The 57,671-nt window shown below is 65.7% G+C and carries 48 protein-coding genes (1 of these 48 running past the window's edge); 17 read left to right on the top strand and 31 right to left on the bottom strand.

Features of this window, described 5'->3' with window-relative positions; genetic code table 11:
- Positions 1 to 220: 220 nt before the first annotated feature.
- Positions 221 to 1,909, bottom strand: a complete 1,689-nt coding sequence (locus tag H6A16_RS02435; protein WP_204615825.1) for a PH domain-containing protein — start codon at positions 1,907 to 1,909, stop codon at positions 221 to 223.
- On the bottom strand, positions 1,906 to 2,385 hold the full coding sequence (locus H6A16_RS02440) for a PH domain-containing protein (protein ID WP_204562304.1): 480 nt from the start codon (positions 2,383 to 2,385) through the stop codon (positions 1,906 to 1,908). The genes H6A16_RS02435 and H6A16_RS02440 overlap by 4 nt, the downstream gene beginning before the upstream one ends.
- 224 nt (positions 2,386 to 2,609) lie before the next feature.
- Here H6A16_RS02440 and H6A16_RS02445 point away from each other — a divergent pair, with 224 nt between their 5' ends.
- Both H6A16_RS02445 and H6A16_RS02450 read left to right on the top strand, forming a co-directional pair.
- On the top strand, positions 2,610 to 3,137 hold the full coding sequence (locus tag H6A16_RS02445; protein WP_204615826.1) for an RNA polymerase sigma factor: 528 nt from the start codon (positions 2,610 to 2,612) through the stop codon (positions 3,135 to 3,137).
- Positions 3,121 to 4,242 carry a DUF4179 domain-containing protein gene (locus H6A16_RS02450; protein ID WP_204615827.1) on the top strand — a complete coding sequence of 374 codons (1,122 nt, stop codon included), beginning with the start codon at positions 3,121 to 3,123 and terminating at the stop codon, positions 4,240 to 4,242. Before H6A16_RS02445 ends, H6A16_RS02450 begins: the two co-directional genes overlap by 17 nt.
- A 104-nt stretch (positions 4,243 to 4,346) precedes the next feature.
- Here the strand turns inward: H6A16_RS02450 and H6A16_RS02455 are convergent, their stop codons facing one another.
- The 4 genes from H6A16_RS02455 to H6A16_RS02470 form a co-directional block, all read right to left on the bottom strand.
- Positions 4,347 to 5,462 carry a GNAT family N-acetyltransferase gene (locus H6A16_RS02455; protein ID WP_204615828.1) on the bottom strand — a complete coding sequence of 372 codons (1,116 nt, stop codon included), beginning with the start codon at positions 5,460 to 5,462 and terminating at the stop codon, positions 4,347 to 4,349.
- A gap of 293 nt (positions 5,463 to 5,755) precedes the next feature.
- Positions 5,756 to 6,130 (bottom strand): HepT-like ribonuclease domain-containing protein, encoded by a 375-nt coding sequence (locus H6A16_RS02460; protein ID WP_204615829.1) that lies wholly within the window; start codon positions 6,128 to 6,130, stop codon positions 5,756 to 5,758.
- Entirely contained in the window at positions 6,117 to 6,416 is a 300-nt protein-coding gene (locus H6A16_RS02465) for a nucleotidyltransferase family protein (RefSeq protein ID WP_204615830.1), read from the bottom strand. Before H6A16_RS02465 ends, H6A16_RS02460 begins: the two co-directional genes overlap by 14 nt.
- A gap of 132 nt (positions 6,417 to 6,548) precedes the next feature.
- Complete coding sequence (locus tag H6A16_RS02470; protein ID WP_204615832.1) at positions 6,549 to 7,391, bottom strand: helix-turn-helix transcriptional regulator; 843 nt, start codon at positions 7,389 to 7,391, stop codon at positions 6,549 to 6,551.
- 257 nt (positions 7,392 to 7,648) lie between these two features.
- Between H6A16_RS02470 and H6A16_RS02475 the strand changes: the two genes are divergently transcribed.
- A complete protein-coding gene (locus H6A16_RS02475) occupies positions 7,649 to 7,960 on the top strand; it encodes a PadR family transcriptional regulator (protein ID WP_204615833.1) in 312 nt (103 codons plus the stop codon).
- Positions 7,957 to 8,106, top strand: coding sequence for a hypothetical protein (locus H6A16_RS02480; RefSeq protein WP_204616208.1), 150 nt, complete (start codon positions 7,957 to 7,959; stop codon positions 8,104 to 8,106). Before H6A16_RS02475 ends, H6A16_RS02480 begins: the two co-directional genes overlap by 4 nt.
- An 88-nt stretch (positions 8,107 to 8,194) precedes the next feature.
- Here the strand turns inward: H6A16_RS02480 and H6A16_RS02485 are convergent, their stop codons facing one another.
- From H6A16_RS02485 to H6A16_RS02500, 4 genes are all read right to left on the bottom strand, one after another.
- Positions 8,195 to 8,941, bottom strand: a complete 747-nt coding sequence (locus H6A16_RS02485; RefSeq protein WP_204615835.1) for a GyrI-like domain-containing protein — start codon at positions 8,939 to 8,941, stop codon at positions 8,195 to 8,197.
- 117 nt (positions 8,942 to 9,058) lie between these two features.
- Positions 9,059 to 10,717: a hypothetical protein gene (locus H6A16_RS02490; protein ID WP_204615837.1), complete on the bottom strand. Its 1,659-nt coding sequence runs from the start codon at positions 10,715 to 10,717 to the stop codon at positions 9,059 to 9,061.
- A gap of 5 nt (positions 10,718 to 10,722) precedes the next feature.
- Complete coding sequence (locus H6A16_RS02495) at positions 10,723 to 11,031, bottom strand: DUF1648 domain-containing protein (RefSeq protein ID WP_204615839.1); 309 nt, start codon at positions 11,029 to 11,031, stop codon at positions 10,723 to 10,725.
- 31 nt (positions 11,032 to 11,062) lie between these two features.
- Positions 11,063 to 11,812, bottom strand: a complete 750-nt coding sequence (locus H6A16_RS02500; RefSeq protein ID WP_204615841.1) for an ABC transporter ATP-binding protein — start codon at positions 11,810 to 11,812, stop codon at positions 11,063 to 11,065.
- A 127-nt stretch (positions 11,813 to 11,939) separates the two neighbouring features.
- On the opposite strand from H6A16_RS02500, the gene H6A16_RS02505 reads away from it, so the two are divergent.
- The 4 genes from H6A16_RS02505 (at position 11,940) to H6A16_RS02520 (ending at position 14,834) form a co-directional block, all read left to right on the top strand.
- Complete coding sequence (locus tag H6A16_RS02505) at positions 11,940 to 12,317, top strand: GntR family transcriptional regulator (RefSeq protein ID WP_204615843.1); 378 nt, start codon at positions 11,940 to 11,942, stop codon at positions 12,315 to 12,317.
- Positions 12,318 to 12,325: 8 nt separating this feature from the next.
- Positions 12,326 to 13,438, top strand: a complete 1,113-nt coding sequence (locus tag H6A16_RS02510; RefSeq protein WP_204615845.1) for a DUF1648 domain-containing protein — start codon at positions 12,326 to 12,328, stop codon at positions 13,436 to 13,438.
- A gap of 144 nt (positions 13,439 to 13,582) precedes the next feature.
- Entirely contained in the window at positions 13,583 to 14,005 is a 423-nt protein-coding gene (locus tag H6A16_RS02515; RefSeq protein WP_204615847.1) for a helix-turn-helix domain-containing protein, read from the top strand.
- A gap of 94 nt (positions 14,006 to 14,099) precedes the next feature.
- Positions 14,100 to 14,834: a TVP38/TMEM64 family protein gene (locus H6A16_RS02520; RefSeq protein WP_204615849.1), complete on the top strand. Its 735-nt coding sequence runs from the start codon at positions 14,100 to 14,102 to the stop codon at positions 14,832 to 14,834.
- Positions 14,835 to 14,876: 42 nt separating this feature from the next.
- On the opposite strand, the gene H6A16_RS02525 is transcribed toward H6A16_RS02520, so the two are convergent.
- Positions 14,877 to 15,512 (bottom strand): helix-turn-helix domain-containing protein, encoded by a 636-nt coding sequence (locus H6A16_RS02525; protein ID WP_204615850.1) that lies wholly within the window; start codon positions 15,510 to 15,512, stop codon positions 14,877 to 14,879.
- 256 nt (positions 15,513 to 15,768) lie between these two features.
- Between H6A16_RS02525 and H6A16_RS02530 the strand changes: the two genes are divergently transcribed.
- A complete protein-coding gene (locus tag H6A16_RS02530; protein ID WP_204615851.1) occupies positions 15,769 to 16,284 on the top strand; it encodes a hypothetical protein in 516 nt (171 codons plus the stop codon).
- A gap of 19 nt (positions 16,285 to 16,303) precedes the next feature.
- The gene (locus tag H6A16_RS02535; protein WP_204615852.1) at positions 16,304 to 16,654 is read left to right on the top strand and encodes a DUF2200 domain-containing protein; all 351 of its coding nucleotides are present in this window, start codon (positions 16,304 to 16,306) and stop codon (positions 16,652 to 16,654) included.
- 3 nt (positions 16,655 to 16,657) lie between these two features.
- On the opposite strand, the gene H6A16_RS02540 is transcribed toward H6A16_RS02535, so the two are convergent.
- From H6A16_RS02540 to H6A16_RS02550, 3 genes are all read right to left on the bottom strand, one after another.
- Entirely contained in the window at positions 16,658 to 17,338 is a 681-nt protein-coding gene (locus H6A16_RS02540) for an alpha/beta hydrolase-fold protein (protein ID WP_204615853.1), read from the bottom strand.
- 781 nt (positions 17,339 to 18,119) lie between these two features.
- A complete protein-coding gene (locus H6A16_RS02545; protein ID WP_204615854.1) occupies positions 18,120 to 18,707 on the bottom strand; it encodes an epoxyqueuosine reductase QueH in 588 nt (195 codons plus the stop codon).
- The gene (locus H6A16_RS02550; RefSeq protein ID WP_204615855.1) at positions 18,704 to 19,363 is read right to left on the bottom strand and encodes a DUF3267 domain-containing protein; all 660 of its coding nucleotides are present in this window, start codon (positions 19,361 to 19,363) and stop codon (positions 18,704 to 18,706) included. Before H6A16_RS02550 ends, H6A16_RS02545 begins: the two co-directional genes overlap by 4 nt.
- Positions 19,364 to 19,521: 158 nt before the next feature.
- Here H6A16_RS02550 and H6A16_RS02555 point away from each other — a divergent pair, with 158 nt between their 5' ends.
- Entirely contained in the window at positions 19,522 to 21,585 is a 2,064-nt protein-coding gene (locus tag H6A16_RS02555) for a class I tRNA ligase family protein (RefSeq protein ID WP_204615856.1), read from the top strand.
- 294 nt (positions 21,586 to 21,879) lie between these two features.
- Positions 21,880 to 22,437, top strand: a complete 558-nt coding sequence (locus H6A16_RS02560; RefSeq protein ID WP_204615858.1) for a GNAT family N-acetyltransferase — start codon at positions 21,880 to 21,882, stop codon at positions 22,435 to 22,437.
- A gap of 260 nt (positions 22,438 to 22,697) precedes the next feature.
- On the opposite strand, the gene H6A16_RS02565 is transcribed toward H6A16_RS02560, so the two are convergent.
- The 12 genes from H6A16_RS02565 to ilvA all read right to left on the bottom strand — a co-directional run bounded on the left by H6A16_RS02565 (position 22,698) and on the right by ilvA (position 36,878).
- Complete coding sequence (locus H6A16_RS02565; protein ID WP_204615860.1) at positions 22,698 to 24,479, bottom strand: ABC1 kinase family protein; 1,782 nt, start codon at positions 24,477 to 24,479, stop codon at positions 22,698 to 22,700.
- Between the two features lie 7 nt (positions 24,480 to 24,486).
- Positions 24,487 to 24,930, bottom strand: coding sequence for a hypothetical protein (locus H6A16_RS02570; RefSeq protein ID WP_204615862.1), 444 nt, complete (start codon positions 24,928 to 24,930; stop codon positions 24,487 to 24,489).
- A gap of 181 nt (positions 24,931 to 25,111) precedes the next feature.
- A complete protein-coding gene (locus H6A16_RS02575; RefSeq protein WP_204615864.1) occupies positions 25,112 to 26,752 on the bottom strand; it encodes a C69 family dipeptidase in 1,641 nt (546 codons plus the stop codon).
- 274 nt (positions 26,753 to 27,026) lie between these two features.
- Positions 27,027 to 27,884 carry a bifunctional methylenetetrahydrofolate dehydrogenase/methenyltetrahydrofolate cyclohydrolase FolD gene (gene folD, locus H6A16_RS02580; protein ID WP_204615866.1) on the bottom strand — a complete coding sequence of 286 codons (858 nt, stop codon included), beginning with the start codon at positions 27,882 to 27,884 and terminating at the stop codon, positions 27,027 to 27,029.
- 369 nt (positions 27,885 to 28,253) lie between these two features.
- On the bottom strand, positions 28,254 to 29,921 hold the full coding sequence (locus H6A16_RS02585) for a formate--tetrahydrofolate ligase (RefSeq protein ID WP_204615868.1): 1,668 nt from the start codon (positions 29,919 to 29,921) through the stop codon (positions 28,254 to 28,256).
- A gap of 133 nt (positions 29,922 to 30,054) precedes the next feature.
- Entirely contained in the window at positions 30,055 to 31,134 is a 1,080-nt protein-coding gene (gene ruvB, locus H6A16_RS02590; RefSeq protein ID WP_204616187.1) for a Holliday junction branch migration DNA helicase RuvB, read from the bottom strand.
- Positions 31,134 to 31,751, bottom strand: coding sequence for a Holliday junction branch migration protein RuvA (ruvA, locus tag H6A16_RS02595; RefSeq protein ID WP_204615869.1), 618 nt, complete (start codon positions 31,749 to 31,751; stop codon positions 31,134 to 31,136). The genes ruvB and ruvA overlap by 1 nt, the downstream gene beginning before the upstream one ends.
- Entirely contained in the window at positions 31,748 to 32,272 is a 525-nt protein-coding gene (gene ruvC / locus H6A16_RS02600) for a crossover junction endodeoxyribonuclease RuvC (protein ID WP_204615870.1), read from the bottom strand. Before ruvC ends, ruvA begins: the two co-directional genes overlap by 4 nt.
- A gap of 90 nt (positions 32,273 to 32,362) precedes the next feature.
- Complete coding sequence (locus H6A16_RS02605) at positions 32,363 to 34,357, bottom strand: nitrilase-related carbon-nitrogen hydrolase (protein WP_204615871.1); 1,995 nt, start codon at positions 34,355 to 34,357, stop codon at positions 32,363 to 32,365.
- A gap of 159 nt (positions 34,358 to 34,516) precedes the next feature.
- Positions 34,517 to 34,876: a desulfoferrodoxin family protein gene (locus tag H6A16_RS02610; RefSeq protein WP_204615872.1), complete on the bottom strand. Its 360-nt coding sequence runs from the start codon at positions 34,874 to 34,876 to the stop codon at positions 34,517 to 34,519.
- Between the two features lie 160 nt (positions 34,877 to 35,036).
- Complete coding sequence (locus H6A16_RS02615; RefSeq protein WP_204615873.1) at positions 35,037 to 35,510, bottom strand: universal stress protein; 474 nt, start codon at positions 35,508 to 35,510, stop codon at positions 35,037 to 35,039.
- A 147-nt stretch (positions 35,511 to 35,657) separates the two neighbouring features.
- Positions 35,658 to 36,878 (bottom strand): threonine ammonia-lyase, encoded by a 1,221-nt coding sequence (gene ilvA, locus H6A16_RS02620; RefSeq protein WP_204615874.1) that lies wholly within the window; start codon positions 36,876 to 36,878, stop codon positions 35,658 to 35,660.
- A gap of 515 nt (positions 36,879 to 37,393) precedes the next feature.
- Here ilvA and H6A16_RS02625 point away from each other — a divergent pair.
- The 5 genes from H6A16_RS02625 (at position 37,394) to ilvC (ending at position 44,146) form a co-directional block, all read left to right on the top strand.
- Positions 37,394 to 38,203 carry an ABC transporter ATP-binding protein gene (locus H6A16_RS02625; protein WP_204615876.1) on the top strand — a complete coding sequence of 270 codons (810 nt, stop codon included), beginning with the start codon at positions 37,394 to 37,396 and terminating at the stop codon, positions 38,201 to 38,203.
- A 362-nt stretch (positions 38,204 to 38,565) separates the two neighbouring features.
- Positions 38,566 to 40,230 carry a dihydroxy-acid dehydratase gene (ilvD, locus tag H6A16_RS02630; protein ID WP_204615878.1) on the top strand — a complete coding sequence of 555 codons (1,665 nt, stop codon included), beginning with the start codon at positions 38,566 to 38,568 and terminating at the stop codon, positions 40,228 to 40,230.
- Positions 40,227 to 42,305, top strand: coding sequence for a biosynthetic-type acetolactate synthase large subunit (ilvB, locus tag H6A16_RS02635; RefSeq protein WP_342589704.1), 2,079 nt, complete (start codon positions 40,227 to 40,229; stop codon positions 42,303 to 42,305). Before ilvD ends, ilvB begins: the two co-directional genes overlap by 4 nt.
- A gap of 2 nt (positions 42,306 to 42,307) precedes the next feature.
- Complete coding sequence (gene ilvN, locus H6A16_RS02640; protein WP_204615880.1) at positions 42,308 to 42,793, top strand: acetolactate synthase small subunit; 486 nt, start codon at positions 42,308 to 42,310, stop codon at positions 42,791 to 42,793.
- A gap of 357 nt (positions 42,794 to 43,150) precedes the next feature.
- The gene (gene ilvC, locus H6A16_RS02645) at positions 43,151 to 44,146 is read left to right on the top strand and encodes a ketol-acid reductoisomerase (RefSeq protein ID WP_239458148.1); all 996 of its coding nucleotides are present in this window, start codon (positions 43,151 to 43,153) and stop codon (positions 44,144 to 44,146) included.
- Between the two features lie 104 nt (positions 44,147 to 44,250).
- On the opposite strand, the gene H6A16_RS02650 is transcribed toward ilvC, so the two are convergent.
- The 5 genes from H6A16_RS02650 to H6A16_RS02670 form a co-directional block, all read right to left on the bottom strand.
- Complete coding sequence (locus H6A16_RS02650) at positions 44,251 to 45,690, bottom strand: hypothetical protein (protein WP_204615882.1); 1,440 nt, start codon at positions 45,688 to 45,690, stop codon at positions 44,251 to 44,253.
- A gap of 24 nt (positions 45,691 to 45,714) precedes the next feature.
- Positions 45,715 to 47,844 carry a YecA family protein gene (locus H6A16_RS10715; protein ID WP_239458149.1) on the bottom strand — a complete coding sequence of 710 codons (2,130 nt, stop codon included), beginning with the start codon at positions 47,842 to 47,844 and terminating at the stop codon, positions 45,715 to 45,717.
- Between the two features lie 383 nt (positions 47,845 to 48,227).
- Entirely contained in the window at positions 48,228 to 52,034 is a 3,807-nt protein-coding gene (gene dnaE / locus H6A16_RS02660) for a DNA polymerase III subunit alpha (protein ID WP_204615884.1), read from the bottom strand.
- Between the two features lie 206 nt (positions 52,035 to 52,240).
- Positions 52,241 to 55,942 carry a UvrD-helicase domain-containing protein gene (locus tag H6A16_RS02665; protein ID WP_204615886.1) on the bottom strand — a complete coding sequence of 1,234 codons (3,702 nt, stop codon included), beginning with the start codon at positions 55,940 to 55,942 and terminating at the stop codon, positions 52,241 to 52,243.
- Positions 55,943 to 55,947: 5 nt separating this feature from the next.
- Positions 55,948 to 57,671: the 3' portion of a PD-(D/E)XK nuclease family protein gene (locus tag H6A16_RS02670; RefSeq protein ID WP_204615888.1), read on the bottom strand. It continues 1,270 nt past the right edge of the window; the window shows 1,724 of its 2,994 coding nt (coding positions 1,271-2,994); the start codon falls outside the window, past its right edge — the gene reads right to left on this strand; its stop codon occupies positions 55,948 to 55,950.

Genomic DNA, 57,671 nt, shown 5'->3' on the forward strand with positions numbered 1-57,671 from the left:
CCCTCAGGCGGCAGCCAGCCCGGGTGAAGATAGGTAGGCCCGACCGGTCGCGGTAGCTCCGCGGGCGGTCGGGCCGGTTTTGCCTCTTGACAATGTTCAGCTCATATTAAAAAAGGCGCTTGTCTGGACCCGGAGCTTAAAACCCATCCAATGTCCCCACTTTTTGCGACAGGATGGCGACAAGATTGGAGCTGGCACCGTCCTGCCGCCATCTTGTCGGCTACCTGCGCGGGCGGTACCAGGCCAGAAGCTCATCCGCCGCATCGGCCGGCAGGTCGCGAAGAGAGAGGCCGCCGGCATCGCTCGCCGCAGTACGGACGGAAAACGTAGCCACACCGGCACGGCGCTGGAAGGGGTTGGCGCGCACCTCCGCGCGCTGCAGGCGGGAGCGCACCGCGATCACGGTGAGCCGCGTAAGGCCACCGGTAACGAGCACCAGCTCGCGGACGGTATGCCCGTAACGCGCCGCGCCCCAGGCTCGAAGAGCATCCGCCACGAGCCCCACGAGCAGCACCGCGCTCAGCAACATCCCCGCCACAAGCATCGGCTCCAGCAACCAGCCGACATTCGCAAGCAGGTCGGAGAGACCGAACAGCCAATGCACGCCGAAAAAGATCGCCGTCGCGAACGGCCACCAGATCACCGCGCGTACCACGGCGCGTCTGCGCGCAACGCACCCCAGACGCCCCAGCTCGGCACTGGCAAGAACGCCCGCGTAATCCGGAAGCACCTGGGCAAGAAACGCATCGATCTCGCTCACGCGAATAAACGGATGCATAAGCACACTGCCCGAGGGCTCCCCGTCGGTCTCCCCCGGAGCGGAAACCACCTGCGCCGAAACCTCGGCATACCCGATGAGCTGGCGGATGATACCCTGGCGCACCACCACGTACTGCACGCGGCCCATCGCAAGCGCATGCGACGACCGAGAGAGCAAGCCATGTTCGACTACGACGCGGTCCGCATAGCGCTCGACGCGATACCCCGCGTAGCGCACGAGATTGGCTGCAAACGAAACGACCGCACCCAAGAGAAACGCGGTGGCAAGAAACGCCAGGACCACGGGCACGATCATCGGGGCGATGCCGGCCACGAGCTCCGAGCCCTTCCCAACGACATCGAGAAGTTCCCACTCGATCAGCTGATTGACCCCGTTGACGAGGAGGACCACGAGCGCGATTGCCTGGCCACCGGCGCTCATCTGCGACGCCGCGGCAAGCACGAGCTCGCGGCCTGCAAGCGAGAAGGTGGCAAGCGGTTGCTCTTCGAGCCGTCTGTCGGCCGCAGCCGAACCCTCTTCACCCACCATAGCCCGTCCGTCGGCAGCGCGCCTGCGGCGAAAGAGTTCCTCGCGAAGATCTCCAGCCTCTCCTGCACGAAGGCCGGAAATCTTGGATGTCTCTCCCTCCGAAGCAGCAGCGCCCGTGTCGAGGTCAAGGGATATGAGGCCGAAGACGCGGTCGAGCAGCGAGGAGCTCATCGTAACCGTGTGGATGTGCTCGTAGGGAATCGTGAGGCTGCGTCGGTTGAACAGACCCCGGCACAGGCGAACTCCCTCCGCCGTGAGCTCCCAAGTCCTGAAACGCCAGACGGCAAGGCTCAAAAGCAGGCAGACCGCGAAGATGGCCGCAGCAGCCAGGATCAGCTTGGGAAGCGTTCCCAGATCCCCGGCAAAGAAGTCAGGCGCCAGGAAAAACGCGGCAAACACCACCAAGCCGGACGACATCTTGAATGCCTCGACGACCACCGAGAGCGGGTTGGCGCGGTGCGCACCAAGAAGCGCCGCCGGGGTGGCATCCGCGTCCTCGAAAAGCGAGTGCTCCGGGACGGCCAGCCGCTCGAGATCTTTCTCCAGGCCATTGACGTCAACGCCCGGCGTGCCAAGCGCATCTTTCTCGCCCGCGCTCACACGTCCTCCTTAGCGAGGCGCGCGAGCTCGGCCACGCGGTCGCGCAGCTCGTTGGCATCGTCCTCGGCAAGGCCGGGAATCTCGAAGCTCTCGCCCGCCGTGGAGACGGTGACCGTCGCCAGGCCGTGCGCCCGAAGGATAGGCCCTTGCTTGGTCTGCACATGCTGGACGCGCACAAGGGGCACGAGCACGCGCTTCTTGGTGAAAACGCCGTGGTAGAGGTCGACGTCGGTGGGCGTGACATCGTAGCGCCATGTTGCGTACTCAACACGCGGGGAGATGAGAAGGTCGCCCACGCAGATGGCCTCGATCACACCGGCCACCAGGTAGACCCAGAAGACGTCACCGCCCAGATGGCGAACAACAAACCAAGCAACAACTGCCAACACGGCAACCACCGCTATGCCGATGACGTCCGAGATGCACCACACGCGCAGCATGCGCGGATCGAGACGGTGCGAGGGCAAATTACTCACGGGGCTCCTTCGGTCGCGAGAACAGAACCATTCTCGCATGCGCCGCCGCACACGGCAACGCCGACGAAACGCGGTAAAGCGAGTTGCCCGCTCGCCTCCATTGATGACAAGAACATTTCTCTCACAAGCCCCATCACATTCCCTCCTCTCCCGTGTGTAATAGGCGAAGGGGAAAGACAGCTGCGACCCCGAGACGCCTGACGAATCACGAGAGGAGGCTGCCGATGACGGGACCGAACCGCACGCCCGACCGCGACCCCGAGCGGCTCGTGCGCGATTACGCCGACCTCGTCCTGCGCGTGTGCTACACCTACCTGCGCTCGACGGCCGACGCCGAGGACGTCTGCCAGGACACGCTCGTGAAGCTCATCTGCCGCGACGAGCCGTTCCGCGACCCCGGCCACGAGCGCGCCTGGATCATACGCGTGGCGGCCAACGCCTGCAAGAACCTGCTGCGCGACCGCGGCGCTCACCCGGCGGTGGAACTCGACGCCGTGCCGGAACCGGCGGCGTCACAAGCGCCCGGCGAAGACGCGCTCCGGAGACGCGACGAGCGTGTGCTCGGCGCCGTCATGGCGCTCCCGCTGCCGCAGCGCGAGGCGGTCTACCTGCACTACTACGAGGGCTACCCCACGCGCGAGGTCGCGCGGATCGTCGGCGCCACCGACGACGCCGTGCGCCAGCGCCTGAGCCGCGCCCGGGCAAGGCTGAGAGACGACCTGGAGGGAGACTACGATGACTTCTCCGCTTGATTCCTACACCCGCTCTATGAACGACCTGCACTTCTCCGATGAGGCCAAGGCTCGCATGACCGCACGTCTGCGCGACGTCGCAGCAAAGAAGGACGCGCGGCCCGAGGCCGCGGCCGACATCCTGACCATGCCCGCACGGCGCCCCGCCCGTCGACCGCGCCGCTGGGCGCGCGTCGCCGCCGGGCTCGCGCTGGCACTCGCGCTGGGCGGGGGCGGCACCGTCGCCGTGGCGGCGGGCGTGCTGCCCAACCCGGCCGACGTGCTCTCCGACGTCTTCGGCGGCGCGCCGGCCCAGACCGAGCTCCTGAACGAGGTCGGCCGCCCGATCGGCGCGAGCGCGAGCTCGAACGGTGTCACCGTGACGGCCGAGGCCGTGGTGGGCGATCGGTCGAACTTCACCGTCGTGTACGACGTCGAGTTCGACGACCCCTCCGCGCTCGAGGGGGTCGAGCCCAACGAGAACGGCGTGCTGCCGCTCGTGGCCGACGCCGCCTGCCACGTCGACGGCACCGTGGCCGGGGGTGGCACGGCGTGGTTCTACGACGCCGACCCGAATGACAACACGATCCAGTACGCCGAGTCCATGGGCTTCACCACCTGGAACGACGCGGGCATCATCGGGCGCACCATGCGCTTCTCGATGGACGGCATCCGCACCTTGGAGGGAGAGGACTCGCGCGCCATAGCCATGGGCGACTGGGACCTCAAGTTCGAGATGAACTACGTGGACACGACCGTCGACCTTCCTGCCGGCCAGGAGACCACCTGGCAGGGCACGGGCGTCACGATTGACGCCGTGGCGGTGTCCTCCGTCGGCGTCACGGTCGACTACACGATCGACCGCCAGATCGGCGACCTCGGCCCCTCGGGCAGGCTGAGCGACGAGGCGCGGGCCAAGCAGGACGCGGTACTGGGCCTCCCCGTCACCGTGACCTTCGCGGACGGCACCACGTTCGACGCGACCAACGCCAACACCACCGCCGTGAAGCGGGACGACGGCACGAGCGCCGTCACCAAGACGGTGACCTACGACCGCATCGTGGCCGCGGGCGACATCGTCAGCGTGACCGTGGGCGACGTGGAGATCCCCGTGAGCGCCGCATAGAATCGAGACAGCCTACGAGAAGGGGCGAGCCGCTGCGGCTCGCCCCTCTCTTGCGGTCATTCTCATTCCGCTCTCCGCAGCCCCATCCGGGGCCGCTCCTATTCCTACTCCCCGTGCGCCACGCACTCGACGCGCATGGCCCCGTAGGCGGCGGCAACGCGGGCGTAGCGCGCGGGGTCGTAGCCGATGCGGTCGATCTCGGCGACGTCGTGCGCGTCCTTCTCGCGTCCGCTCGCGACCTTGGCGGCGCGGACGGACTCGAGCGTGGCGCAGCCGATGACGGCGCCGCCCGGCAGTGTGCGCCCCTCAAAGAGGTCGCGCTCCTCGACGCCAGGGACGACCGCCTCGAGCAGGGCGTCGAAGCCGTCGGTCGCCGCGAGCGCGGCGTTGCGCTGGCGGAGGTCATTTCCCTCGAAGCGGAACGGGCAGAAGCTCACGAGCACGCCGTCGACGAGCGCGTGGACCCCGAAGTCGTCGCGACCCCCGTTGCATCCCAGGTTGAGCGAGTCGAGCGCGGGGTCGTACAGGCCCTCGGCGGCGAGCCATGCGCGCACGGCCGGCATGTCGCCCAGGCGCACCGAGACGTCAACGTCGCCGTGGGGCCTCCCGGAGTCGCGCCCGGAGGCGACCCAGGGGACGAGGCCTCCCTGGAGCCAGGCCCTCACGGCGAGGCCGGGAGCGGTCAGCACCCGCAGGGCCACCGCACGCGCCTCCTCGAAGGGGGCACCCCCTCGGGTGCTCTCGTCACGCCTGCCGAGCGGGAGCGTCATCACGGCCTCCCTGTCGTCGCCGGAGACCTCCCGGAAGCCGAGCCGCTCGTAGAGGCACGCTGCGGGGTTGGAGCACTGCACCGAGAGCGACAGCGCGGGGTAGCCGAGCTCGGAGCACCGCTCGATGAGGGCGGAGAGCAAAGCAGTCCCCAACCCGCGGCCGCGATGGCCCGGCAGGACGGAGACGGCGAGCTCCGACGCGCCGTCCCCCGCGAAGCCGTAGCCGCGCATGAGGCGCGCCCAGGCGGCCCCCACGACCTCGCCGCCCTCCTCGGCGCAGACGGCGACGTCGCCGGCGCGGCCGAAGCCCTCGACGTAGGCGCGCAGCAACGGGTCCGTAAGCACGGCGCGTGGTGGGCGCGGCTCGCCCGGCTCGGTGTGGATTGCCTGGTATAGAAACTCGTCCAGCAGCCCGTACTCACCGGGCAGCATCTCCCTGATTTTCGACATAACTGTCCCTCCATCCGATAGCGAAAGCGTAAGGCGTCATCGGCTAGAGGTTTGTCGTCATGCGTGCCTCCTCGGGAGGGAACATCTGGGGTAATTCTACCCGCAGGGGGCATATGGATGCACGGAGACGCGGAGGCGCCGCGCGGAAGGCTCCCGCCATCTGAGGGCGCAACGACTCCATTACACCTTGAAATGGCTCCGACCGTCTTTTGCGCCGCTGCATGCAGCAGCGAAACGAATGCACATGAAACTACACCTGACGTTATTTCACGAAATGCGTCGCATCCGCTTCTCTACTGCTCCAGCCGTTCATCTCGATAACTCTTGAGCGCCTCCGCAAGAACGGGAATGTCGTCGCTGATGATCAGCCAAGCAGCATCACGGTCGATCTCCCAATAACCATGGGCCACGATGTTGCGAAATCCCCGTATGTTATGCCAAGGTATCTCCGGCATGCTTTCGGTGACTTCGTCTGAAAAATGACGGGCGTCTTCGACGATGCGATACAAAGGATTCATGGTAGCGTCGAACGCAATCTCCCCTTCAAACGACCGATCATCTGCGAACGACTGCGCCGTGAGGTTGAAATGGGCGACGCGCTCTTGCAGCGTTTCGATATCCTCAAGCATGCGTGTGATGATTCTCGAATCGCGCTCAACCTGCTTCATACAAGAGCACCTCCTCGTCCTTGATAGAGTCGTAGAAGCTCGACCGCATCTGATGCGGCTTTGCGCTCACGATGTCGACATCACATCCGAGCTGCCGCTGCAAGGCCAACTGGATATCGTACAGCGCCCCATAGGTCATCCCGCTCCCGCAGAGGAGGCGCACGTCGACATCGCTATCAGGAGTCTGATCCCCGCGCGCATAGGAACCGAAAACATACGCTTCTTTAACGTCATAGTCTTTCAGGATGTTCGAAAAAGCCGCCTGAATGGCATCGCGAGTCGTCATTAGCCTCCCCCTTCCTAGCAGCATTGTACCCGCGTACGCCCAACTCACTACCCAGTAAACGGCTATATAGAAACGTCGTCTAGACGGGCAGACAGCAGCGCGGTATCGACGCTCATGGGGACGCCCCCAACGTCATCCTTGTCGGAACTCCCGCCCGCGGCGGCTCCGCCCGATCGCCCAGAACGCGAGGAGCACGACCGCTCCGCCCGCAACGACGAACCAGTCGCGGGGAGCGTCGAGTCCGCCTGTCGCCGCGCCGAGGGCGACGGAGCCCGCGGCCCAGAGCGCCGGTAGGACGGCAGCCGTCCACGCCCGCCTCGCAAGCCGCCCCAGGGCGAACGACGCCGCAAGTGCCACAGTGACGGCGAGGATTACCGCCAGTCCGCGGAACAACGCGGGGTCGAGGAGGATATCGCCCACCACGAGCACGCCGACGCCGACCGCGAGGCCCGCGAAGACCTGCAGGACGAGCCGCATCCCCAGGGAGGCGCCGCTCGCGCGGGCGACCTCAGCGGGCTCGCCCGTCGCCGCGCCCAGGAGCTCGGCGGCACTTTTGACGTCCTCGGGGTCTCGTCGGTGGCGCGCCGCGGTCATGACGAGCGAGAACGCCACCGCGAGCACCGCGAGCAGCAGGCGCAGCACCGGCTCCAGGTACTCGCGCCCCGCGACCGCCGTCACGGCGAGCGCCGTCAGCACGACCACCTCTACCGTCGCAAGCACCACCGCGAACGTCCTCGTCCTCCGCTCGTTCTTCTCGATCATCTCGCGCATCTCGTCCACATCCCCTCTCACCATCTCGTCGATCGTGGTGCCGAAGAGGTTCGCGAGAAGCAGCATGCTCTGGACGTCGGGAAGGGTCTTGCCCGTCTCCCAGTGGCTGACCGTGACGCGGCTCACGTAGAGCTTTTGCGCGAGCTCCTCTTGGGAGATGCCGAGCCGCGTGCGACGCTCCCTGATCTGGTTGCCGACGTCCATACACCCATCCGATCCTTCGCAACCCATTCGACGCCTCAAACGTAGACGAGTGGCGCCCAAATTGCAGTATAAAGTGCTTTACAGGCACTCTGACCTGCTATTACTCAAATTGGCAAGAAGCCATTTCCGTCGTGGCCGGCGAGGCAGATTGCAGCTCCTACCCCCCTCTCCGAATTGCTCCACAAAACCTGTTGACGTCTTATACCTTGTGCCGTATAGTATGTGTCGTACAGTATAAGACGAAAGGAGGTGTGCGGATGGAAGCCCAGATGAAGCGCGGCTTTCTGGAGGCATGCGTGCTCGCTGCCGTCTCCGGTGAGGAGTCCTACGGCTACCAGATCGTGAAAGACGTGCCCGCATCCATGGGGCTCACGGAGTCGACGCTCTACCCGCTGCTGAAAAGGCTCGAGAAGGCCGGGTGCATCACGGCGCGAACCGCCGAGCACAACGGGCGGCTGCGCAAGTACTACCGCATCACCGATACCGGCCGAGCGCGCATCGGCGAGTTCCTCGCCGAATGGCCGTCCGTACAGGAGATCTACGCGTACGTGGAGGGAGCGCAATCATGACGAAAGATGAGTTCCTGAGCCGGCTCAGCGACCTGCTCGCCTGCCTGCCCACCGATCAGATTGAAGAGACCAAGCAGTTCTATGTTCATTTATATTTCTTATCAAAAATACCTATTTCTTTTAGTGATGATGACAAGACCGGGTGACTAAGGCACCCGCAGCATGCCGCGGCGTAACGGCTTCGTCCGGCAAAGCACGCATGCAGCTGCCCTGTGCCTGGATATCGTACAGAGCTCAACGCTTTCGAACGGGATGACGAATCACCGTGCGCAGCTTCTCAGGTTTGGTGCGACGCGGGTCTCCGAGGTAGATCTCGTGGTGCAGGCGCACGACCGGCACGGCACCATCCGCATCGAGCGCTGCAAGCAAGGCCCCGGCATCGAACGTCGCCGTCGCCCGATGCCCCTCGGGCGACTCCCCGCCCGCAACGATATCCGTCGCAAACCCCTGCTTCGCGATGAACGCGGTAAGTGCGGCGACGGTTGCCGGTTCGTCATCGTAGGGGCCCCGGTGCATCACCTGCGCACACGGTCCCTCGGCAAAACGGACGAGCCGGAGCTTCCCAGATGCAAGCTCGTCGGCAAGCGCGGGCTTCTTCGCGGCGACCATCTCGAGAAGTCTCGGGGACGACTCGGGCGTCACGAAATCCGGCTGACGGATAAGCGAGATCCATGAGAGCGCGCTCTTATCCGCAATCGACGCACCGTCGAAAGCGCCTGCACCGCCCCACCACAGACCCTCGAGCGGCGGCACGACGTAGTCGAAGTAGCCTTCTGGCTGCCAGTCGCCCATCTTGGACATCTTCACGGCGTAGGAGAACGCGTACAGCAGCTCCAGCGCACGGCTATAAGCGCCGCCTTCCTCGTTGGGATCGCCCGTTCCTGCCACGGCGGCGAAGGTCATCGCCGGCACATCGACGAACGACGGCTTGGCCTTGGGCTGATACAGGTCGCGAAACTCTTTCTTGAAGTCGTAAGCCATCTCGACCTCCCTGTTCGGGGCCTATTGTCTCCTCACGATAACAGAACATGTGTTCGTTTTCAAGAAGGGATGCCGTACCTTCAGTGCGACAAGTTTGAACCTGGCACCATCTTGTCGCTACCAGCCGAGACCCGGAAGGCCGCGGTGAGCAACCAAGCGAAGGGCAGTGAGGCCGACGAGCGCGCAGGCGGCAGGAGCGATGAGGTTGATTGCAGCCGACACCGCAGGCCCGAAGACGTCGGCGGCCGTCACCGAGAGGAATCCGAGACCGAACGACACAAGCACCCCGCCGAGCGACCCCGCCATCACCGGCAGGCCGCGCTTGATGATCTCGGAGGGAGACGTCCAGGCGAAATTGGGGCGCGCGGCATCGATGGAAAGCGCGACCGAGGCGAAACCGACGAGCATACCCATCGCGCAGACAGCGCTTTGCAGGACGATCAGGGGAGCGATTCCTCCGACGAGGAGCGCCACGGCCGAAGCCGCCACCGCGGCCCCACCGAGCACGATGTTGGCGAGCAGCTTCGATGCCAGCACGGTTCCGGCTCCCACCGGCGCCGTGAGCATAAGCCAGTTCGCGCGCGCCTCGAGCGAGACCGAGGGGCCCGCTGTGAGCGACATAGCGCCGCAGAACCCGAATACCCATGGCAGCGCCGCATCTATCTGAGCGCGCATTGCCTCTACCGCTTGGGCGTCGAGACGCACGCCGTCGACAACCCCGGAGGAAAGCAGGGCATCCACCCCGAACACGGATGCCGCGACCGACGCCATCACCATGAGGAGCAGACCCGCGCAGCCGTTCATAGCATAGAAGGGCATGGATCCGATACGGCGCAGCTCCTTACGCGTGAGGGCGAAAAGCGGGCTTGTCGCCGCCGAAACCTTTACTCTCTTACGACGGCTGCGGGGACCCGATGCGGCCAAGGCGTTCACCGCGGAATAACGGGCGGCAAGGCCCAGCGTCACCAAAGCCGGGCACGCGAGCGACAGCGCGCAGAAGGCGGCAAGGCCCGTCGCAGACCCGCCAACGACAGCGGCGCCCGCCCATGCCGCAGGCGGGTACACCGACGAGACCGCCGCGGAGAGCGCGCCCGCCATATCGCCCATCGCCGCGAGAACAGCGACGTCGTCGGCACCGGAAAACGATTCACTGAACGCAAACGATCCGGCAACCACGCCCACAACAAGCAACGTCGACAGGACAAGCTGGACCACGCCTGCATGACGGAACCTCACGGCGACCGATGTGAGCGCAAGCGAGACGATCGTGGCCACCGCCGCGGGCGCAAGCGGTGCCAGCACGGACACGACAACCGCCATCGCAACCGCTCCCGGAGCCGGAGATGCCACCAGAAAGTACGCCGTGTACAACGGAACCGACAGCAGCACGGAAAGCGCGATACCGAAGCCGTAGAGCGGAGCCGTCCGCACGAGCACCACCGTGCGCACAGGCACCGGCAGCGCCGTCACGAGATCGTAGTCGCGGCAACCGAAAACCGTACCCGGCGCCTTCACGAACACGAGCGCCACCGCGGCAAGCGAACCCGCGAGCGCGGCGAGTGCGGGAATTGCCTCCCCCGCTCGCGCGGCGACCATACCGGACCCGAGCGCCCACATATAGGCGGCCGCCATGGCAGCGAGAAGGACAGCGAGCACGCAGGCGCCGGCGACACGCAGGCGCCCGGACCCGCGCCGTACGCCGAGGCTGTAGAGAAACGCCCCCGCCTGAAGCCGCAGCAGCGTGAGGAGCCCCTGACCTCCGGAAACGGCAATCACCGCACTCACCTCGTCCCCAACAAGACGATGATGACAACCGCTATGAGCGCAATGGCAGGCGTGATGTAGTACATGGCGATGCGGCCCTCTCCCCTGCCCGCGAGCCTCGCCGACACGAGGAGGTTAATCGCCACGCAGGCGACGGGTACGCCGAACACCACGGCGTCGCGTGGCCAGTAGGAGCTCACCTCGCCCGTGAGGCTCCACTGCATGGGAACCTGGTCGGGCAGGAATCCGCGGGCTGCGAGGAGCACGGCGAGGGTGAGCGCACACAGGGCGGTACTCGCAACGATATGAGTTTTGGCCGACTTCATGATGACTTCTCCTTATCTTGATCGCAGGTAACTAAACGCGAGGTGCGTCCGCGACATCGGAGCCATTCTCGACAAGCTCCAAGAACACGTCCTCGAGTGACGCCGAGCCGCGTACCTCATCGGTGGGACCGAAGGCGACAAGCTCGCCGTGTCGAATCACGGCCACGGTGTCGCAGAGCTTCTCCACGACCTCGAGCACATGGGACGAGAAGAACACCGCGCCGCCGGCGTCTGCGCGCTCGCGCAGGATGACCTTGAGCTCGTGGGATGCCGCCGGATCGAGGCCGACGAACGGCTCGTCCAGCACGAGAAGCGTCGGGTCGTGCACCAACGCGCCCACAAGCACGAGTTTCTGACGCATACCGTGAGAGTAGGCGGACACCGGATCCCCAAGGACGCCGGCAAGCTCCAGGCGCGTCGCGAGTTCGCTTATGCGCTGGCGGCGCATGGCAACGCCCACACCGAAGATGTCCGCGATGAGGTCCAGGTACTGCATGCCGGTAAGGAAGTCGTAGACGTCAGGGTTATCCGGCACGTAGGCCATGAGGCGCTTGGCAGCGATCGCGTCGCGCCACACGTCGTGACCGCAAACCCGCACCGTACCCGATGTGGGAGGCTGCGCACCCACCACCGAACGGATGAGCGTGGTCTTGCCGGCACCGTTATGGCCGATAAAGCCGCAGATCTCGCCGGGCGCCACCGAAAGTGAAAGGTCGCGTACGGCGATATGACCACCGTACTCCTTCCGATAATGGCTCACTTCAAGGACAGATCGTTCCATGGATGCCTCCTGCCTGCCATTGTGTTATCTCTGCTATAGGTCAGATATAACAGTTGGCGGCATACTACCACTCCTCTGATCTGTTTGCTATAGTTCATATAGAACAATTTTACGAATCGAGAGCACCATGGTCATAACCGTCGACAAACTCTCGGAGACGCCGCTCTACCTGCAGCTGCGCAACTCCGTCATAGCCGGCATCGCCGCCGGCGAGCTGCACCCCGGCGACGCCCTGCCCTCCGTGCGCTCGCTCGCCGAGGACCTGGGTATCAACCTGCATACCGTCAATAAGGCATACGCAACGCTGCGCGACGAGGGCTACGTCATCATGCTCGGCCGACGCGGCGCCTATGTGGCAGACGTCCCCGCCGATCCGGCCGCTGGTATGGGTGAGGCGGACCTCACGGAAGCGCTCACTAAACTCGCTACCGAATTCAAGGCGAGTGGCGGCACGCAGGATGCGTTCATCGCCGCCGCAAAGCGTGCAGCAGCGAACCTGGACTAGGAGCATACATGTCACCCCACCTTATCGCGCTGATCACAAACGTGTCGATGGCGCTCATCACCTTCCTCTCCGGCCTGCTCATCGCCGCGACACCCTGGCTTACCCGCGGGCGCGAGGCCTTCGCGGTGAGCGTGCCCGAGGCCGCGCAGAAAGATCCCCGCATCCATCGGATGCGGCTGGTCTACCTCGCCTGCGTCCTCGTGGTCTCGGCCGCGTCCGCCGTCGCAACCCTCGTGCTCTCCTCCACATACCCGATTGCGATGGCGACGGTCGTGTGCGTACCGGTAGCCGTGGGCTTCGTGCTCATGCTCGTCTTTCGCACGCGCGTGCAGGCGATCAAGCGCGCGGAGGGCTGGCAAACGCGCACGGCACGGCTCGCCGCCGTCGCCGGCACGGCAGAGGCGAATGCGCCCCGACCGCTTCCGCTGTCCTGGAACCTCCTGTACCTGCCCGTGATTCTGGCGACGCTTGGCCTCACGCTCGCGCTCTACCCCGCAATGCCCGACCCCGTGCCTGTGCACTTCGACGCCGCGGGCGCGGTCGACGACTACATGGCGAAGGGGTGGCAGGTCGTCGCCATGCCAATCGCCGTCCAGGCGTTCATGGCGCTCTGTCTCACCGCGTCGCACTGGCAGATACTCAGGAGCCGCAGGCCGACTTCGCCCGAGCACCCCGTCGCCTCCGCCATCGCCTATGGCATGTTCGCCCGCGCGCAAAGCGCGGCGCTGCTCGTCACGGGCCTCGTGATAACCGCGTCGATCGCGCTTATGCCGCTCGCTTTCGCCGGCGTCGTCACCTCCGAGCAATCCATCGTCGCGCTCGTCGTCATCATCATCGGCGCCATCATCCCCAATCTCGCCGTCTCACTGTATTACGGACAGGCTGGATCGAGGCTCCTGCGCCGCATGACCGCCTCGAGTTCGCTCGACTTCGATGACGATGAGCGCTGGAAGCTCGGCGTCTTCTACGTCAACCGCAATGACCCCTCCGTCGTGGTGCCCCGGCGTTTCGGCATCGGCTGGGCCATGAACTGGGGCAACCCCAAGGCATGGGGGCTTGCCGCACTGCTCGTCGCGGTAATCGCGGCCTTCGTCGTGGTGATCGAGGTTCTACTCAAGTAGGCGACAAGTTTGTACCTGGCACCATCTTGTCGCTCAACCGGGACTCTACTGGCGGTCGAGTAAACTAAACCAGCCGTCGGTTGAGTGCGTGGCCCTCCCGTGAAACGATGGGTCCACCGCACACGTACCCGGAAAGGACCGATCATGACCGCACAGAGCTTCGGTGCCACCATCGCCGCGCTTCGCAAACAGAAGGGCTTGACGCAGCTCGAACTCGCCCGCCAGATGGGCGTGACCGACAAGGCTGTCTCCAAGTGGGAACGAGACCTCTCGTTTCCGGATGTCGCCTCGCTGCCCAAACTGGCGGAACTCCTTGATACCTCTGTCGACGAATTGCTCAAGGTGAAAGGCGCCGCGCAGGAGGAAGTCCAGGAGGCCCCGGGCACGAAGGTTCCCGTCCTTGTCGAGCTCGTGCTCAAGGCGGTCGCCCTCGCCATGGGCGTCGGCGTCACCGCCCTCACCATCATGGACGAGGTCGAGCCGCGCCACGCGCTCTGCCTGCTCGGCATCGGCCTCGCCTGCCTGGCTCTCGTCCAGCTATCCCACACCGACGAGGCACACGGGTGACAAGTTTGTACCTGGCACCATCTTGTCAAAACGTTGACGGATTGTAGATTTCCGCCCCCTAGTCTCTTGAAGTGAAGAGAAAGGGAGCGAATCCATGTTCAACCCGAGCGACTGCACTGCCCCTGCTGGCAACGCGATACCCGACAAGGCCGAACCCAGCGCTGCCACCGGCAAGATGCTTATGGTCGCTATCACGCTCGCGGTTATAGCCGCCATCGCAGCGACCATCGCGCTCGGGCCCGCCCTCTGGTCGTTTTTCTCCGACGGAGCATCGCTTCGCACTTGGGTCGACGCGCAGGGGCCCCTCGCCCCCGCCGCCATGGCAGCGCTCGTTGTAGCGCAGATCGTAATCGCCGTTCTGCCCGGAGAGCCGGTCGAGCTCGCTGCGGGCTACCTGTTCGGCTTCATCGAGGGCACAGCCATATGCCTTGTCGGAGGCCTCATCGGCACGCTTGCCGTGACCGCGCTCGTCAGAACCTTCGGTATGCGCGTCGTGCGGACATTCTTCTCGGAAGAAAAGCTCGCAAGCATCTCCTGGCTGCGCGACTCGAAGCGCTTCGAGCTCATCATGTTCATCGTGTTTTTGATTCCCGGCACGCCCAAAGACGTGCTTGCCTACGCCGCAGGCCTCAGCACCTGCCCATGGTGGCGTATCGCGGCCATCACCACCGTGGGCAGAATTCCCTCGATCGCGACCTCGACGCTTGCCGCCGGCTTCGCATCCGAAGGGTCATGGGTCGCCGCGGGCGTCACGCTGATCGTGACCGGCGTCATCGTCGCCGGCGGCGCGGTCGCGTACCGCGCCATCAGCCGGTGCGCATCCTGCTGACCTCAGGCGCTCCTCACACCCAAAGCGCCCGGCGCAAAGGCGCTACTGCGCGCGCTCCCCCGGGATGCTCCCGCGCACGGGTCGCTCGCGCTTCGGCGTGCGCACACGCATCAGACCGTGGCGGTTGCAGTAGGCGTAGATGATGCCGGATGCCCCCATGCGGAAGCGCGCGGCCGCCTCCTGCTCCGGGTAGAGCTTCTTGAGCATGACGCCATCCATCGTGACGTAGGCGATAAAGCTGATGTAGTGGTCCTTCTGCATGGGATGGTCGAGCGTGACGTACCACTCGTCCTCGATGCGCTCCACCGCGATGGCATGGTCGCCGTCCGCATCCTCCGCCTCGCAGGGAACAAGCTGCACGCCGCAGCACGAAAACGATCCCTCGCCCAGCGCGTGGACCACGTTGCCGCAGATCGGGCACACGTAGAACTTGCAGCGCATGAGGTTTCCCGCCCGGTTGGCGTTCTGGCGCACATCGCCGGTAAGCAGCTCTGCCACCGAGACACCCAGCGCCGCGGACAGCGGCTCCACGAGCGAGATATCGGGAAGGCCGCGCCCCGACTCCCATTTCGATACCGCCTTGTCGGTCACGCCGACGGCCTCGGCAAGCGCGCGCTGCGTAAGGCCGCGCTGCTCGCGCAGGCCCTTGATGGTATCGGCAGTCAGATAGGTTGCCATACAGGTGCCCCTCCTTCGGTTGGCGCCTTGCGCGCCGCATTTCGTTCGTGCCCCAGTATGCCGCCCGCGCAGGCCACGCGCCACCTACGGACCGTAGAGTCCGATCGCGCCCCTCGCCCGCCTCCGCACGGCGTCCGCCCGCCGAACATCCATGGCAGATTCCGGGCGCCGCCGCTGCCCTCCGCCGCGTCGGGTACACTGAGCCTCGAAACCAGCCAAGACCCCCTTCCATCCGCGCACTTCGAAAGGCACCCCTATGAGAATCCGCACCACCCTTGCAATCGGCATGCTCGCCACGGCGCTCGCCCTCCCCCTGTCGGGATGCTTCGGCCTCGGCAGCGACGAGGCGGACGACCTTGCCAACGCGATCACCAACGTCGTCGAGAACGCGACGCAAGCTGCGGAGCAGCTGCAGGATGTCGAATGGGATAAGCTCAGCCGCGCCGTGGTACGCGACGCCGCCACGGGCGATGTGATCGCCGAGGTCACGGACCAACCGACGGTCGAGGCTGCGTTTGCGCCGTTCAGCTCGGAAAACGGGCTGACCCGCAAGCCGAAGGAGCCCGAGGAGTACCTGATCGAGGTCTGGCAGCCGACGACCGTGAAGCTGGGCCAAGATGCCTCCGACACCGAGGAGATCCAGGTCCTCGAAGTCATCACCTATGAGAATTCAGACGTGGTGACCCTCACGGTGACGCCCATCGAGCTCACGCTGCACCTCGATACCGCCGCAGGCTCGGCGGACGCGCTGCGAGCGCTCGCCCAGCAGTAAAGCCACGACAGGAGGCCCCATGCCCCGTAAACCCATCTCCCAGCTTTCGTTTACCCAGATCTACCCCCTGCTCGTGCAGAAAGCCGAGCGCAAGGGCCGCACGCGCGAGGAGGTCGACACCGTCACCTGCTGGCTTACCGGGTACGACCGAGAGGGCCTCGAGCGCCAGCTTGCGCGAAACGTGACCTACGAGACCTTCTTCACCGAGGCGCCCAGCTTGAACCCAAACCGCTCGCTCATCACCGGCAAGATCTGCGGCATCGACGTCGCCGCCATCGAGGACCCTATCGAGCAGAACGCCCGCTACCTCGACAAGCTTGTGGATGAGCTCGCCCGAGGCAAGGCACTCGAGAAGGTTCTGCGCTCGTAGGCGTTATCGCACGCCGGCCAGATGCGCCTCGAGCGCGTTGAGGCCTTCGTCGAAGCGCTCGCGATGATGCTGCATGTGGTTTCCCGGACCGAGCGAGCAATCGACTTCGCAGCCGCGCTCGCGCAGGATGCGTGCGCAGGCGTCCATATCGTCCTGAACGCTCCGCATAATGGGCGCCCCCGCCTTGGGCTCCTTCTTGCCCAGCGAGAAGAAGGCGTAGCGCCCCGCCCCGTCGAACGGCGCCTCGCCAAGATAGTCGACCCAGCCCTGGTACCACAGCGATCCGGAAAGACATGCGCAGGCGGAGAAGATCCGATCGCCCGTGAAGGCGAACAGTGAGAACAGGCCGCCGAGCGAATAGCCGCAGATCGCGCGATGCGCCGGGCGGCGTGCGCCTGTCTGCGCCTCGACAAGGGGGACGACCGTCTCGCGCAGCTCAGCGAGCGTCGACACCGCATCGCCGCCAAAGCGCGGCGCACCGCGGCGCAAGCCCGGGGCCTTCCACGGCGTCAGGCTGTCGTTCCAGTCGCGAACCGGCACGCTCACCACCGTGGAGGCGCGCCCCTCGGCGACCGCGCACACGCCGACCGGATGGTCCGGAGAGTCGATCACGTAGATCACCGGCGACGAATCGCCGCCCGTACCTCGGAATACCTCCACCTTGCCGATATCGACATATCCCATGAGGTCATCACCTCGCTGTTATCGTCGCAGCGCACCTCCGTGCTTGGCGCGTCCGCGAAAACGAGCGGGAGCATCGGCGCGCATGCGCCCATCCGGCCCGCTCGATGGGACACATTGAATCACTTCTTCATGCGATTTCGTACAGCTTTGGCACCTTTTACCGTAAACGTAGCCGCCGCCTTGGTGACCGTAACGATACCGCGCCCCGTCGCCGAGCACGCCTTGCGCGCAATGGCCGGAGCTTCGCGCGCAGCGGCACGGGCGGCACGGGCCGCCTGTTCCTTCGCGACAGCGCCCGCCTTCTCCGCTGCGGCATCCAAGCGCTCTTCGATGCGCGAGGGCTCGCGCCCCGAGAAATTGCGCTGCCCACGGCTTGCCAAAGCGGCTCCACCGACGATAGCGGCAACCCCCCGGACCAGGCAGGATGCACATGGGCACGCCTGCGGCTGCAAGCGCTGTGCCCACCGCCATCTGCGCGGCTCCCTTGGCCTTTTGGGTTGCCGGAACGGAGCCGTCCTTACGCGGCGCGTCCGGGCCGTTGCGGTGCTTCTTGCGGCCTGCCATGGCGAAATCCTCTCGTCCTGCGTGGCAATGCGTTTGAAACCCGTATACCCAGCCTGCCCACTCGTGCGGACCGGCCGCCCCACGTTCCGAGAATATATATATTCTCGGTAAGCTCATCGGCATTTGCCCAGGATTCGGCAGGTCGCCCTTCCGAGAATATATTAATTCTCGGAAGGGCGACTGCGATTTCGAAATCAGAAACTCGCGTGCGGGGTGCCTACCGCCCAGCCTGCTTGGCCGCGCGGCGCTCGTCGCGCAGGCGGATGCGGTCGAGGGCCGCCTCGGCGGCAGAAAAGCGACAGCCGCAATAGTTCTGCCGGTACATCCCCAGCTCGCGCGAGCGGCGCGTGGCCTCGGGGTACCAAGGGCGAAAATCGCGGATAACCGGCGTGAGCCCATGCGCCGCGGCAAGGCGCTCCAGCACGTCGTTGCAGGTCTCGAACAGCTGATAGGGCGAGACGGCAAGCGTCGTGGCGATGTGGTCGAACCCCTCGGCCTTAGCCACGCGCACCGCCTCGGCAAGCCGCAGCCCGTAGCAGGCGCGGCAGCGGCGCTCACGCTCGTGCGCGCCGATGGGCGCCACGCCGCGCTCCCAGGCGGCATAGTCCTCATGGGCCTCGATGAGAGGGATGTCCATCGCCGCGGTCCAACGGCGCAGCTCCTCCAGACGCCGGTCGTGCTCGTCGATCGGCTGGATATTGGGGTTCGTCCAGCAGATGGTGGGCTCGAACCCCTCTTCGACCAGCAGGCGCACGGGCTCCAGCGAGCACGGTGCGCAGCAGGCGTGCAACAGCAATCTGATCATCGACGTCCATCCCCCTCAGCGGTGGAATCCGGAATCGGGCCCTCTTCGCCCTCACCGTAGAACTGAACTCCCCAGGTGCAATCCTCGCAGTGCGTGATGCGCGCGTCGCCGACGATGGCCGCCGCGTAGCACCAGTCGCCCGTGCATCCGGACAGGTGCACCACGGCCACGACATATCCCAGAAGCGGCCACCCGCTGGCAAGGCCCACCGCAAGCGCCAGGGCCGTCACGGCGACCGTCGGCGCGAGCGCGACCACCAGGTACTGCCGGCGCGTGTACACGATGCCCTCGGCGCAGGCGTAGAGCATGCCCACCTTCCAGTTGGCGCCAAAGGTCACGCGCGCCCCCGCAGGCGCGAACAGCTTGAAGAACAGGCCGTGTACGAGCTCGTGCACGCCGAGCGACACGAACATGGCCACAGCCCCCAGCGCGAACCACAGGGTGCTGGGTCCAAGAAATCCTAGGTGAGGGCCCTTGCCCTCGAGCAACACGGCAGCGAGCTCGGATCCGGGCAGACCAAGCCGCTCGGGCACGCCCAGGGCGAACCACAGCACGCCCAGCACGGCGCCGACCGCGATCGCCACGACCGACAGCCGCACCATGCGATGCAGAAACGCCTCGTCCTCAAACGTATGGATGTCAGATATCTTTCTCATGGCACCCATCATACTCGATGCCCTCGGATGCATGGCGAACCCTGTCCGAATTGTCGTGAATCCACTGCTCAGCAGCAATGCGGCCGTCATGTGCGATAATGGATGGCTGCCGCGCACACCGCGGCGATACGACCGATCAAGACCACAGGAGGAGCGCCATGGCCGCTCATCTCAGCAAAGATTCCCGCCCCGCATGGCCGCGCCGCGCCGTCGTCACCGCCGGCATGCCGTACGGCAACAAGAACCTGCACTTCGGGCACGTGGGCGGCGTGTTCGTCCCCGCGGACTTCTTCGCGCGCTTTCTGCGCGACCGCCTGGGCAAGCAGAACGTGATCTTCGTCTCGGGCACCGACTGCTACGGCTCCCCCATCATGGAGGGCCACCGCAAGCTCGTCGAGTCGTGCGGCTCGGACTGCACCCTGACCGACTACGTGCAGGCCAACCACGACCTCCAGCAGGCCACCATCGACGGCTTCGAGATGCAGCTCGACCTGTTCGGCGGCTCGGCGCTGCCGCCCGCGGCGCCCATCCACAACCAGATGACTGCCGAGGTCATCGAGCGCCTGAACGAGCAGGGCGTGCTCCACAAGCGCGCGACCAAGCAGTTCTTCGACGTCAAGGCCGGCCAGTTCCTGAACGGCCGCCAGGTCATCGGCCGCTGCCCCATCCAGGGCTGCAAGTCCGAGAAGGCCTATGCCGACGAGTGCAACCTCGGCCACCAGTACGAGCCCGAGGAGCTCATCGCGCCCAAGTCCGCCCTCACTGGCGAGACGCCCGAGCTGCGCCCCGTGGACAACATCTACTTCGACCTGCCGGCCTACCTCGACTTCTTGAAGGACTACACCGCCAAGCTTATGGCCGACGAAACCGTGCGCCCCGTGGTCTCCAAGACCATGGAGGAGTGGCTGCTGCCCGCGCAGATCTACATCCAGAACAAGTTCCGCGAGGCCTTCGACGCCATCGAGGATAAGCTTCCCGCCCACACCGTCACCGAGGCCGAGGGCAACAAGAGCTCCTTTACCGTGACCTTCCCCAGCTGGGAGGAGCGCGACGCGGCTCACGAGGTGCTGGCGGCAGGCGGCGTGCGCTTCCGTTCCGGCAAGGCGCTCGTGCCCTTCCGCATCACCGGCAACATCGAGTGGGGTGTTCCCGTGCCCGACGAGTGCGGCTGCCATGGCCTCACCTGCTGGGTGTGGCCCGAGAGCCTGTGGGCGCCCATTAGCTTCACGCGCACGGTGCTCGCCGAGGCCGAGGCCGCGGGCACGCCCGATCGCTACGCCAGCGCCGACTGGCACGACTGGTGGTGCAGCCCCGATGCGCACGCATACCAGTTCATCGGCCAAGACAACATCTACTTCTACGGCATCGCGCAGACGGCGCTGTGGGAGGCCCTCGGCTGCCATATGGAGCAGTCGACACTCGTGGCCAACTACCACGTGCTCTATATGGGCAAGAAGGCGAGCTCCAGCTCGCAGACCCCGCCGCCACCCGCCTCGGAGCTCCTCGAGCACTACACCGCCGAGCAGCTGCGCGCGCACTTCCTGTCGCTCGGCCTGGGCGAAAAGCCGGTGAGCTTCTCGCCGAAGGCCTACGACACGCGCGAGACCGGCAAGAACCCGGACGGCACACCGCTGCTCGCCCGCGACGACAAGCGCGTGATCGACCCGGTGCTGAAGGAGGGCGCGCTGCTCACCGGCGTGTTCAACCGCCTGGCGCGCTCCTGCTTCTACGGCGTGGCGCCCAAGGAGGGCGACGAGGCCGCCTACCGCAGCGGCTGCATCCCCGCAGGCACGCCCGATGCTGACGTTCTCGACGCTGCCGAGCAGGCCATCCTCGCGTTCGAGCAGGCCATGCACACCTTCGAGTTCCACCATGCACTCGGCGTGTGCGACGAGTTCCTGCGCGCCGCCAACAAGCGCTGGAGCGATGCGAGCAAGGCTGCCAAGAACGCCGAGGACGATGCCGCAATGACCCAGGCCCTCGTCAACGCCTTTCACGAGCTGCGCGTGGCGACCGTCCTCATGCACGGCATCGTGCCGGTGGGCTGCGAGCTCATCTGCGAGCACTTCGCCATCGATCCGGATGTCTTCTTCTCGTGGGAGCACATCTTCGACACCTGCGACGCGCTGGTGGAGGGCCTGGGCGAGCAGCCCGGCACGCACGCCGTGGTCCCGCTGCCGCCGCGCTTCGACTTCTTCGAGAAACACCCGACCCAGCAGTAAACGGCGCGCCACAGCGCGTATCCGACTGAGCTGAGCGCTTTCGGAACATCTGCACGTCTTTGCTGTGCGCTTTGGGAACATGATCCTGGCGATTTTGTTCCCAAAGCGCACAGGCATATGGGGCAGGACGTTCCGGAAGCGCTCATCTTCGTTCGAGCAACCTGCACGCACATAGGTCGAGGGCGCCCCAAACAGATCCAACCGTGTTTTTCCGGCAATCGCCCCGCCCGGAATTGAACCGTCCCGGCCGTTGGCGCATAATCTGATGGCTTTGACCGGACGGAAGGGGATTCGATGGATAGCCAGCTGAGCATGCGTCTTGCGCAGCCCGATGAGGCGGCGCGCGTGATGGAGATTCTCGAGGACGGCAAGCGCTCCATCGCCCGGTTCGGCATCGAGCAGTGGCAGCACGGCTACCCCAACCTCGAGGCAGTCGAGAAGGATATCGCCGCCGGGGCCTGCTACGTGGCCGAAGACGCCAGCGGAGCGCTCGTGGGATCGCTCGCGCTGCTCGGCGGCATCGACGCCGAGTACTGCCGTGCGCAGGTGGGCTGGCTTACAGCCAATCCCTTCGAGGGAGAAGGCACGGCGCCCTACCTTGCCATCCACCGTTGCGCCACCGCCTCCGAGGCGCTTGAGCGCGGCGTCATGGGTTTCATGTTCGCCGAGTCCGAGGCCATCGCCCGCAGCCGCGGCCTGGAGAGCATCCGCATCGATACGCACCCGGGCAACATCGCCATGCGCCGCTTCCTCGCCAAGCAGGGCTTCACCGAGCTCTCCCCCTTCGAACTCACCCAGAAGGGCGACGAGGAAACCGACCTCACCCGCATCGCCTACGAGAAACTCGTCTAATAATCCGAGCGGATAATCGGCAAACACCGCCCCTCTTGCACCTCTTTGCAAAAAGTCGGGACTTTGGACGGCTTTTTAGCACCGGGTCGAGACAAGCACCTTTCTGACCTAGATGTTTTCGCAGGTTCAGAGGCTGCTTATACGGATCCGGGGTTAGAATTCCGTCCAAAGTCCCGACTTTTCCACCAACAGCACTTTTCGCCCAGCGAGCGGCCGCACGAAGCTGCGCCAATTTTGACGAGGCGGCCCATAGGGCAGGTCTAGCCACGTTTACCGTGGGAGTTCTTCCAGATCTCGCGACCGAGCATGAGGGCGAGCACGAGGGCCGAGAGGTAGCCCAAAAAGCCGATGACCGGGATGCCGAAGATGACCGGCTCGATCTTGGCGTAGTAGACCACCGACGAGCCGATGAACAGGCCGGCGATCACGATGGCCATCGACATACGGTCCACGATGCCGCCCACGTGGCGTAAGACCTTCTCGCTGCCCAGCACCTGCGTGTTAATCTTCAGCTGACCGCGCGTCAGCATGCGCGAAGCCAGGCCCAGCTGATCGGCCGCCTCGAGCATGCCGCGCGTCGCGCGCACCGAGGCGTGCGCCATCTCCTCGGCCATCTCGGCGGCACGCGTGAAGCTGCTCTTCTCGTTTCTGATATGCGTCGAGATGATCTCGATCATGTTGACGTCGGGCATGTACTCGGAAAGCAGGCCCTCGAGCGTCACCATCCCGCGCGCGAACATGGTGACGACGCTCGGCAGCTCGACGTCGTTTTTACGCGCCAAGCTCACGAGCGAGGTCAAAAACTCACCGATATCGAGGTCCTTCAGGTTGAGGCCCGCAAAATCGGCAACGATGAAGTCGAGGTCCGACAGGAAGGTCGAATGGTCGAGCTCCGCTGAATCACCGCGCGTCACGGCAAAGCGCATGAGCGAATCCTTGAGCTTGGGGACGTCGTTTTCGGCAACCGAGAAGATGATGTCCTTCACGATGGAGCGGTCGTGGCTCGACATGCGGCCAACCATGCCCAGGTCGATGAAGTACACGACGTCGTCTTTCAGGATGATGTTGCCGGCATGCGGGTCCGCATGGAAGAAGCCATCGTCGAGCACCTGCGTCGAGTAGTCCTCGACGATGCGCGCACCGATCTTCTCAAGGCTATAGCCCGCCTGAACGAGCGCCTCGGGATCGGCGATCGAGATGCCATCAACGTAATCCATGACCACGACGTGCTCGGTGCAGTACTGCAGGTACGAACGCGGACACGAGATGCCGCGCGTGTTCTCGTGAAACGTATGGAAGTCGTCGAGGTTGCGCGCCTCCATGAGGAAGTTCGTCTCCTCGCGGAAAGACTGCCACAGCTCCTCGACCACGCCCTGCAGGTCGACGAACTGGTCGGTCTTCACGAAGTGCGACGCAGTGCGCACGATAGAGCGCATGATGTCGATGTCCTGCGCCATGACCTGCTGGGCGCCGGGGCGCTGGACCTTGACGGCCACGTCCTCGCCGGACAGCAGCTTCGCGCGGTGCACCTGGGCGAGCGACGCGCTGCCGAGCGGTTTGCGGTCGATCCACTCGAACACCTCGGAGACCTTGCGGCCGTACTCGGCCTCAAGGCAGTCGCGCACCACCCAGAACGGAACGGGCTCGACATCGGTGCGCAGGCGCCGCAGCTCGTCGCAGAACGCCTGCGGCAGGATCTCGGAGCGGTTGGCGAGGATCTGCCCCATCTTGACGAACATGGGGCCGAGTTCCTCGAGCAGGCAGCGCAGGCGCTTGGGCGTGATATCGTGCCACACCTCGTACTTGCGCACCAGGCCGAAGATCTCGGCGATGCGGCGGCGGCGTCCCTTGGCCGTGAGCTGGAACTCCTCGGTGGGAGCCATGACCTCCGGCTCATCGGGGATCTCGTCCACCGCGCGGGGGCGACGATGCAGCCCGCGTGCGATGAGCTCCTCCTCGGTCGCAAAGACCAAGGTGTCCTCGGGGTCCAGGGGATCCCAGCGCGAGCCGTTCTGTCCGCTATCGGTACCTGCTGCTGCCATGGATTATCTACTCGTCTTCCGCCTTGGGAGCCTCGGGCTCGGCCTCGGCGGCCGCGGCATCCTGCTCGACCTCAACCGACTCGACCTTCACCGAAACGGTCGCGTCGTCGACGGAATCCACCAGGTCGCGCACGTGGGCCATGAAACCGACGCGCTCGGCCTTGGTCATGGAGCGCACGCGCGCGATAATCAGCTCGTCCAGGATGCGCTCGGCCACGCTCTCGCCCTGATTGCTCAGGCGGTCGGTCACGTCGGAGAACATACCGCCCGCGCGCTCGAACACATCGGACATGGAGCGGGCGAAGTCCGGGGTCTCGGAGTCGCGACGCACCTCCTCGCCCTTGGCGGAAAGGCTGTCGAGCACCTCCTTGCCTTTCTCGGCCGTCAGCGCCGCGGCACCGAAGCCGATGTTCACCATGTTGTTGACCAGGTCTTCGAATTTCGTAGCCATATGCGGCCTCCTCGTATCGAATTCACGTGCTGGTTTCTTATACCCACAATGATACGACAGCCGACTTGCAGCCGGCAGGTCGCCCTGGCGCATACGGCCCGCCCCGTCCTTGCGGGAGGACGGGGCGGGCCGATCAGTTGCAATCCGGTTCGCTGCGGGCCGTTTTGCCGCAAGCCGAATTCTAGTTATCCGACATCGCGAAGGCGTTCTTCATGGCGAGGCTCGTGGTATAGAGCACCTTGCCCAGCAGGTCTTCGGTCTCGCGTTTGAGGTCGTCGGCCATCCGCTGGTTCGCCGCCGCAAGCGCCGCGGGGACCTCGTCTGCAGGAAGCTTCGCCACCGCCGCGTCGGTCTCGCGCAGCAGGCGATGCGCCATGCCGCCGATCTTCTCCTGGTAGCGCTCGACGTTCGCTGCATTCTCATGGAAGCGAGCATCGGCCAGCGCCGCGATCAGGCGGTTCGCCCAATAGAAGCTCTCAGAGGTCACGCGTGCCGTGGTGTTCTCCAGGTACTCCGGCATGGCCTCGACGTTGGCGTAGAGCGGCACGAGCGCGTTGAACACGTTGCAGCCGAAGGCCATCCACTGCACGCAGGCGTACTCAGGTGCCACAGAGGGACGGATCTGCAGCACGGCGAGCTGCCCGTTGCGGTTGATGCCGATGGGACGGTACGCCCCGCGCGAGGCATCGGTGCCGCGGCGACCATAGGGATCGTAGGGCGTGCCCTGGTAGTGGGCCGAAAGCACGTACTTGACATCCTCGATGGTGATCTTGCGCTCGGGCACGCGGCTCCAGGGGATATCGTCCGCCTCGGGGCCAAAGGCCGCATGCGGGCCATCCCAGCCGTCATGCGGATTCAGGCAGCGCTGCATGTACCAGGCGCGCGGCGTGTTGTACACGTGGTCGGAATCGGAGTGCGAACCGAACGCCTCGCGCGGGTTGAAGATGTCGCCCGCGAGCATCCCCTCGCGAACGTCGGCGATCAGCTCCTCGAACTCGCTCAGGTATACCTGATCGGCCTCGTCGTCATCGTAGAAGCCCTCGTCCACGCCCGCATACATGTCGTCCAGCATGTTGTCGAGCACCTGCGGGCGCATCATGGTGAGATTCAGGTGATTGTCCTCCATCCACGTGCGCAGGTCACCGCTCGCCATGTGCTCCACCTGCTCGCCCTCGGCGTCGGCGAGGTCGAAGTAGTCGATACCCAGCTGGTTGGGCATGGTCACATACGCATCGTCCGGCACGCGCTTGGCGATCCAGTGATGGCCACCGATGGTCTCGAGCCACCAGATCTCGTCGGCATCGGAAAACGCGATGCCGTTCATCTCATAGGTGCCGTACTGCTCGAGCAGGGCGCCCAGGCGCTCGACGCCCTCGCGGGCGGAGCGGATATACGGGAGCACGAGGGTGACCATGTCCTCCTCGCCGATGCCGCCGGGCACCGCGGGCACATAGCCCTCCTCCCCCTCCTTGCCCTGAGCGGGCTGGTACACGACGAGCGGATCTGCGCCGAGCACGCGCTCGTTGCTGGTGATGGTCTCCGTTGCGGACATGCCGACGTTGGCGGTATTGAAGCCGGCAGCTGCCCAGATGCCGTGGCCGGGCAGCGCATCCGGCACGCTGGAATAGCGCAGGGGGTCATCGGGCAGCTCGATGGTCAGACGGCTCTCGACGCTCGTGTAGGTGCGCGGCTGGTCCTCGGGCTTGACCACGGCCATGCGCTTGGGCTCAAACTGCCCGCCGGGCGAATCCTCGTTGCGCGCCACGATCGTCGAACCGTCGTAGCTCGCGAGCTTTCCAACCAGAATGGTCGTGCACGCCATGGCTCCTCCTTCGCGCCGACCGCAGCCGGCATCGACATTATGCGTTCCGCCCCACAGTGTACCCGTTTGCCACCTACCGTACGCACCAAACGACTCCCAACCAGAACCCCAGCCAGAGCACCCCACGTGGCCCTGTCGGCCATCGAGCCGCGCACGGTCTGTAAGCTCCCGGCCCCCGGAAAACGGAAGGCCCTCACCTTCCCGAGCGAATCCGCAGCGAAGCGAGGACCAGCGAGGGAGGGTGAGGGCCTTCCGTTTTCCGGGGGCCGGGAGCTTACAGACCGTGCTGCAGCTTCGCGGCCAGGACCACGTTGCTCATCAACATGGCGCGCGTCATGGGGCCGACACCGCCGGGAACCGGGGTGATGGCGCCGGCGACGGGTTCAGCCGAATCGAAGTCGACATCGCCGCAGAGCTTGCCGTTCTCGTCGCGGTCCATACCCACATCGATCACCGTGGCGCCCGGCTTCAGCCACGTGCCCTTGATCATCTTCGGCACGCCGCAGGCAGCCACCAGGATGTCGGCGCTCTGGCAGATGCGCGCAAGCTCATGCGGATCGGTGTGGGAGTGCGCCACCGAGATCGTCGCATGGCGTGCAAGGAGCATGAGGCTCATCGGCTTGCCCACGATCGACGAGCGCCCCACGATAACGGCGTTCTTACCCGCCGGATCGATGCCGTACTCGTCGATCATCTCCATGATGCCCGCCGGTGTGCAGGGGCGAAGACCGGGCAGACCGCGAACGAGGCGGCCCATGTTCATCGGATGGAAGCCGTCGACGTCCTTATCCGGATTGATGGCCGCCACGACCTCCTCGGTATCGAGGTGCGCCGGCAGCGGCATCTGCACGAGGATGCCCGCGACCTCAGGATCGTCGTTCAGACGGCGGACGAGCTCCATAAGCTCTTCCTGCGTGGTCTCGGCAGGAAGCTTGTAGTCGAAGGAGCGGATACCGCACTGCTCGCAATCGCGCAGCTTAGAGCGCACGTAGGTTGCCGACGCCTGGTCGTCTCCCACGAGCACCACCGCAAGCCCGCACGCGATGCCGCGCTCGGCAAGCTCCGCCACGTCGGCCGCCGCACGCTCGCGAACCTTAGCCGCCAGCGCCTTGCCATCGATGATCGTCGCCATGCCGTTCCTTTCCACAAGCCCGATCGGTTCGTACAGGCTACTACAAATCTTCCGGTGAGAAACAAATCGTAACACGAAAGGACATGGGCCGCCGCAGCCTGCCGACAACGGTCGGGAGCGGGGCCGCATTTTTGCCCCGTTCATCTGGATAAAAGATTTACCCGGCCGGTAGTGACAGGATGCACCCGAAATCTGTCACAGCCGACCGGGTGAATCTTTTAGCAGCGCATGTAGACAGGCGGGCGGGGCGCGCCGCTCCCCTATGCGTCCGGCAGAGCGCGACGCCAGCCGTCACGGTCGCAAAAAAGCCCGCGCCCTCCCATAGAGGACACGGGCTGCAAAGCATACCGATCGGAATAACCCGAAGGCTTAGAACAGGCCGGAGATCACACCGTTCTCGTCGACGTCGATGTTCTCGGCCGCAGGAACCTTGGGCAGGCCGGGCATCGTGAGCACCTGGCCGGTGAGCGCGACCACGAAGTGCGCACCGGCGGACACCTTGACCTCGCGCACCGTGATGCGGAAGCCCTCGGGCGCGCCGAGCAGCTTGTCCTGGTCAGTGAAGGAGTACTGGGTCTTGGCGATACACACCGGCAGGTTGCCGAAGCCGTTCTCACGCAGCTGGGCGATCTGCTTTTTGGCTGCCGGCGTGAAGTCGACGCCGTCGGCGTGGTAGATCTTGGTAGCCACGGCCTCGATGGCCTCGGCGATGTCGGTGCCGTCCTCATAGGAGAAGCGGAAATCGTTGGGCTCGTTCACGAGACGCATGACCTCGTCGGCGAGCTCGAGCGCGCCCTCGCCGCCCTTGGCCCAGACCTCGGACAGCTTGACGTTTACGCCAAGCTTCTTGCACTCGTCCTCGATAAGCGCGAGCTCGGCTTCGGTGTCGGACGGGAAGCGGTTGATGGCCACGACGCACGGCAGGCCGTAGACATCCTGGATGTTGCCCACGTGGCGCAGCAGGTTGGGCAGGCCGGCGCGCAGCGCGTCGAGGTTCTCCTCGTTGAGGTCGGCCTTGGCCACGCCGCCGTTGTACTTGAGCGCGCGAGCGGTGGCAACGATGACCACGGCATCGGGCTTGAGACCGGTCATGCGGCACTTGATGTCGAGGAACTTCTCGGCGCCCAGGTCGGCGCCGAAGCCAGCCTCGGTGATGGCGATGTCGCCGAAGCGCATGGCCATGCGGGTCGCCATGATGGAGTTGCAGCCGTGCGCGATGTTGGCGAACGGGCCGCCGTGAACGAAAGCGGGCGTGTGCTCGAGCGTCTGCACCAGATTGGGCATGAGCGCGTCCTTGAGCAGCGCAGCCATGGCGCCCTGAGCCTTGAGCTCGGAAGCGCGCACGGGACGGCCGTCGTAGGTGTAGCCGACGACGATCTCGCCCAGGCGGTTCTTGAGGTCGGTGATGGAGGTGGACAGGCAGAAGATGGCCATGATCTCGGAAGCGACGGTGATGTCGAAGCCGTCCTCGCGCGGCACGCCCTGAGCGCGGCCGCCCAGACCGTCCACGATATGGCGCAGCTGGCGGTCGTTCATGTCCACGGCACGCTTCCAGGTGATGCGCTTGGGGTCGATACCGAGCTTGTTGCCCTGCTGGATATGGTTGTCGAGCATGGCGGCAAGCAGGTTGTTCGCCGCGCCGATGGCATGGAAGTCACCGGTGAAGTGCAGATTGATGTCCTCCATGGGGATGACCTGCGCCCAGCCGCCGCCCGCAGCGCCGCCCTTGACGCCGAACACCGGGCCGAGCGAGGGCTCGCGCAGCGCCACGGTGCTGTTGATGCCGCGACGACGCAGGCCGTCGGCCAAGCCGATGGTGGTCGTGGTCTTGCCCTCGCCCGCAGGCGTGGGGTTGATGGCCGTCACCAGGACGAGCTTGGCGGTGTGGTCGGTCGGTTCGTTCAGCAGCGAGTAGTCGACCTTCGCCTTGTCGAAGCCGTACGGGATGATGTATTTCTCGTCGACGCCGGCGTTCCGTGCGACCTCGGTGATGGGCAGGGGCTTGACGGAATGTGCGATCTCGATGTCTGACAGCATGGCGAACCTCCCAAACGCGCCTGACAAAACAGATTTCTAGCATACATCGAAAACGGCCGGTTGCGGACATATCCTCCGCAACCGGCCGTCATTCACGGTCCCGTATGCGCATGCACACCAAGTGCGCACATACCTATGCGTTTGCCGGCGGCTCCAGCCCCAGATGGTCGAAGGCCACCGACGTGGCAACGCGGCCCTGCGGCGTACGGACGATCAGACCTCGCTGCAGCAGGTAAGGCTCGTAGACATCCTCGAGCGTGTTGGGGTCCTCGCCCACTGCGCTCGCCAGCGTGGTCAGGCCGACGGGGCGGCCGCGGAACGTCTTGACGAGCGTCTCGAGGATGCGGATGTCCATCCAGTCCAGTCCGAGCTCGTCGATCTCGAAGAACTCGAGCGCCTCGCGCGCGATGGGGTAATCGATATGCCCCTCGCCGCGCACCTGCGCGTAATCGCGCACGCGCTTGAGCAGACGGTTCGCCAGGCGCGGCGTACCGCGCGAGCGCGAGGCGATCTCGCAGGCGGAATCGTGATCGATCTGCACGCCGAGGATCGTCGCCGAGCGGGTCACGATCTCAGCAAGGTCGGCGATGGAGTAGTAATCGAGCCTGAACGAGATGCCGAAGCGGTCGCGCAGCGGCCCGGTGAGCATGCCCGATCGGGTCGTGGCGCCCACGAGCGTGAACCGCGGGATGTCCAGACGGATCGAGCGCGCGGCGGGACCCTTGCCGATCACGATATCGAGCGCGAAATCCTCCATCGCGGGATAGAGGATCTCTTCAACCGAGCGGTTGAGGCGGTGGATCTCGTCGATGAACAGCACGTCGCCCGGCTGGAGGTTCGTCAGGATGGCAGCGAGGTCGCCGGTGCGGGCGATGGCCGGACCGGAGGTCGTGCGGACCTGGGCGCCCATCTCGTTGGCCACGACCGTCGCGAGCGTCGTCTTGCCGAGGCCGGGCGGGCCGGAAAAGATCACGTGGTCCAGGCACTCCCCGCGCGACTTGGCCGCCTCGATAAGAATGCGCAGGCTCTGCTTGATGTGGTCCTGACCGCAGTAGTCGTCCAGGCGCTGCGGGCGCAGCGTCCGCTCGACGTCGAGGTCCTCGGAGGTGAGGTCGCCGGTCACGAAGCGCCCGGTCTCATGGGCGGGAGCTGCAGGCGTGCGGCGCGGTGCGGCGTCGGCCCACAGGTCTACGGAGCCGTCGGCTTCCCACATCATGCATCCATCCCCAACCGCTTGAGCGCACTGGCGAGCAGCTCCTCGACGCGGGCCGCGCCATCGAGACCATCGAGCGCCAGATCGGCCTCCTGTGGCGTGAAGCCCATCGAGAGCAGGGCGGCACGGGCGTCATCGAGTGCGGTGGATGCCGGCGCGCTGCCGAGCGGCAGCTGGCCGGCCGCGGGCACGTCGGCGGCAAGCAGCCCGTGGTCCTTGGCGAACACGCTCTTGAGCTCCAAGATCAGACGTTGGGCGGTTTTCTTGCCCACGCCGGGAACCGTCGCCATGCCCTTGGCATCCTCTGCCATGACCACGGTGTAGAGCTGGCCGACTGTGAACTTGGACAGCACGGCGAGCGCCAGGCGCGGACCCACGCCCGACACGGCCACAAGCCGATCGAACATGGTCCGCTCCTCCTTGGAGGCGAAGCCGAACAGCGTCATGGCATCCTCGCGAACCTGCAGGCGCGTGAACAGGCGGCATGTCTGCCCCAGCGGAGGCAGCGAGGCTGCAGTCGTTCCCGAGATGCCGACCTCGAACCCGACGCCGCCCACATCAAGCACGGCGACGCTGGGCGAGGCCTCGACGAGGACGCCGGTAAGCAGGGTGATCATGAGTAGCCGTTTCCCCTTTCCTCCACATAGGACCAGCCGGAGAGCGCGCCGGTGCGGCGCAGGTTGGCATGGCAGATGGCGCAGGCAAGCGCGTCGGCCGCATGGTCGGGCCGTGGATCGTGATCGAGGTGCAAAAGATTGCGGACCATATACATCACTTGGGCCTTATCGGCCGAACCGGTGCCCACCACCGCCTGCTTGATCTGCATGGGCGTGTACTCGCCCACCTCGACACCGCACAGCGAGACCGCCACGAGCGCGGCCCCGCGGGCATGCGCGGTCGGGATGGCCGAGCGCACGTTGGCACCGAAGTAGATGCCCTCGCACGCCGCCTCGAGTGGGCGGTAGCGCTCCACGACGGCCGTCAGGTCGTCGGCGATATGCCGTAACCGGACCGCAAGGTCGCTGCCCGCAGACGTCTGGATGCACCCGTAGGCGCGGCACCGAACCTCGCCGCGGCGCTCCTCGACGATCCCCCAGCCCGTGTTGGCGAGCCCGGGGTCGATACCCAAGATGACCACGAGCACCTCCCGAGCCTCGTATCTCGAACATCTGTTCTACTGTACCATGCGGTCCCGGGGCGTGCAAGCGCCCACCCGCGCAGCTCAAACCTAGTTCTGCGAGAAGAAGGGGTAGTGCTGGGCGATCCCTTGGGGCATCTGCCCCGGCATCATATGCCGGGCATCGCCGGGAATCTCCGGCTCGCCTGAGGACTCCATCATCTTTCTCAGCTGGCTCTCGAAGCGCATCGCGCTCTCCCGCATGCGCCGCTGGCCCTCCTCGCTCGCAAGCTCCTGCTGCTGCTCGGGGCTCAGCCCCAACAGCTCGCCGAGAAGCCCCAGGATCTCGCCGCGCACGCGCTCGCCATGCTCCTCGCCGAGCGACGCCAGGCGCTCCTGCTCGCTTTGGACCACGTCCATCATCTGCAGCGGCTCTGCGCCCTGCCGACCCAGATCGGACCAGCCGAGAGACGAGGGCCAGACGCGCTCGATAAACGAGCGCGCCGACACGAAGGGCGCAGGCGGCAGCATGCGGCGCCAGTGCTCGAACCGCCGCGTGAGCAGGATGATCAGCGATGCGGCCTCGGGTGCCGTCGCGAACAGCGGCAGGTCCTCGAGCACCTGGTTTCGGTCGACATGCGCCTCGAGGACCCCGTCGACCTGCGAGGGCTCAAGGCAGGCAAGCAGCTGGGAGATGCGCTCGCGCAGCATCGGGTCCGTGCCGCTCGCCTCGACGGCATCCAGAAGGATGCGGTTCAAGGTGGCGTGCACCGCATCGAGCGACACGAGCGCCGGCGGGATCGCCGCCGAGGAACGGCCGCGGTAGCGGGCGAGAAACTCCAGGTAGGTCAGGTACACGTCGCCGAACGGCGCGCAGACGGCGAGCGACGCTCCCGCCCGCAGGCAGGCAGCGGGTGCCAGGGCGGCATCCGTCTTCGTGAGCGGCGACATGATGCTCGCATCCATCTCGTGCGCGACATCGGCCAGGTACAGCGCGTCGATGCCCGCGCGCAGGCGGCCGGCATCGCGGGCGGGCACGTCGCGGTCCATCCAGCGCGAAACGTCGCCCTGGGCGCGCTCGACGAGACGGATCCCGAGGTTGGCCGCCAGCTGACGCACGTGCTCCATGCGCTCGCGCTCCAGCGCCTCCTGCCGCGGGGTGTACACCTCCGAGCGCTCGAAGGCCACGCCGATGACGTTGCGCGAACCGAGCGCATCGACCGCGAGCACCGCCAAAAGCGACGAGGGCAGATCCCCCTCGAGCGGCACGATGACGCGGTTGCGGCCGTCGGCCGCCAGGGTGTCGCGCACATAGAGCCGCAGCGCCTCCCAGACCCACTCCTCGCGCTGGTAGGTCGGCAGCTCGTGCTCGTCCACCGCAGGCACCACGGTGCCGCGGACGATCTCCTGCACAAGAAGGCTCTCTTCGAAGCAGGGCGCCATCGCGACCACGCGACCGCTCTCGTCCATGACGAACGAGCCGCCGGTGTACACCACGTCATCGTACGCGCCGATCGGCGCCATGTAGGCGAGCCACACGCCCGCGCGGGCGACCGCATCGACGAAATGCCCGTCGGCCACGGCGGCAACGGCGCTCGACTGCTCGCTTTGCGCGTTGAACCCGCCCATGGGCAGGTAGACGGCAACGTCGCACCCCTTGGGCAGCTGCGGCAGATCGCGCTCGAGGTCGAGCACGACCGCCACGCGCTCCCCGGCGACATCGAACACGGGCGACTCCCAGATGCCCGGGTCGATCCGCCCGCTGCGCAGTGCCGCCAACGAGCGCAAGGGCACGACGCGACCCTCGCGCAGCAGGAACGTCTCGAGAAACGGGGTCTGCTCGACGGGCACGACGGCGGGCACCAAGCAGGAGATGCCCGAATCCTCGAGGCGCACGGCGAGCTCGCCCAGGCAGCGCAGCATGTCGTGCATGAAGTTGGCGTACTCGATGAGGGCCGTGGGCTGCATACCCGTGAACATCGGGGTGGGCGCGCACAGCAGCTGGGCACCCTGCTCGGCTGCCATCATCGCCTGATCGCCGATGCGCGAGCAGATGCCCTCGATATCTCCCAAGCGCACGTCGATCTGCGCAAGCGCAAGTTTCATCACGAGTCTCCTCGGTTCGTCGTTTCTCCCCATGATACCCGCAAAGCGTGCGGGCGCCCCAAAACTTGACGGGTCCGCCGCTGCAGGCGGCCCGACAGCAGAGCGCCCCGCCGCACCTCGTACGGTGCGGCGGGGCGCTCAAACCGATCGGAAGCGATTCTAGAACGAGGCGCTCCATAGGCCATGAAGGTTGCAGTAGGCGTACACGGTGCCGGTCTTGACGCCGCCGGCAAAGAACGTCGCGGGCGTCTGACCGGGCTTGAGGTAGTGGATCTCAAGGCGACCGTCGGCCTCGAGCGCGATCCACTCGATGTAGTGCTCCTCGGTCATGGGATGCTCGGTGGAACCGACCCTGGCGAACACGATGTGGCCGTCGCGCTGAAGCTCAACGGCAGGCACGTGCTTCTCGACCGCCGCGTCCACGGTGTTGGGCTCGAGCGTCTTGAAGCCCTCGGGGACCTTGCCGCCCTTCACGTCAGCCAGAAACGCGCCGTTGCCGTCGGTGTAAAACGTAGCCATGATGTTCTCTCCTTACGTCCATGCCTCATAAACGTGACCTATTATGCCCAGCGCCGTGCCGGGCATACACAGACACCGGAAGCCCACAAGACGGGGCGCGGCCGACGCCGCGCCCCGCACCCGATTGCACTTGCTGTTGAGCCATGCCGTTGGGACCACGCTATTTCACGGTCAGCACCGGCACGTCAACGGAACGCAGCACACCGAAGCTCACGCTGCCGAGCATGCCCCGCAGCGCGCCCAGGCCGCGGCGACCCATGACCACCAGGTCGACGGAGTTGTCCGCGACGTACTCGGCGATGCCCTCCACCGGAGAGGTCGCCAGACGCGCGGTGACGGTGATCTTGCACTGGGCTCCGTCGCGCGCGTCCTCAACGACGCGCTCCATGTCGCTGCGCATGCGCTGGATGACCGCGCCCATCATGTTGTCGTAATCCATCATCGTGCCGTTGTCGAAGGGATCTTCGAACGCCCCGCCCATGAGCGACGGGGTGGGTATCGCCCCTGCGGCCACGATCATCACCACATGCACCTCGGCGGCGGGGTCGTCCCCCACCATCCCGAGCGCGATATGAAGCGCGCTCATCGCATGCTCGGACTCGTCGTAGGGGACCATGACGTTCTTGAAGAACATGACCGCTCCTTTCCCTCGAGCTCCATCGTTGTGGGATGTATACCCGGGATGCGAGCGAAACGGCAAAAGCGCGACGGTAGCGGTGCAAAAAACCCGCCCACCGGCGCGCTCGAGGTCGGGGTCCGCCCCGGCCGTGTGCATGCACGTTTACAGCATGGTCTGCGAGAGCTGCGGCTTGAAACCCGCCTGCTCGAGGGCATCGATGATCTGGCGCTTGTGATCGGTGCCGTAGGCCTCGATGGTCACGCGCAGCTCGACCGCGGCGTTGCGGTTCGTGCTCACGAACTGGTTGTGCTCGAGCTTGATGACGTTGCCGTTCTGCTCGGCGATGGCGGATGCCACGCGCACGAGCATGCCGGGGCGGTCGGGCAGAAGCACGCTCACGGTAAAGATGCGGTCGCGCTGGATGAGACCGTGCTGCACCACGGAGCTCATGGTGATGACGTCCATGTTGCCGCCCGAGAGAATCGAGGCGACGCGGCGGTTCTCGGCAGGCAGATGCTTGAGCGCCGCCACGGTGAGCAGACCCGAGTTCTCGACGATCATCTTATGGCTCTCCACCATGTCGAGGAACGACACGATGAGCTCGTCGTCGGGCACGGTTATGACGTCGTCGAGGTTCTGCTGCAGGTACGGGAAGACCTTATCGCCCACCTCGAGGACCGCGGTGCCGTCGGCGATCGTGTTGGCCTGCGGAATCTTGACCGGATGCCCCGCCTCAAGCGCCGCCGTGAGCGACGGAGCGCCCGCGGGCTCGACGCCGATCACGCGGATCTTGGGGTTGTACAGCTTGGCGAACGTCGAGACGCCGCACGCCAGGCCGCCGCCGCCCACGGGCACGAGAATCGTGTCGACAAGCGGGAGCTCCTGCACGATCTCCATAGCGATGGTGCCCTGGCCCGTGGCCACCGTGGGATCGTTGAACGGGTGGATGAATGTGTAGCCATGCTCCTCGGCAAGCTGCAGGGCGTAGTCGCACGACTCGTCGTATACGTCGCCGTACAGCACGACCTCGGCACCGTAGCTCTTCGTGCGCTCGACCTTGATGAGCGGCGTCGTGGTGGGCATGACCACGATGGAGCGCGCCCCCGCACGGGAGGCCGCGAACGCGACGCCCTGCGCATGGTTGCCGGCGCTCGCCGTGATGATGCCGTGGTCCAGCTCCTCGGGCGTGAGCGTGCTGATCTTGTAGTACGCGCCGCGCACCTTGTAGGCGCCGGTGCGCTGCATGTTCTCGGGCTTGAGGTAGACGCGGTTGCCGGTCAGCTGGCTGAAGTGCGGGCTCTCCACGAGCTCGGTCTTCTGCGTGACCTCCTTGACCTTCTCGGACGCCTCCTCGAACGCATCGAGCGTGAGCATTTCGGCCATGGCGCTCATCCTTCTTTCGTGCACGGGGTACTTTCGCATGGTAAAGCAGGATAGCAGATTTGGCAGAGCCGACATAGGAGACGGACGTCGTCGGATCACGGGCAGCGCACGGCGCACCGCCTTCGTTGCTCCTCTTGCGCCCCGCTCCCCTGCCGCACGTGAACTTGAAAAGGTGCCCGGTACCAAATTCGCGACTTTTGAGATACCTCATTAAATCAGTGGGTTTCCGATTCTGGAATTGCGTCCGTTTTTATGCACGCTTGGCTTCATTTCCGCAGGTAAAATCGCATGTATATCCAATCGCTTAAGCAACGCTGCGTCACTTAGTCTCTTACCCTCTCAAAAGTCGCGAATTTGGTACCGGACCCCTCATAACGCACCCCCTCAGGCGTCATTTCGGCTCAGCGGCCCGGAGCGGGCGATGCTAAATCGCGGTTTCGCCCTTTGCGCGGCGGGGACGTTGGCGTAGCATGACGCAAACACCTTTCGCATCGACGCCAGAATTCGAGGACCCCATGGACAAACCGCTTGAAACACCCGCAGCGCCCCTGTTTCAGCTGCGCGACGCCCAGGTCGTGCGCGCCGGCAGGACGATCCTCTCGGTAGACCACTTCGATCTAGCCGAAGGCGAGCATGTTGCCCTTCTTGGTCCCAACGGTGCCGGTAAGTCGACGTTCATCCAGCTGCTCACCCGCGAGGTCTTCCCCATGCATCGCGACGAGCCTCCCGTGCGCTTCCGCGGCCAGGCGCGCCCGCTGCTCACCGACATCAAGCAGGCCCTGGGCATCGTGTCGGCAACCATGCACGACCAGGTGCGCGTCCACCTGCCTGTCATCGAGATCGTGTGCGGCGGGCTGTTCGGTACCCTCGGCCTGCCCCGCCACGTAGAGGTCGACGATGCAGCACGCGCGAAGGCCGAAGACGCGCTGGGGCGTCTGGGTATCGCCGAGCTTGCCGACCGCGACGTCATGACGCTCTCCACCGGCCAGGTGCGCCGCGCGCTCGTTGCGCGCGAGCTCATGAGCGACCCCAAGATCCTCATCTTCGACGAGCCCTGCACGGGTCTCGACCCCGAGGGCATGTACCACGTGCGCAACACCATGCGGCTGCTCGCCGACGAGGGTCGCTCCATCGTGCTCGTCACGCACTACCCCGAGGACATCATCCCCGCCATCGATCGCGTGCTGCTCATCAAGGACGCCGTGGTGTTCGCCGACGGCTCCAAGAGCGAGCTTTTGACCGGCGACGAGATGACCCGGCTGTTCGGCGTGCCTCTGGAGGTCGACGAGCACGACGGCTGGTACGCCATGCGCGGCCGCTACTAGACCTGCCTGCCGTCCACCGGAAGTTTACGCACTCCTACCGACTAAAGTGTTTCATGCAGATTTCGCCCTTGCCACGCCCCTGCACGCGCGCGATACTCGAACAACTTAGGAAATGCGACGACAGGGCGAGTACCGGACGGGCGCACCACAGCGAGCGGGCAGCGTGAGAACCCGCGGCGCGCGGTCGGGAACACACCCTCGAGCAGCCAAGCCGAACGCGAGCTCGGCGCGCGGGCGATCCCCGCGACGCGAGCGCGCAAGTACGCCGCGCCGGACAGCCGCCGTCACAGGCATCCTCGCAGGGACGCTCCCTTGCCTTCGCATCCTGGTATCCATAACCGCGAAACGCAAGGGGGGAACGGATGCAGCTGCGAAGCGATGCCATCAAGAAGGGGCTGGCGCGAGCGCCCCACCGGAGTCTTCTGAAAGCCGACGGCCTTACCGACGAGGAGCTTGAACGCCCGCTCGTCGCCGTCGTCTCGGCGCAAAACGAGGTCATCCCCGGCCATATCCACCTGCAGCAGATCGCCGACGCCGTCAAGGCCGGCGTGCGCATGGCCGGCGGCACCCCGCTGCAGGTCAACACTATCGGCGTGTGCGACGGCATCGCCATGAACCACGAGGGCATGCGCTACAGCCTCACGAGCCGCGAGGTCATTGCCGACTCCGTCGAGTGCGCCATCCAGGGCCACCAGTTCGACGCCATGGTCCTCATCCCCAGCTGCGACAAGATCGTGCCCGGCATGCTCATCGCCGCCGCGCGCCTGAACATCCCCACCATACTCGTCTCCGGCGGCCCCATGCTCGCCGGTCGCGACAAGTGCGGGCACCAGACCGACCTGAACACCCTGTTCGACGCCGTGGGCCAGGTGACCGCCGGCACCATGACGCCCGAGGAGTGCGCGTGGCTCGAGAACACCGCCTGCCCCACCTGCGGCAGCTGCTCGGGCATGTTCACCGCCAACTCCATCTGCTGCCTGTCCGAGGCGCTCGGCCTGGCGCTGCCCGGAAACGGCACCGTTCCCGCCGTGTACTCCGAGCGCATCCGCCTGGCCAAGCTCACCGGCATGAAGGTGATGGATCTCGTGCGCGACAACATCTGCGCGCTCGACATCCTGAACGAGAAATCCATCCATAACGGCATGGTGCTCGACATGGCCTTCGGCGGCTCCACCAACACGATGCTGCACCTCACGGCCATCGCCCACGCAGCGGGCTGCCCCGTGACCATGGACGACTGGGATCGCGTCTCGGATGCCACCCCCAACATCGTGCGCATCGCCCCGGCGGGCCCGCTGCACATCGAGGACCTGAACGCCGTAGGCGGTATCTCGGCCATCATGGGCGTGCTCGGCCGCGCCGGCCTGCTCGAAGGCGATGCCCTCACCTGCCACGGCACCGTGGACGAGTGGGTCGCCGCCTGCCCCGAGCCCGATGGCGAGATCGTCCGCACCGTCGAGAACGCCTACTCCCCCATCGGCGGCCTCAAGGTCGTGCGCGGCAACCTCGCGCCCGACTGCGGCGTGGTCAAGCGCAGCGCCTGCGCGCCCGAGATGTACAGGCACTCCGGCCCCGCCCGCGTGTTCAATAGCGAGGAGGAAGCCTGCGAGGCCATCTTTGGCGGCAAGATCAACCCCGGCGACGTCGTGGTCATCCGCTACGAGGGACCCGCCGGCGGCCCGGGCATGCGCGAGATGCTCACGCCCACCTCTGCCATCTGCGGCATGGGTCTCGACAAGTCCGTGGCGCTCATCACCGATGGCCGCTTCTCCGGCGCGAGCAAGGGCCCGTGCATCGGCCACGTGAGCCCCGAGGCCGCAGCCGGCGGCCCCATCGCCCTTATCCAGGAGGGCGACATCATCGATATCGACATCGAGGCGGGCAAGCTCGAGGTTCGCCTGTCCGATGACGAGCTGGCCGAGCGCCGTGCCGCCTGGCAGGCGCCCGCGCCCAAGTACACCACCGGCGTGCTCTCGCGCTACGCGAAGCTCGTCACCAGCGCAGACAAGGGGGCGTATCTCTCATGACGGACTCCACCCGCGCCGCCGCGCCCATGGCCGGCAGCCCGCGCACTCCCGACATGCCCGACGACATCCGCCAGCATACCTGTGCCAGCGCGGCGGCAGGCGCCTACCCCGCGACCGACATGAGCCGCGAGGCGCGCCTTGCCCGCAAGCAGCGCGCCATCTCCGGCGAGCCGTTCGGACCGGGCAGCCACACCGATAAAGAGGGCCAGACCATGACCGGCGCCCAGGCGATCATCGCCAGCCTCGAGGCCGAGGGCGTCGACACGGTCTTCGGCTACCCCGGCGGCCAGGCCATCAAGATGTACGATGCCCTGTACGACTCCACCAAGATCCGCCACATCCTCGCCCGCCACGAGCAGGGTGCGGTCCACGAGGCGGACGGCTACGCCCGCGCCACCGGCAAGGTCGGCGTCGTGATGGTCACGAGCGGCCCGGGCGCCACCAACACGGTGACCGGCATCGCCACGGCCTATATGGACTCCGTGCCCCTGGTGGTCATCTCTGGCCAGGTCACGCGCGGCGTCATCGGCACCGACGCCTTCCAGGAGGCCGACATCGTGGGCATCACCATGCCCGTGGTCAAGCACAGCTTCCTGCTGCAGAGCAACGACGACCTCACCCGGACCTTCCGCGAGGCCTTCTACATCGCCTCGACCGGCCGCCCCGGCCCCGTGCTCATCGACATCCCGAGCGATCTTGCCGGCGAGCAGATGGTCTTCCACTACCCCGACAGGATCGACATCCCGAGCTACCGCCCCACGTACAAGGGCAACGCCAAGCAGGTGCGCCAGGCGGTCGAGCTCATCAGCGCCTCCACGCGCCCGCTGCTCATGGTGGGCGGCGGCTGCGTGTCGAGCCACGCCTGCGACGAGGTCGTCGAGCTTGCCGAGAGCATGCAGATCCCCGTGGTCACCACGCTCATCGGCAAGGCGGCCATCCCCTGCTCCAACCCGCTGAACCTCGGCCCCGTGGGCATGCACGGCTCCAAATACGCCAACATGGCCGTCACCGAGTGCAACCTCATCATCGCCGTGGGCATGCGCTTCTCCGACCGCGTGACCGGCAAGCTCAATGAGTTCGCCCCGCACGCCAAGGTCATCCACATCGATATCGACCCGGCCGAGATAGGCAAGGTCCGCGATCCGCAGGTGCCCATCGTAGGCGACGCGCGCGTGGTCGTGGCCGCCATCAACGACCGCATCGCCAAGGTGGGGGCCAAGCCCGTGTCCGACGAGTGGGTGAAGACCTGCTTCGAATGGCGCGAGCGCTGGCCGTTCTACACCGCCGACTTCGCCGACTACCCCGACCGCATCGCTCCCGAGGTCGTGCTCGAGCGCCTGTCCGCCAAGCTCGACCCGCATGCCAGCGTGGTCACCACCGAGGTCGGTCAGCACCAGATGTGGGCGCACCAGCACGTGCACCGCGAGGAATCGCGCACGTTCATCTCGAGCGGCGGCCTGGGCACCATGGGCTTCGGCTTCCCCGCGGCCGTCGGCGCCAAGATCGGCCGCCCCGACTGCCAGGTGGTCTGCATCGCCGGCGACGGCAGCCTGCAGATGAACATCCAGGAGATGGCCACGGCCATCGGCAACGGCGCCGCCGTGAAGGTCCTGCTCATCGACAACAACGCGCTGGGCATGGTGCACCAGTGGCAGCGTCTGTTCTACCACGAGCGCTACTCCTGCACCGAGTTCACCGCCAACCCCGACTTCGTCAAGCTCGCCGAGGCCTACGGCTGGAAGGCGGAGCGTATCAACCATCCCGACCAGATCGACGCCGCACTCGACCGCATGCTCGCGTCGGCCGACCCCTACCTGCTCGACGTGGTCATCCCCACGAACCAGACCGTGTATCCGATGGTCGCCCCGGGTGCCGCGATCGACGACATCATCGGCGCCATCGACATCACGCTGGGCGGCGTCCGCGTGACCGAGAAGGGCATGAGCCCCGCCGGCGAGACGGCGGGCACCGTGGCCGAGCCGCTGCCGCTGTCCGATGACGACGCCGACACGCGCGTGGCCGGCGCCACCGCCGACATCGTGCCCGACGAGGCTGCCCCGAAGGGAGGCGAGTGAGGATGAAGCACATCCTGTCCGTTCTCGTTGAGAACAAGCCCGGCGTCCTGTCCCGCGTGACCGGCCTCGTGTCGCGCCGCGGCTTCAACATCGACTCGCTCACCGTGGCGCCCACCGAGGACGTCACCATGAGCCGCATGACCATCATCGTCGACGCCGACGAGGTCGGCTACGAGCAGATTACCAAGCAGCTGCACAAGCTCGTCAGCGTGTACAAGATCTCGGACCTCACCGATACCGACGCCATCGAGCGCGAGCTCGTCCTGTTCAAGGTCATCGCCCAGCCCGAGAAGCGCCACGAGATCATCGAGATCGCCAACATCTTCCGCGCCAACGTCGTGGACGTGGGCAAAAACTCGCTCACGGTCGAGGCGACGGGCACGGCGAGCAAGCTCGACGCGATGGAGGACCTCTTCCGCAGCTACGGCATCCGCCAGCTCACCCGCACCGGCAAGATAGCGATGTCGCGCGGGTCGAGCGACCGGTAGGGCGGGTAGCGGGGCGAGGGCTCTCGAACCTGTTGGTCCGGGCTCGGGCAGTCCTCTTCGCGACGGAGGCGCCACTGGCGCCTCCTGCTCATGCGGAACTCGCCCTGACCAACAGGTTCGAGAGCCCCGCATAGCGTTTCCGTTCTTGCCGGTCGCGCGCCCCGAACCGCGGGGGCGGGACTGGCGTGGTCCAAGCGGCCACGCTGCAGGTAGGGTAATCCCCTCTTAGCTCTGCCGGGTTTTGTCTCGCTGCCGGGTTTTGTTTCGACATCGTGTCGTGGGGGTTTGAGAGGACCCCGGGCACGGTTCACATTTACTTTGGTTACACAAGCCACGATCTGTTAAGGAGAAACAACAATGGCTGTGACGATCTACTACGAGTCCGACTGCAATCCTCAGGTCATCCAGGACAAGAAGATTGCCATCATCGGTTACGGCTCCCAGGGCCATGCCCACGCGCTGAACCTGCTCGACTCCGGCTGCGACGTGCGCGTCGGCCTGCGCGAGGGCTCCAGCTCCTGGGCGAAGGCCGAGGAGGCCGGTCTCAAGGTGTGCGACATGGACACCGCCGCCGAGGAAGCTGACATCATCATGATGCTCGTTCCCGACGAGACGCAGCCCAAGGTCTACGAGGAGCACATCAAAGATCACCTCAAGGCCGGCGACACCCTCGCCTTCGCCCACGGCTTCAACATTCACTTCGGCTACATCAAGGCCCCCGAGGACGTGAACGTCATCATGTGCGCGCCCAAGGGTCCCGGCCACATCGTTCGCCGTCAGTTCACCGAGGGCTCCGGCGTGCCCGACCTGGCCTGCGTGGCCCAGGACGCCACCGGCAACGCCTGGGACATCGCGCTCGCCTACTGCTGGGGCGTCGGCGGTGCCCGCTCCGGCATCATCAAGGCCACCTTCAAGGAGGAGACCGAGGAGGATCTCTTCGGTGAGCAGGCCGTGCTCTGCGGCGGCCTCGTCGAGCTGGTCAAGGCGGGCTTCGAGACCCTGACCGAGGCTGGCTATCCGCCCGAGCTCGCTTACTTCGAGTGCTACCACGAGATGAAGATGATCGTCGACCTCATGTACGAGAGCGGCATCCACTTCATGAACTACTCCATCTCCAACACGGCCGAGTACGGCGAGTACTACGCCGGCCCCAAGGTCATCAACGAGGAGAGCCGCGCGGCCATGAAGCAGATCCTGGCCCGCATCCAGGACGGCTCCTTCGCGCAGGAGTTCGTGGACGACTGCAACAACGGCCACAAGTGGCTGCTCGAGCAGCGCGAGAAGATCAACGAGCACGAGATCGAGAAGACCGGCGAGAAGATTCGCTCCATGTTCAGCTGGATCAAGAAGTAGCCTTACGGCTCATCTGCCCTGAGCGCATGAACGCCCGGCTCCCCTTTCGGGAAGCCGGGCGTTTTCGCAACAGAGGGGCGAGACGAGCCCATTCGGTCACGCTCCTATGCAGCATCCTGCTCGTCCACGCCGAATGTCGCACGGCGCCGCCGCTGCTGTACCGCGCGGATCGACAGACCGCCGTAACGCCAGTTGGGCAGCGCGCATTCCAGGTCGACCAGCAGATCGAGAAGCTCCTTGGGGTCAAACGTATGCGAGAACAGGCCCCAGCTGCGCGCCAGCTCGATCATATAGAACGGATCGGGCGAGCGGTTCCTGAGCAGGATAAGCTTGTCGATCTTGTCATCTGCATATCGATACTCATCCACGAAGTAGTAATCCCCGCGGCCGGGAATGTGTTCATCGAGCCAGGCGCGCAACGCCAGCGCCTCGGGACGCGTGCGCTCCCACTCGAGCGGGCTGCAATGGGCGAGCTGCTTGTCGATGGCGTCGACGCAGCTCACGCTCATCTCCTGGCGCTCCCTAATAATCCTGCACACCAGCCGGTCACGGCCATCGCGCTCGACCGCACGGATATAGCGCCCCGCGCCGCCGTATCCGGTGTCGCGCTCCCATGGGATGCCTCCCTGGTAGGAATAGCGGTTCAGCAGCTGTTCGCGCCTGCCATCAGCCACAACGTCCACGCGATCCTCATTCAGCCAGCTTCCCAGCAGGTACTCGTCCCGTGAGCGCTCGCTGGGCTTCCACGTGGTCCAAGACGATGCGCGGACCCCATACCGATTGCGCTCGTCAAGGCGCAAGGCGGCTCTGACCTCCTCCATGGTCGGTTCGAAACCGAAAAGCTTCTTGCAGCAGGGGGCCACCTCCGCAAGCGGCGCCACGCCGCAGAACGTCCGCAGGGCATCGGCGGCGCGCGGGATCTGCCACCTGCGGTTGCGCAGCATTCCAATGTGCTCCAAATCGATCTTCTCCGCAGCGGAGCGTATCTCATGCGGCATCACGCCGTACGACTCTTTTCCGGTGCTGAACAACCAGGTGAGCGGCTCGAGCGAATAGAACGCCTCGTCATCTTCCCGTCTCAAGACAAGCACTGGTCCATCATGCTCGAGCATGCGCAGAAAACCTGCGAATTCCCCATCCGAGCAGGCAAGAAGCTCATCCTCCATCGCCTCCGGGAGCTTGTCGACATGCTGCACTATCGCGTCAATCAACGTCAGCTTGCGCTTGTTCGGAAGGCGTCCGATCCCCATGCCCCGAATGAATTCGCTGAGCTGCGCCACCGTGCACCGACGCAGGCAGTCGGCGAAGTCACCGGTGGGAACTGCCTGCGTCCCCCTGAAACCCGATCTCGCATACCTGTCGTAATCGAATAGCCCCTCGCTCATCGTGTCGTATCGACGTTCCGAACACCCCGCGGCGCGCAACGCCTGCTCGCGCTCCTCGCCGGAAAGACCCGCGAGCTTGCCGCGATGGACCCCGCGGGGCATGCCTCCGTCCTGCCCGCCCTGCTCGACCGTCTTGCGTCCCGTTACCTTCGTGTTCATGATCAGCCCCTTTCGTCGAGCCTGTTACCTGCCGCAGCACTTCTTGTATTTCTTACCGCTGCCACATGGACAGGGGTCGTTACGGCCGACCTTCGCCTCGCTGCCGTCGGGATTGAGGAAGATGCGACGCCTCTCGTTGTGCTCGCGCACAGCCAGCGGCGTCCACCCGTTGAGAGCCCAGTTGGGCAGCGTGTTCGCCAGCGCGGCGATGCGGCCGCCAAGCGCATGGCGATCGCTCGTGAGCTCAAAGAGGCCCATATCCGTGGCGACATCCAGCATCAGGTTCACGTTCGGCGAGGCGCGACGCAGGCAGAGCAGGTGCTGCAGGGCCTCGTCGGCAAAGGTAAAATCGTCGGCATCATCCGGTACATGGGCATCAAGCCATGCGCGCAGGTTCAGCGCCCGCGGGCTCGCTGCCTCCCAGATGCCGACATCGATCGTTGCGAGCTGCGGGTCGATCGGACACGGACCGAGATCCTTGTATGTCTCGTGCAGATCGATCAGGGCGCGGATGTTTCCATCGCATTGGATGAGAGCGCGCTTGAACAGCTTGTTGTTCTTCTTGATGTCGATCTTGTCGAAGTCGATCTTGCTGAAGTCGATCGCGTCGTCGGATTCGCCATACAGCGCGTCTGCGGGGTCCGCGCCCGAGTCCTCGAGGGATTGGATCATGACCTCAAGCGATGCGCGCCTGTCGCTCAGCAGGAAATGGACCACGTACCGGGGCTCGTCATCATCGCCCTCCCAAAGTTCGAGCTGCGATGCCTCGCTCGGCGAGCGCTCCGACCGCTCGAGCACGTCGCGCACCTCGTCGACCGAACTTGCGTATCCGTAGAACTCCTCGACGCGCGCGCAGACGTCTTCGAGGGGCACGACACCGCAGAATTCACAGAGCACCCGAGCGACATGGGCGATATCGCGCGCCCGCCGGCGCCGCTGCGCGATATCCGCCATATCGAATGCGGCATACGCTTCGCGCAGCTCATCGGGAACAAGAGCGGTATAGGTCCCCTTATGGAGAAAAACCTGCGTATAGGGGTACCAAAACTCCAAGTCGCGATGCTCGTCCAGCTCCTCGGCAGAAAACGTATACGAAGCCTGCGGCGCTTCGAGCAGCTGCTGGAATGTCGCGAAGCACGCATCGCTGCATACGAGGGCAAACTCCTCGAGGCCCTGCTTGTCCTTGACCATGGCGCGGGCCACCTTGCGCGCGAGCTTGGATTTCTTCATGTCCTCCGGATGATCGATGTCCCACATGAAGGCCTCGCGCTCAAGAACATCCCGACTGCTCAGCGCCATCGAGTCCTCGAGCGAGGTGACGGGAGCGCACGCCTCAACATGCCAGATGTCCTGCAGCGCATCGACGGCAGACGAGGGTCCTTCAGCCCCGCTGAGCGCCCTTGCGGCAGCCTCGGCGTCGGCAGCCTGCTCGATCATCCGCGAACGCTCCTGCTCCGAAAGCCCGGCGAGCACGCCGCGATGCACACCTTCGGGCAGGTCCTCGGCGCCACCGAGCTCGATACGCTCGTGCTCGACCTCGCGCTCCATCTCCTCGATCTCGATCTGGCGCAGGTGGGAGCGCTCCTCCTCCGCCACCGCGATGAACTCCTTCGCTGTGCCGATAACCGGCTTTCCCGACATCGCCGCCACCTCGGCCTCGCACGCCCGGCTCACGACGCCGGTGTTTGTCACCTCCTCGTAGACACCGATGGTGGTATCAAAGGTCACGACGCCCTCGAACGGCAAGAGCGTGATGTAGACGGCCTTGGGTACGTCGTCGTCGATCAGCTCCCGCCATGTCGGACCCGGCCCGCACACGGCGATGATCGCCTCATCGAGCGAGATGAGCGCGCGGCCCTGTTCGTCGAAGCCGACCAGAATTTGCGGGCCGGACAAGCGGTGCTTCCAGCTGCGCACCTCTTTGAGATCCGTCTGCTTCAAGTCGAACGGATTGGCCTCGATGAAATCGTCGATGATCTCGGGCACATCCCAGATAACCTGAAGAATCTGCTGGTTCGCCTCCGGTGAGATAAACCCCTCTTCGAGGTCGAACAGGTTCTTATCGGTCACGATGTGGCGCGTCTCGTTCGCATAGACGACCAGTGCGGCAAGGATGGCGCCGAACCGATCGGACTGCTCTTTCGTCAGGTGCATGGCGGTTCCCTTCGTCGACATGTTTTACACCAAATGCACCATACCATACGCTGTGTTATATATTCAGTTTATTTTTCTTAGGTAAGATGTCGGTTAGATAGCGCGACGTATGTTGTCAGTGCGAATCGCACGGCGGCATCCCGTCGAACGGAGTCGCCATCCTTCGCGTGGACAATCTGCCCAGATATGTACTTTTCTGACGGTCACCAGAACGCTCGGCTGCCGAAATCCACCCTTCGGAAAGGCTTGAGTACGACAAAACGAGGCCTTTTCTGCCTCGAAACATAGCAAAGCCCCGGCTGGACAACCTGCTCAGAGTACATATCTGGTCAGATTGTCCAGCCGGGGCATTTCCAGGTAGATAAAGAACACCCTACGACGCGCTATACGACGGTCACGCGCCCGCGATTGCCCACGATTCCCTTCACCTCGGCGAGCAGCGGGATGCTGCGCGCGTTCACCCTCGTGGGAATCTCGGCGCGCATGGTCTGGCCGTCGCCCTGCTCGATGAAAAGCTCCACGCGGTCGCCGCCGGGATTCGTCGCCAGCACGGTTGCCAGGCGCGCCATGTTGCCCTGAGAGAAGCGCGAACTCGGCACCATGATCTCGAACACCTTCGGGCGGTTGTTTTCCTCCGAAAGCTCGAGCGGCAAGATCTCCTGCGCGATGATCTGGTCGCCGCGGTCGCTTCGCTCCAGCTTGCCGCGCACGCGGATGAACGCATCGGACAGCACCGCGCCCGTCTCGGGGTCGGTCTCGCCGTACAGGTAGCCCTCGCACTCCTTGTACGTCTTGGGGAACACCACAACCGTGGCCTCCCCTTCCATGTCCTCCAGGCGCACGATGGCCATGGGGTCGCCGTTCTTGGTCACGCGCTTGGACACCTCGGCAACCATGCCGGCAAACCAGAACGGCTTGCCCTCGGGGATCTCCTGGTTGATCGTGCCCTCGCCCGCCGGGTTGGCGATCTCGAAGCCCGTGTCGATCTGCGACAGCGAGTACTCGCGCGCCTTGGCGAGCGCGTACTCGAACGGGCGCAGCGGGTGGTCGGACACGTAGATGCCCAGAACGTCGCGCTCGGCGGAAAGCTTCATGTGGCGGTCCCACTCCTGGCCGTCAGGCTCGGGCACCACGACCTCGAAGCCGGAGCCCTCGACATCGCCGAACACGTCGAACAGCGACGTCTGACCGGCGGCGCGATCCTTCTGGCGCTTAGCGGCGGCATCGATGATGTTCTCCGGGTTGTTCTTGTCCACGAAGTGCATGAGCTGGCGGCGCGGGTAGCCGGTGGAGTCGAAGGCGCCTGCCTTGATGAGAGCCTCGATCACGCGACGGTTGGCCTGACTGCCGTCCACGCGGTCCACGAAATCGTGCAGGTTCTTGAAGGTGCCGCCGCGCTCTCGCTCGGCGATGATCGCGTCGGCCACGCCCTCGCCCACGCCGCGGATACCGGCCAGACCGAAGCGCACGCCCTCGGCCGTCGCCGTGAACTCGCGACCCGACTCGTTCACATCAGGCGGCAGCACGGGGATGCCGTCGTGGCGGCACGCCGAGACGTAGTGCACGATCTTCTCGGTCTTGCCGGTATACGAGGTCAGAACGGCCGCCATGTACTCGTGCGGGTAGTGCGCCTTCAGCCATGCGGTCTGCATGACGAGGATGGCATAGCCCGCGGAGTGCGATTTGTTGAACGCGTAGGACGCGAACTCCAGAACATCGTCCCAGATCTTCTGCGCCGTCTCGCGCTTGTAGCCGTTTTTCTCCGCGCCGTTCATCCAGTGGTCGTAGATGGTCTCGTCCTCGCCGTCCGACCAGTTGAAGACCTGCTCGGTCAGCATCTTGATCTTCTTCTTGGCCACGGGCTTACGGATGCGCGAGTCGGATTCGCCCTTGGAGAAGCCGCACATCTCGACCGAGATGAGCATAACCTGCTCCTGGTAGACCATGGTGCCGTAGGTCTCGCCCAGGATGTCATCCAGGCGCGGGTCGTAGGAGACAGCAGGCTCCTTGCCGTTCATGCGGTTGATGTAGCTGGACACCATGCCCGCGCCCAGAGGGCCCGGGCGATACAGAGCGATCAGAGCGACCACGTGCTTGTACTCGGTGGGCTTCATGTTCTTGATGGTCGCCGTCATGCCGGCGGACTCGATCTGGAACACGCCCGCCGTATGGCCGGCCTGCATCAGCTTGAAGATCTCGGGATCGTCGAACGGGATGGCGTCCACGTCGATGTCGATGCCGAAGTTCTTCTTGATGTTGGCCTTGGCCTTCGAGATAACCGTGAGCGTGCGCAGGCCCAAAAAGTCCATCTTGAGCAGACCCATGTCCGCTACGGTATGGCCTTCGTACTGGGTGATCTCCACGCCGCCCTTGGTGTCGAGCTTCGTGGGCACATGCTCGTTCACCGGGTCGCGGCAGATGAGGACGGCGCAGGCGTGCACACCCTCGCCGCGCGTGAGACCTTCGATGGCGAGCGCCGAATCGATGATGCGGCGGGCGTCGTCGTCCTTCTGGTAGGCCTCAGCGAAATCCGGGTTGTACAGGTCCTCCTTGCCCTCGACGCGCGTGAGCACCTGCTTGAGCTTGACGGAGGGGTCGGACGAGATCATCTTCGACAGGCGCTGGCCGATGTAGACCGGGTAGTCCAGCACGCGCGCAGCGTCGTTGATGGCCTGCTTGGCCTTGATGGTCGAGTACGTGATGACGTGGGTAACCTTCTCGGGGCCGTAGAGCTGGCGAACGTGCTCCACGACCTCGAGGCGCCGCTCATCGTCGAAGTCCATGTCGATATCGGGCATCTCCGAGCGTTCCGGGGATAGGAACCTCTCGAACATGAGACCGTTCGACAACGGGTCAAAGGTGGTGATGTCCATGGCGTAGGCGACGAGTGCGCCCGCGGCCGAACCACGGCCCGGGCCGACGCCGATGCCGTGCTGCTTGGCCCAGCGCACGTACTCGGCCACGATGAGGAAGTACGCGGCGAAGCCCTTGTCGCAGATGACCTTGTACTCGAACTCGAAGCGCTCGCGGATGGAGTTGCCGTCGATCTCGCGCGTACGCCAATCGGGGCCGTAGCGCTTGGCGAGGCCCTCCTCGCACTCGCGGCGGAACTGGCTCTCGTGCGTCTCGCCGGGGTCGAGCAACGGGTAGCGGGGCAGGATGATCTTTCCCCACTCGAGCTCGACATCGCACTTATCGGCGATCTCGACCGTGTTGTCGCAGGCCTCCGGACAGTACGGGAACAGCGCACGCATCTCGTCCTCGGTCTTCATGTAGAACTCCGAGCCCTGCATGCGCATGCGGTTCGGGTCGTCGACCTTGGAGTTCATGCCGATGCACATCATGATGTCCTGCACCGGCGCGTCGTCGCGCGTGAGGTAGTGGAAGTCGTTCGTGGCGATGACCTTGACGCCCACCTGATGGGCGATGTCGATAAGTTGACGATCGAGCTGCTCGTCGGTGAGACCGGAGTCGGTCGTGATGCCGTGCTCCTGAATCTCGATGTAGAAATTGCCGGGCTCGAACAGGTCGCGGAACGTCTCGGCCCACTGGATGGCGGTGTCGATCTCTCCGCGGTCGATGCACTTGGGAATGATACCGGCGATGCACGCCGAGCTGGCGATCAGGCCCTCGCGGTGACGGCGCAGGTTATCGAGGGTCACGCGCGGCTTGTAGTAGAAGCCCTGCACGGCGGCCTCGGAGACCGTCTGCATGAGGTTGATGTAGCCCGTCTCGTTGCGAGCGAAGAGCACCATGTGGTAGAGCTCGGGCTTGCGGTCGCGCGCGAGGGTATCGTCCGGGGTGAAGTAGACCTCGCAGCCGAAGATCGGCTTGATGACGAGCGGCGGCTTGGTGGCGTCGAGGTTGCCGGAGCGCTCCCACTCCTCCATATCCTTCTGGAACTGCGCGTAGCCGCGCGGGTTCTTCTCGGGATCGGGCTGCTCGAGCTCGTCGCGGCGGCCCTTGGAAAGGAACGACTTGTCGTGACTCCACACCTTGTACTCGGGCGTGCCGTGGTTCACGGCGTCGCAGGCCAGACCCAGCTCGGGGACGCCGTACATGTAGCCGTGGTCGGTAATGGCAACAGCGGGCATGCCCAGTTCGACTGCGCGGTTGACCATATCGGAGATACGGGTCGCGCCGTCGAGCATGGAGTACTCGGTATGGTTGTGCAGGTGGACGAACGCCATAGCTGATGTGCTCCTCATATGCGTGTTGTTAGCCAGCAAGCATTGTACCGCAGGGCGCAGACACGCCCCGGCACCCCACACAAGCGACAGGTTGGGGCCAGGTCCAATCTTGTCGGCGCGGCATAGTTCGATGAAGCTTCCAGATCTAGTCTCGCTGCGCCGACAAGATTGGACCTGGCCCCAACCTGTCGCAACCTGTCGGAACCTTAGAGGCTGTAGGAGACCACCTGCGGCTCGCTGGGGCTGGCCGGGTCGGGAATCTCGACGCGCACAAAGCGCAGCTCGACGTGCGAGAATCCAGCGCGGTGGAGAACATCCGCGTACACGCGCGCCTGCAGCTCATGCTTGCGCTGCAGGTCGTCGGCGCTCTCAGCCGGGCTGCCGCCCGTCTTGTAGTCGATGACAAGCGCCTCGCCCGGGCGAGCCGGATCGGTCGCGAGGGCGTCGATCGCGCCCTCGACGTAGGCGCCGGACGCGGCGCGGATCTGTTCGTCATCCGCCGCCGGTGCGAAGAACGGCACCTCGGCGCGCACGTCGCCCCAATCCATGAGCTCCGCGCGAGCGGCCGAGCCCTCCCAGCGCGCGAGCGCCTCGTCGAGCCGCGCGCGCTGCGCGGGCGTCACGCCCCACTGACGCGCCAGGGCGTCGACGCGCGCAGCGGGGACCGCGGCGGCACCCGTCTCGATCAGCCACTGACCCGCGGCATGAAAAGCGGAGCCGAGGGCGGTCGGATCGCCGGATGCGACCTCGCCGTCTCCCTCGCCCGCACGCACGCCACCGGCATCGTCATCGGCGCGCTCGGCAACCTCGTCTTCCGTCGCGGCATCGCGCGCGGCCATGACCTCGAGCACCACGGGGGCAGCCGATGCCGACTCAACCGCGGGACCGCCTTCGAGCTCGGCTGCGCCCAACCCCTCCTGCGCGGCATCGATCGCATCTTGGGGCGCTGCCCCACCTGAGGCGGCGCGGTCCTCCACCTCGGCATGGCGCTCGGCGGAAAGCGAGGTGTAGCTGTACGACGATCGGGGCGCCCGCGCGTCGGGGACGATCCGGCACGACGCATCGGCCGGATACACGAGCGTGAAACTGTCGGGAGCCTCCTCCGCAGGCTCGGCATCAGCGTCCGGCGAATCCTCCATTGCGGCGTCATCCTCCTCGACCTCGACATTCGCCGTGTACGGAAGCTCGCGGTACATGAAGTCCCTCAGCGCGATGAGCTCGAAATCCCCCGCCCGCGCGTTATCGAACGCAAGGCGGTCGACATCGAGTCTCGCGCCCTCATCGGGCAAGATCCGCTCGAGCACCGCGCGCGTGAGGTCGTGCTCCTCATCGAAGCCGAGCTCGGGAACCTTGCCGGTGCCCACGCGGCCGTCCATGGCGAGGATCAGCACCTCGCGCGCACGCGTCATGGCCACATACAACAGGCGCGCCCGCTCCTCGAGCTCGCGCTGCTCGGACTCCTGCTTCATGGACACGAAGGCCTCCGCAGCGGAACCCGTCGCGCAGACCTCGTCGAACGCCTCGGGCGTAAGCCATTTCGTATAGAGGTAGCGGAAGCGCTTCTCCACATCGGCCTCGGAGACGGGCGTGCCGTCGACGCGCACCGTACCGGCGAAACGCGCAGGCAGCACCGCGGCCTCCACCGCGCTGGGCACGCGGCGGGTCTGCATGCGGTCGCTGTTGCGCTTGATGGCAAAGCACTCCGCCACCGCCACCACGGGGAATTCAAGGCCCTTCGATGCGTGAACCGTCATGATGCGAACGGCCTTGCCGCCCTCTTCGTTCAGGGCTCCCGGCGCCTGCTTGGCGGCAAGGGCCGCGTCGAAGGCAAGCGCGCAGGCGCGCGGCGCGCGACCGCAATCGGCTTCGGCCTCCGCAAGGATATCGAGCGCCTTGAGCACGTTGGCAGCCACGGCGCGTCCCTCGGGGCCGCGCTCTGCCAGACGCACGAGCCAGCCCGATGCGCGCACCGCCTCGCGCGCGATATCGGCCACGCCGTCGCGGCCCACGCGCGCGAAGGCGCGCCGCAGCACCTGGCGGGCGCGCGCAAGCAGAGGCAGGTCCTCGAGGTCCGGAGCGTCGTCGTCGGCCATGATGCCGGCATCGGCGTTGCGGCGGCGCGTCTCGCCCGTCTGGGCGTCGAAGGCCGTGCAGAGCGCCAGAAACTCCTGGGCACCGAAGGCGAACATGGGTGATGCGAGCAACGGTACGAGGCCCTGGGCGGTGTCGGCGGGGTTGGCAAGCGCGCACACGAGGGCGCGCACCGTTGCCACCTCGGGCGTGGACGAGAACACCGAACCACCCGAGATCACACAGTCGAGGCCCTCGGCACGCATGGCCTCGGCGTAGATGCCCGAAAACGTCATGGCGCCGAGCAGCACCACCATGTCGCCCACCGGTTGACCGGCATCGGCGAGTTCGCGGAACCGACGCGCCACGGCGGCAGCCTTGGCGCGGGCGCGCTCCTCGGAGGTGCCGCCCGCCACGAGCAGCGCCTGACGACGCGACGCCGGTGCCACAAGGGCATCCTTCCGCTCGTCGTGGGGCACGAGATCGAGAAAGCCCCGCATGAGACCGCCCTGCTCGCCATCGAAGATGCGCGCCACGTACTGCAGGATCTCCGCATGGCTGCGGAAGTTCTTCACCAGGCGCACGATGCGGCCGCCATCGGTCGCATCGCCAGCGGCGTCGGTCTCCTGCCCGCCCGCGGCGATGCTCTCCTCCTGTCGACGAAACACCTCCACCTCCGCGCCTCGGAAGCGGTAGATGGACTGCTGCGCATCGCCCACCGTGCACAGGCGCCGTCCGCCATCGGTCAGAAAGCCGATGAGGTCGACCTGCTGCTGGTCGGTGTCCTGGAACTCGTCGATCATCACCAGGCGGAAGCGGTCGGCGTACGCCGCGCGAATGCCCTCGTGGTCGCGCAGGGCCTCATGCGCCAGGCGCAAGAGATCGTTGTTATCGAGCAGCGACGCCTCTCGCTTGAGCGCGCGGTATTCGTCCTCCACGGCGCGCGCGAGGCCCATGAGGGCCTCGAGCACCGGGGCGCCTGCGGCAAGGTAGGCGTTCACGAAGGTGTCGGCAACATCGGCGCGCAGAAGCGCGATTTGCTCCTTGGGCAACGCCTTGCTCGGCCGAGGAATCTCACACGACATCATGCAGGCCGTGAGGTCGGCCACGGTGCGCTCGCTCGCCAGGTACGCATCGATGGCCTCGAGCGCCGCGCGGCCGATCTCAACCGCGCGGCCGCTCGCGTCCAGGCAGGCGCGATAGGCGTCGGCCAGGCTCTCCACATGGTCGTCGCCCCGCGCGAGGTCCACGCCGTCCATACCGTCGGGCAGGCTGCAAGCGAGCTCGAGCAGGCGGCGCACGAGCCCCTGGGCGCTCGTGCCGGCCTCGCGCCCCGAGGGGCTTATCTCGCCGCGCAGCGGAAACCACGCCATGAGCGCCCCAAGCGCACGGGCGCCTGCGGACGATTCGTCGGCTTCCGCGCAGGCGACCACGCGATCGACGGCCAGGCCGATGAGCTCCTCGGTGTCCTCGGCTATGCCGAACTCGGGATCGAGGCCGAGCTCGAGCGCATGCGCCCGCAGGATGCGCGCGCACATGCCGTGGATCGTGGAGATCCACGCGTCATCGACGGCAAGCGCCTCGTCGTCCATCCCCTCGGCGATGAGCGCCGCACGGACGCGCTCGCGGATCTCGGCCGCGGCATCCTTGGTGAACGTGATGGCGAGCACCTGGTCCAGGTGGTCCATGAACGGACCCGACTCGGGCGAAAGCGCCCAGAGGATACGCCGCGTCAGCGTGAAGGTCTTGCCCGAGCCGGCGCCCGCCGACACGAAGAGCGGCCGGTCGAGCGTCGTCACGATCTCGCGCTGCTGGGGCATGAGCGTTGACAGGTCCATGTCGTTTACGCATCCCTTCTGGTGAATCCGAGCGGATGGTTGTGCACGCAGCTCGTGCGGGGTGTCTCCGCGGCGGCGATGCACCCCGCCGAAAGCTCGTCCAGGCGCTCGGCGATACCCGCCTCCACGCGGTCGAGCAGGCCCTCGAAGTCCATCGTGCCGCCTGCCTCGGCAGCCGGAAAGCCATCGCGCAGGCCCGGCACGCGGCCGTCGCCCGGCTCGACCTCGGCGAGTTCGGCCGAGACGGCGCCGCGCATGGCAACCCTGCCCTTCGTGGAGAAATACAGCGCGCCGCGCACGTCGAGCCTGAGCGTGCGCCGCAGCGCCTGAGCATAGATGAGCGACTGGGTGTGCTCAGGAAGCCAGCGGGGGTCATCGGCCGGCACCTCACCCGTCTTCGCATTGGGTACGGTGGGATCCTTCAGGCGATAGGGCGCGGCATCGGAGCGGTGTTTGTAGTCGATCACGACGGCGCGGCCCTCGGCGTCCACGTCGACGCGGTCGATGCGCCCGCCAAGCGGCCAGCCCGCATAGCACGCGCCCAGACCGTTGAACGAGTACTCGAGATACGCCGGGGCGAACGGCGCGAGCGCAGCCGCCTCGTAGCGCACGACCTTCTCGAGCTGCGGCAGGATATCGTCCACCTGGCGCCGCTCGGTTGCCGACAGCGGCACGAGCGCAGCCGAGCTCGCGGTCTTGCCGCGCTCGTGCTCGGCGCGCACCTCTTCGAAGACCAGCCGCAGCTCGGCGAGCGAACGCGAAAGGTTCTCGGACGTCACGCGGCGCATGTCGAGCTCGATAAGCCGCTCGTGAAAACGATCCATGACGTCGTGGACGAAATTGCCCTTCTCCATGTTGGAGAAGCCCGCATCGATGGTGTTCGGGCGCACGCGATACGACATGAACCAGCACAGCGGGCAGTCCGCATAGCTCTCGATCTGCGAGGCGGAAAGCTGGCGGGGCACGAGCGCCCCGCTCTCGTCCAGGGCGCGCGGCACCAAGTAAGCGGTCGCCTTGTCGCCAAGGCTTTGCGGAGGCAGGCACGCCACGCGCTCGCAACGTGCGGCGCCCGGGCCCGCCGGGTCGAAATCGCCCTCGATATCGCCCTCGCCGACCTGACGGGGCTCGGGCGCATCCTCACCGGCGGCGGCGCGCAGCTCGGTCCAGATTGCCGCAGGATAGCGGTCCTTTGCCTGGCGATCGTGCGTCACGCGAGCAAGCGTCGCCGCCCGGGGCGCGGCGAGCGCGCGCACAGCGAGGTCGCGCAGGCGCGCCGCGGGCTCCAGCTCGCAGGCAGGGCAGCCGAGCGCGTCGGCGAGCGCGGGCACCGGCCCCTCCTCGTGCGAGAGCGGATAGCCCGCCACGTCGACATCGGCCATGAGCAGCACGTCGATCTCGCCCGGCTCGAGCAGGGCGGCGTCCGCGAGCGTCATGAACGCGGCAGCAGGAGCCGACCCGTCCGCCTCCTCCCCAGCAGCGCGCGAGCGACAGCGCACGGTGGCGCAAAGCCCCTCGAGCGCCGAGACCGCCACGGCCTGGCTCACGCCCAGGCGGCGCGCGTCGTCCATGAGCATCTCGATGGCGCGCTCGGCGATTGTGCGCTCGGCAGCCTGGCGCACCTCGCCATCAGCCGATCCGAAGGCGGACGCGGGCAGCGCGACCACGGCAGCGAGCATCGATTTCAGCGCGGACACAGGGCGGTCCTGCATGAGGAACTGCACGACGTCGC

Origin of the sequence: Collinsella tanakaei (assembly GCF_016900375.1) — a bacterium.
Classification (GTDB): Bacteria; Actinomycetota; Coriobacteriia; order Coriobacteriales; family Coriobacteriaceae; genus Collinsella.

Coding starts and splice junctions, on each gene's coding strand:
- H6A16_RS02445 (WP_204615826.1), top strand. CDS start 2,610: ATGACGGGACCGAACCGCACGCCCGACCGCGACCCCGAGCGGCTCGTG.
- H6A16_RS02450 (WP_204615827.1), top strand. CDS start 3,121: ATGACTTCTCCGCTTGATTCCTACACCCGCTCTATGAACGACCTGCAC.
- H6A16_RS02455 (WP_204615828.1), bottom strand. CDS start 5,462: ATGTCGAAAATCAGGGAGATGCTGCCCGGTGAGTACGGGCTGCTGGAC.
- H6A16_RS02460 (WP_204615829.1), bottom strand. CDS start 6,130: ATGAAGCAGGTTGAGCGCGATTCGAGAATCATCACACGCATGCTTGAG.
- H6A16_RS02465 (WP_204615830.1), bottom strand. CDS start 6,416: ATGACGACTCGCGATGCCATTCAGGCGGCTTTTTCGAACATCCTGAAA.
- H6A16_RS02470 (WP_204615832.1), bottom strand. CDS start 7,391: ATGGACGTCGGCAACCAGATCAGGGAGCGTCGCACGCGGCTCGGCATC.
- H6A16_RS02475 (WP_204615833.1), top strand. CDS start 7,649: ATGGAAGCCCAGATGAAGCGCGGCTTTCTGGAGGCATGCGTGCTCGCT.
- H6A16_RS02480 (WP_204616208.1), top strand. CDS start 7,957: ATGACGAAAGATGAGTTCCTGAGCCGGCTCAGCGACCTGCTCGCCTGC.
- H6A16_RS02485 (WP_204615835.1), bottom strand. CDS start 8,941: ATGGCTTACGACTTCAAGAAAGAGTTTCGCGACCTGTATCAGCCCAAG.
- H6A16_RS02495 (WP_204615839.1), bottom strand. CDS start 11,031: ATGAAGTCGGCCAAAACTCATATCGTTGCGAGTACCGCCCTGTGTGCG.
- H6A16_RS02500 (WP_204615841.1), bottom strand. CDS start 11,812: ATGGAACGATCTGTCCTTGAAGTGAGCCATTATCGGAAGGAGTACGGT.
- H6A16_RS02505 (WP_204615843.1), top strand. CDS start 11,940: ATGGTCATAACCGTCGACAAACTCTCGGAGACGCCGCTCTACCTGCAG.
- H6A16_RS02510 (WP_204615845.1), top strand. CDS start 12,326: ATGTCACCCCACCTTATCGCGCTGATCACAAACGTGTCGATGGCGCTC.
- H6A16_RS02515 (WP_204615847.1), top strand. CDS start 13,583: ATGACCGCACAGAGCTTCGGTGCCACCATCGCCGCGCTTCGCAAACAG.
- H6A16_RS02520 (WP_204615849.1), top strand. CDS start 14,100: ATGTTCAACCCGAGCGACTGCACTGCCCCTGCTGGCAACGCGATACCC.
- H6A16_RS02525 (WP_204615850.1), bottom strand. CDS start 15,512: ATGGCAACCTATCTGACTGCCGATACCATCAAGGGCCTGCGCGAGCAG.
- H6A16_RS02530 (WP_204615851.1), top strand. CDS start 15,769: ATGAGAATCCGCACCACCCTTGCAATCGGCATGCTCGCCACGGCGCTC.
- H6A16_RS02535 (WP_204615852.1), top strand. CDS start 16,304: ATGCCCCGTAAACCCATCTCCCAGCTTTCGTTTACCCAGATCTACCCC.
- H6A16_RS02540 (WP_204615853.1), bottom strand. CDS start 17,338: ATGGGATATGTCGATATCGGCAAGGTGGAGGTATTCCGAGGTACGGGC.
- H6A16_RS02545 (WP_204615854.1), bottom strand. CDS start 18,707: ATGATCAGATTGCTGTTGCACGCCTGCTGCGCACCGTGCTCGCTGGAG.
- H6A16_RS02550 (WP_204615855.1), bottom strand. CDS start 19,363: ATGAGAAAGATATCTGACATCCATACGTTTGAGGACGAGGCGTTTCTG.
- H6A16_RS02555 (WP_204615856.1), top strand. CDS start 19,522: ATGGCCGCTCATCTCAGCAAAGATTCCCGCCCCGCATGGCCGCGCCGC.
- H6A16_RS02560 (WP_204615858.1), top strand. CDS start 21,880: ATGGATAGCCAGCTGAGCATGCGTCTTGCGCAGCCCGATGAGGCGGCG.
- H6A16_RS02565 (WP_204615860.1), bottom strand. CDS start 24,479: ATGGCAGCAGCAGGTACCGATAGCGGACAGAACGGCTCGCGCTGGGAT.
- H6A16_RS02570 (WP_204615862.1), bottom strand. CDS start 24,930: ATGGCTACGAAATTCGAAGACCTGGTCAACAACATGGTGAACATCGGC.
- H6A16_RS02575 (WP_204615864.1), bottom strand. CDS start 26,752: ATGGCGTGCACGACCATTCTGGTTGGAAAGCTCGCGAGCTACGACGGT.
- folD (WP_204615866.1), bottom strand. CDS start 27,884: ATGGCGACGATCATCGATGGCAAGGCGCTGGCGGCTAAGGTTCGCGAG.
- H6A16_RS02585 (WP_204615868.1), bottom strand. CDS start 29,921: ATGCTGTCAGACATCGAGATCGCACATTCCGTCAAGCCCCTGCCCATC.
- ruvB (WP_204616187.1), bottom strand. CDS start 31,134: ATGTGGGAAGCCGACGGCTCCGTAGACCTGTGGGCCGACGCCGCACCG.
- ruvA (WP_204615869.1), bottom strand. CDS start 31,751: ATGATCACCCTGCTTACCGGCGTCCTCGTCGAGGCCTCGCCCAGCGTC.
- H6A16_RS02605 (WP_204615871.1), bottom strand. CDS start 34,357: ATGAAACTTGCGCTTGCGCAGATCGACGTGCGCTTGGGAGATATCGAG.
- H6A16_RS02610 (WP_204615872.1), bottom strand. CDS start 34,876: ATGGCTACGTTTTACACCGACGGCAACGGCGCGTTTCTGGCTGACGTG.
- H6A16_RS02615 (WP_204615873.1), bottom strand. CDS start 35,510: ATGTTCTTCAAGAACGTCATGGTCCCCTACGACGAGTCCGAGCATGCG.
- ilvA (WP_204615874.1), bottom strand. CDS start 36,878: ATGGCCGAAATGCTCACGCTCGATGCGTTCGAGGAGGCGTCCGAGAAG.
- H6A16_RS02625 (WP_204615876.1), top strand. CDS start 37,394: ATGGACAAACCGCTTGAAACACCCGCAGCGCCCCTGTTTCAGCTGCGC.
- ilvD (WP_204615878.1), top strand. CDS start 38,566: ATGCAGCTGCGAAGCGATGCCATCAAGAAGGGGCTGGCGCGAGCGCCC.
- ilvB (WP_342589704.1), top strand. CDS start 40,227: ATGACGGACTCCACCCGCGCCGCCGCGCCCATGGCCGGCAGCCCGCGC.
- ilvN (WP_204615880.1), top strand. CDS start 42,308: ATGAAGCACATCCTGTCCGTTCTCGTTGAGAACAAGCCCGGCGTCCTG.
- ilvC (WP_239458148.1), top strand. CDS start 43,151: ATGGCTGTGACGATCTACTACGAGTCCGACTGCAATCCTCAGGTCATC.
- H6A16_RS02650 (WP_204615882.1), bottom strand. CDS start 45,690: ATGAACACGAAGGTAACGGGACGCAAGACGGTCGAGCAGGGCGGGCAG.
- H6A16_RS10715 (WP_239458149.1), bottom strand. CDS start 47,844: ATGCACCTGACGAAAGAGCAGTCCGATCGGTTCGGCGCCATCCTTGCC.
- dnaE (WP_204615884.1), bottom strand. CDS start 52,034: ATGGCGTTCGTCCACCTGCACAACCATACCGAGTACTCCATGCTCGAC.
- H6A16_RS02665 (WP_204615886.1), bottom strand. CDS start 55,942: ATGGACCTGTCAACGCTCATGCCCCAGCAGCGCGAGATCGTGACGACG.